Genomic DNA, 57,671 nt, shown 5'->3' on the forward strand with positions numbered 1-57,671 from the left:
ACCGAATATCGCCTCAATCATCTGCTCTTCACCTATGGGAAACCGGTGATCGCCTTCATGGACGGCATCACCATGGGCGGCGGCGTCGGCATCGCCCAGCCAGCGCGCTATCGGGTCGCGACCGAACGCACCGTCTATGCCATGCCGGAAACCGGCATCGGCCTGTTCCCCGATGTCGGCGGCGGCTGGTATCTCTCGCGCTTGCCGGGCCGGTCGGGCCGCTATCTCGCCGTCACCGGCGCGCGGATCGACGGGGCGGACGCGATCGCGCTCGGCCTTGCCACCGACTATCTGCCGAGCGACCGGCTGGAGGAGGCGAAGGCCGCGATCATCGCCGACCCGTTCGATATCGGCGCCGTGCTGGCGCGCTTTGCCGCTACGCCGCCCGACAGCCATTTCGCCGCCCGCCTGCCGGACATTGATCGGCTGTTCGCCAGCGACCGGCTGGAGGATATTTATGCTGCGCTGCGCGCCGACGGATCGGACTGGGCGCAGGCCCAGCTGACCGCGCTCGAAACCAAGTCCCCCCAGACGATGAAGGTCGCGCTGCGGCAACTGGCGCAGGCCAGCCGCCTGACCCGCTTCGTCGACAATATGGCGATGGAATATGATCTCGCCTGCCGCATCATCGCGCGGCCGGACATTGTCGAAGGCGTGCGTGCGCTGATCGTCGACAAGGACAACCAGCCGCGCTGGAATCCGCCGACGGTGGAGGCGGTGACCGACCAGCTGGTCGACGCGATCTTCGCGCCGCTACCCGAAGGCGAGCGCTGGACCCCGCTGCCCCAGGCGGCGGTCGACGCCTGAGAATGTATTTGGAAATGCGCCGTTGGCGCATCCGCACCAGCCCGCACCCCCACCCGACCACCCATCAGGGTACCATGTCTGGGCGGTCGGGTGGGGGTGCGGGCTGGTGCCGCATCGAAAATGCGCTCTTCCGCGCATTTTCCAGACAGGTTCTGATAGAATAAAAGGAGAGGATGGACATGAGCAGCATCGGCTTCATCGGCCTTGGCAATATGGGCGGCGGCATGGCCGCCAATCTGGTGAAGGCGGGCCATGTCGTCACCGCCTTCGATCTGTCCGAAGCCGCGCTGGCCCGCGCCGAAGCGGCCGGATGCACCCGCGCGGCATCGGCGATGGAAGCGGTTAAAGATGTCAGCATCGTTGTCACCATGTTGCCTGCCGGCAAGCATGTCCGCGCCGTCTATGGCGAGCAATTGCTGGATGCGGTCGGGCCGGACACGCTGCTGATCGACTGTTCGACTATCGACGTCGCCTCCGCCCGCGCCGTCATCGAACAGGCGGCCGAGCATGGCCTCGCCATGGTCGATGCGCCGGTGTCGGGCGGCATCGCCGCGGCCAATGGCGGCACCTTGACCTTCATGGTCGGTGGCGAGGATGCCGCCTTCGCCCGCGCCGAACCGATCTTGCAGGCGATGGGCAAGGCGGTGATCCATGCCGGCGCGGCGGGTGCGGGGCAGGCGGCGAAGATCGTCAACAATATGCTGCTGGGCGCCACCATGGTCGCCACCTGCGAAGCCTTCGCCCTCGCCGAAAAGCTGGGTCTCGATCTCCAGACCTTCTTCGACATCTCGTCCAAGGCGTCGGGGCAGAGCTGGTCGATGACCAGCTATTGCCCGGTGCCCGGCGTCGGCCCGGAAACGCCGGCCGACCGCGATTATGAGGGCGGTTTCGCCAATGCGCTGATGCTCAAGGATCTGAAGCTTGCGGTGGAGGCTGCCCATGGCGCAGACGCCAGCGTGCCGATGGGCGCGGCGGCGGAATCGCTCTATCAGGCGCTCGTCAACACCGGCGCCGGGGCCAAGGATTTCTCTTCCATGATCCGCTTCCTCAAGGGCACGGCGGCCTGACATCCCTGACTTGACCGCAACCGCATATGATCTACTGTGTATCATATGTGGTTGCGCGATCGCTCCTGCGCGCGTGATGGCAGCATGGGAGAGAGATGATGGTGGTGGAACTGGAGGCGCGCGATTATTTCACCGATCGCGGCATATTGCAGGATCCCTATGCCTTTTTCGAGGCGGTCCGGGCACATGGCCCGGTCTATCAGCCGCCGGGGCGCGACTATCTGATTGTCACGGGCTTTGAGGAAACGCTCGAAGTCCTCGCCAATGCCCAGGATTTTTCCGCCGTCAACGCGCTGCAGGGGGCGGCGGCCCCCTTGCCCTTCGTGCCGCAGGGCAGCGACATCAGCGCGCAGCTTGAGGCGCATCGTCCCGATTTTCCTGGTGGCACGATGCTGGTCGGGCTGGACGACATGCCCCACACCATGCTGCGCGGGCTGGTCAACCGGCTGTTTACCCCGTCCCGCCTGAAGGCGAATGAGCGTTTCATATCGGACTATTCGGACCATCTGGTGCGCCGGGCGGTGGCGCGGGGGCGGACCGAACTGATCCGGGACATCGCCACCCCCTTCGTCACGCTGGTGATCGCCGACCTGCTGGGCGTGCCGGCGGAGGATCGCCAGCGCTTCATGGACGTGATCGATGCCGCGCCGCCGCCCGGCAGCCTGGACGCGGCGGACAATGACTATGCGGGGGAGGGGCACCCGCTGATCGTCATGGGCTCCTATTTTGCCGCCTATGTCGAGGATCGGCGGCGTCATCCGCGCGAGGATATATTGACCGAACTGGCGCTGGCCAAATATGCCGACGGGACGACGCCCAGCGTGGCGGAGATCGTCAATCTCGCCACCTTCCTGTTCGGCGCCGGGCAGGACACCAGCGCCAAGCTGCTGGGCAACGCCATGCGCCATATTGTCGATCAGCCGGGGCTTCAGGACCAGTTGCGCGCCGACCCGGCGCTGATCCCGGCCTTGATCGAGGAAGTGCTGCGGATCGAGGGCTCGAGCAAGCAGACGGCGCGGGTCGCGCGGCGCGATACCCGGATCGGCGATCGGGCGGTGCCGGCGGGCACCTGTATATTGCTGGCGCTGGCGGCGGCCAATCGCGATCCTGCGCGCTGGGACGCGCCTGCGGACCTGCAACTGGATCGCCCCCGCATTCGCGAGCATGTCGCCTTCGGCCGGGGCAAGCATGTCTGCGCCGGCGCGCCGCTCGCCCGTGTCGAGGTGCGGATCATCCTGGAGAAGTTTCTGGAGCATAGCAGCGCGATCGAACTCGACCCGGCCCGCCATGGCCCGCCCGGTGCCCGCGACCTGCATTTCGAGCCGAGCTTCATCATTCGCGGGCTGGCCGACCTGCACCTGATCCTGACGCCATCGGCCGCCGCATTGGCCGATCGGGGTGAGGCGGGCAGCTTCCCCGTTGCGGGGCAGGCGCCGCAAGCGCAGGTGGAACCACAGGATGAAATGCTGTCGACGGCTCGCACGAAGATCGGCGTGCTGCTGGCCGATCCACAGACTCGCAGCCTGCTCGATCGCTATTTTCCGGGCGTGGCGGATGACCAGCGCATTGCGATGGCAAGGGGTATGACGCTCCGCGCGATACAGCCCTTTGCCCCGTCGCAGTTCACCGATGCGGCGCTCGATGCGCTGGACGCGGATCTGGCGGCGCTCGCCGCATGAGGCGGCGGCGCGGGTCGATGGCCCGCGCCGCTCCAGTGTCAGTTATTGACGAAGGTCAGCGTGGCGATGTTGTAGAGCGTCGCCACCTTGGCGCCGCGCAGGCTGAGGTCGCCCTTTTCCTCCTGCGTCGCAGTCAGGATGTAGCGGCCCTTTTCCTTGATCGGCAGGGTCACGCGGCCCTGGGCGTCGGTGACGAAGCCCTTCGACCATTTGTCGGGCGAGATCGCGGTCACCTTGACCCCGGCAAGCGGCTTGCCGTCGCGGATCAGCGTGAAGCTGCTGGCGCCCGCAGCGGTCGGCACGATTTCCAGCGGCATCCCGGCCTTGGCCTCGCTGCGGCCGGCGCGCGCATAATAGATCACGCCTTCCTTCTTGCCTTCTTCGCCCCAGGGATCGAACACGCTGTCGTCGATCACGCGCACGTCGCCGGCGGGCACGGCGACCTCGATATAGCCGGCCTTGCGCACCTGCGCGGCAGAGGATGCGGGCACCAGCTTGGGCGCCTTCAGTTTCTCGAACTCGGGATCGCCACCCTCGGGCAGCGGATCGCCCGGTTCGCCCAGATAGATGCGCGCCGGGCCGGCGCCGTCCCGTTCGACCCACACTTCATGCGCCTGCGCCATTGCGGGCAGGCAGGCGATCGCCAGCAGCGCACTAGTCCATTTCAGCATAGTCTCTCTCCTCAGAAACGGAAGCCGACCGTGCCCATGACGTTGCGCGGCGCGCCCATGAAGCAGTCGCCACGCGCCAGACAGGACGCGTAGAATTTCTTGTTGAGCAGGTTGGTCGCATTGAGCGCGAAGCGCCAGTCCTGCCAGGTGATTTCCGCCAGCGCGTCGACGGTGGTGCGCGACGGCGTGACGATCGACCAGATTGCGCTGGTCGACACGCTCTTGCCGCTATAGACGACGCCGCCGCCCAGGCGCAGCTGCGCCTCGTCGGCCAGGCCGAAGGTCTTGGTGGACCAGAGCGACGCGGTGTGGCGCGGCATATAGTCGAGGCTGGTGTTGGTTTCCGACTTCAGCTTCGAATAGCCATAATTGGCCAGCAGTTCGAAATTGCCGGGCAGGGTGTGGCTCGCCTCGATCTCGAAGCCCTTGGTGTTGAGCACGCCCGACTGCTCGGTGCCGCCAGCTGCGAGATAGAGGACGCGGTTGCGCTCCTTGATCTTGAACACGGTGGCGGTGACCAGGGTGCTGGGGGCGGGCTGTCACTTCACGCCGGCTTCATATTGGGTGCCGGTCTGCGGCTTGTAGGCATCGCCATAGCTGCCATCGCCATTGTCGATCCGGCCGGCGACCGGCAGGAAGCTTTCGGTGTAGCTGAAGAAGGGCGAGATGCCGGCGCCGATTTCGCCGATGATGCCGGCGCGGAAGGTGGTGGCATTGTCCTTCTGGCCCGAAGAACCGGTCACGCGGTCGCGGCGGGCGCCCAGCACGACCGATACCCGGTCATAGAAGCGGATCTGGTCCTGGACATAGACGCCCAGCTGCTTCTGGCTGTCGCTGGTGAAGGGGCCAGTCGGATCATAGGTCGCCAGCGCATCATAATCGATGTCGTAAAGGTCGACCAGTTCATAGCCGCCGGCATAACGCTTGGACACCTTGTTCCAGCTATAGTCGATGCCGACCAGCAGCTTGTGCTCGATATTGGCGCCGGTGTTGAAATTGAACTGGACGTTGTTGTCGGTCGAAAAGACGTTCATCCGCGCGTCGCTGGCGTCGGCCGTCAGCGCGATGGTGCGCCCGTCGGTGCCATAGACCGAGAAGGGATCCTGCGGGTTGGTATAGCTGTCGGCATAATGGGTGTTATATTCGAGGTCGCTGTCGATATAGCGCGCCTTGAGGCTGAGCTTCACATTGTCGGAGAAGCGGTGGGTGATCGAGCCGCCACCCTGCAGCGACAGGCCATCATAGCGATCCCAGCCGGCCTTGCCGACGAAGGTGTAGCGATCCAGCTGCTCGCCCGCGACATTGTTGGGCATGAAGGTGCCGACGATCGGCAGGAACTGCGACGTCGAACCGGTATCATCCTCCTGATAGAGGCCGGTCAGCACGATGTCGGTATCCGGGGTCGGCTGCCAGCGGATCGAGGGCGCGAACATCACGCGGTCGTCGGGGACATGGTCGACATAGGTGTCGGCGTCGCGGACGCGGCCGACGAAGCGCACCGCCAGATTGTCGGCGAGCGCGACATTGACGTCGCCCATCGCTTCCTTGCGGTCATAGCTGCCATAGACGAGGTTGAGTTCGCCGCGGGTGGTGAAATCGGGCGTCTTGCTGACCAGGTTGACCAGGCCGCCGATCGATCCCTGGCCAAACAGCACCGATGCCGGGCCGCGCAGGATTTCCACGCGCGAGAAATTATAGGGGTCCGAGGTGATCGATGCATAATAGCTGAAGATGTCGCGCATGCCGTCGCGGAACTGCAGCGCGTCCAGGCCACGCACATTGAAGCCATCGACGCGGGTATCGCGGCCATAGGGATTGGCCAGCACGCCGGCGGCATATTTCACCGTGTCGCTGATGCTGATCGCACCCTGCGACAGATATTGTTCGGACGTGATCACCTTGATCGGCTGGGGCAGTTCGACCAGCGCGGTGTCGGTCTTGGACCCGGTGGTCGCGGCGGTGACGACGATGCTGTCTTCGTCGGTGCGGGGGGCGTCCGCAGCGGCCGCCTCTGCCGACCAGGCGGTGCCATGGCACAGCGCGATCAGGGCCGCGCCGCTCAATGCGATGAACTTCTTCATATGGGATCCCCCGTGACTCGTTTATGGGGCGCCCATAGCGATATTGATATTCGTTCGCAATTCTGTTGACTTGCATTTGCGAAAGGCATGTTGCGCAAATGCAACCGGCCGCCCCAGACGGAGCGGCCGTGCGCTGGTTGGAAACCGGCTGTGGCCTTATAATTCCTCGGGCCAGTAGAGCCGCATGGGGTTGTCGATCAGCAGCTTGCGCTGCAATTCCACCGTCGGGGCGATGCGCGGGATCATGTCGACCAGATGGCCGTCATCGGGGACCGCATCCTGCATGTTCGGGTGCGGCCAGTCGGTGCCCCACAACACGCGGTCCTGATAGTCGGCGACCAGCGGCGCAACGGCTTCGGCAAAGGCGTTCCACGGATCACCTGTCGGATCGAGCCGATCCGGACAGGTCGCCTTGAACCAGATGTCGTCACGGCTGTCGAGGAAGGCGCGGAACGCCTTCATGTCGGCGCCATCAGGCCCCTGGGTCACATCCGGGCGGCCCATATGATCGATCACCAGCGGCACCGGAATCGCGTCCATGAAGGGGCGCAGTTCCTCCAATATGTCGGCCTCGAAATAGATGACGACATGCCAGCCCTTGGGCAGGCGCTTGGCCACGTCGAGGAACTTGTCCTTGGGCGCGTCATCGACCAGGCGCTTGAGGAAATTGAAGCGGATGCCGCGCATCCCGCCCTCATGCAGGGCAGCGAGATCGGCCTCCGAAATGGCCGGATCGACCACGGCAACGCCGCGCGCCTTCCCGTTCGACCTGGCGATGGCGTCCAGCGTCGCGGCATTGTCTGTGCCGTGGCAGCTTGCCTGGACGATGACGTTGCGGGCGAAGCCCAGATGATCGCGCAGCGCGAACAACATGTCCGGGCCGGCATCCTCGGGCAGATATTTCGCCTTCGCGCTGAAGGGAAATTGCGCCATCGGGCCGAACACATGGCAATGGGCGTCGATCGCGCCGGCCGGCGGCGTGTAAAGCGGCTTGGACGGATTGCCGTGCCAGCTGATGATGCGGCCAGGTTCAGGGGCGGTCATGCGAAAATCTCTCCATCCATCAGCTTGCGCGCGGTGCGCAGCATGGCGGCGCTGATCACCGCGCCACTCTCGTCCAGTTCCATGACACAGGTCGTCTCGCCGGTGGGATGCTCGACCGACAGCGTCTTGCGATTGCCCGTCGGGATAGAGGCAACTTCGGCCGCGGGCGATCCCTCGATCAGGCAGGCGGTGGCGACGCTGACCGCGCCGAGCACGCCGATCGAGGCATGGGCGCGATGCGGGATGAAACTGCGCACCGTGACCGCGCCGCCATCGCGGGGCGGGGCGACCAGCATCATCTTGGGTACCGACTTTTCCCTGACGTCGCCCAGGTTCATCCGCTCGCCGACGGCAAGGCGGATCGCCTCGATCCGGGCCTTGAGCGCAACATCCTTATCCAGCGTGTCGCGGTCCTCATAGCCGGTGATGCCGACATCCTGCGCCTTCATGACGACGCAGGGCATGCCATTGTCGATCAGGGTGACGCGCACGCCCTCCACCTCGTCAAAGGCATTGCCGGTCGGCAGCAGCGCGCCGCAGGAGGAGCCGGCGGTGTCGCGAAATTCCAGCGGGACCGGCGCGGCGCTGCCGGGCACGCCGTCGATCCTGGCCTCGCCATCATAGCGGACCTTGCCGCCGGGCGTCTGCACCGTGGCGATCGCGATCTGCCCGGTATTTTCCATGAAGATGGCGACGCGGGTCTCGCCGTCCTGCGCGGCGACGAGGCCACGCTCGATCGCGAAGGGGCCGATCCCGGCCAGGATATTGCCGCAATTCTGCGCATCGCTGACGATCGCCTGATCGACGAAGACTTGGAGGAAGAGATAGTCGACATCGACGCCCTCCCGATCGGATTTCCTGACGACCGCAACCTTGCTGGTCAGCGGATCGGCGCCGCCCATGCCATCGATCTGGCGCGGATCGGGCGACCCCATGACCCGCAGCAGGAAGGCGTCGCGCGCGGCGCTGTCGGCGGGCAGGTCTTCCGAAAGGAAATAGCCGCCCTTGGACGTGCCGCCGCGCATCCACATGACTCTGGCCGACGTCATGCCCTGCCTCCGTTCGGTTCGAGCCTGTCGAGAACGGGGCGCAGGGTTCTCGACAGGCTCGAACCGAACGGGGTGGGGGAAAGCGCGTCACACATATTTGAGGCCCATTTCCTGCAGGCGCGGGCGCATATTATAGATGTCGAGGCCCAGCTCGCCGGCGGCCAGGCGCACGCGCTTGGCTTCCTCGGCGGCTTCGCGAGCCTGCGCTTTTTCCAGCACGGCGGCGGCGTCGGCGCGCGGCACGATGCACACGCCATCATCGTCGGCGATGATCACGTCGCCCGGATTGACCAGCGCATTGGCGCACACGACCGGGATATTGACCGATCCCAGCGTGCTCTTGATCGTGCCCTGGGCGTGGACCGCCCTGGACCAGACCGGGAAGTTCATTTGCTTGAGGTCGCGCACGTCGCGGACGCCCGCGTCGATGATGAGGCCACGGCAGCCGCGTGCCTGGGCGGAGGTGGCGAGCAGGTCGCCGAAATAGCCGTCGGTGCAGGGGCTGGTCGGGGCGAGCAGTAAAATGTCGCCTTCCTTCAGCTGTTCGATCGCGACATGGACCATCCAGTTGTCGCCCGGCGGGGCGGAGATCGTCACCGCGCTGCCGGCGATGCGGGCGCCCGGATAGATGGGGCGCATATAGGGGGCGAGCAGGCCCTTGCGGCCCTGGGCTTCATGGACGGTGGCGACGCCCGCCTTGGCGAGGCCATCGATGACGGCGAGGTCCGCCCGTTCGATATTCTGGACGACAATGCCGGACATCAAGCCTTCTCCTAGCGCATAAGTTGACAGCGATGTGGACAGGTGCAGCGCGATGCTCAAATCCGAACTGGAACCAGTGCATAAATTTTTGCTAAGTGTTGGACATGAACCCCGACCAGTTCAATATCCGACATCTGGCCGCGATGGCGGCCGTGGTGGAGCTTGGCAGCGTCAGCCTGGCGGCGCGCGCGGTCAACCTGACCCAGCCGGCGGTGACCCAGGGGATCGCCAAGCTGGAGGCGCAACTGGGCCTGCCACTGTTCGCGCGCCAGCCCGGCGGCATGATCGCGCTGGAGCCGGCGGAGCGGCTGAAACCGCGGATCGATGCGGCGCTGCGGCTAATCGGCAGCAATCGGGTGACGGCGGCGCAGGTGCGCGCCTTCGTCGCGCTGGCGCGCGGCGGCAGCTATGCCGCGGCGGCGGTGGCAACCGGCGTGGCCGAACCCTCGCTGCATCGCGCGGTCGGCGATCTGGGGCTGGCGCTGGGGCAAAGGCTGGTCGACCGGCGCGGGCGCGGCGTGATGCTGACCAGGGCCGGGACGGTGCTGGCGCAGCGGCTGCGGCTGGCGCTGGCGGAATTGCGGCAGGGGCTGGAGGATCTGGCCGACCTGCGCGGGCAGGAGGGCGGGCGCATCCTGGTTGGCGCCATGCCGCTGTCGCGCGCGCGCCTGATCCCGGATGCGATCGCCCGGTTCCGCACCGATTTCCCGCTGGTTGACATCAGCGTGCATGAAGGATCGCATGCCGAACTGGTCGGCCCGCTGCGCGATGGCGAAATCGACATGATGGTCGGTGCGCTGCGCGATCCCGCCATGGCGCTGGACCTGGCGCAGCGGCCCCTGTTCGAGGATCGACCGACCATCCTGGCGCGGCGCGGCCATGCGCTGGCGGCGGGCTGGGACGCCGATGCGCTGCGCCGCTATCCCTGGATATTGCCGCCGGAGGGAACGCCGCTGCGGCAATTGTGGCAGGCGATGTTTGCGGCGCTCGGCGGCGATCTGCCGGCGGTGCCGATCGAATGCGGATCGGTGATGACGATCCGGCAATTGCTGGTCGGCGGCGAGTATCTGACCTTGCTGTCGCACGATCAACTGGCGCTGGAGCTGGAGGCGGGGCTGCTGATCGATATCGGTCCGGCACCCGGTGCGATCAGCCGGACCATCGGCCTCACGACGCGGGCCGACTGGCGCCCGACCCGGTTGCAGCAGCAGTTCATGGCCGCGATCGATCAGGCTGCGGCACATATGAATTCGTAAAATCTTATACTGGTCCAGCGGATTCGATTGGCGGCATCAGACATGATCCGTCATCCAACCCGCCATGGAGCAGGAAATCGGTCTGATCGGATTTGGCGAGGCAGGGGCCACCTTTGCGATGGCGGGGGACTGGATCGACGCGGCCCGCGTCTATGATATCCAGACGGATGCCGGCGCCACCCGCGATGCGATGCTGGCACGCTGTGCCAGGGCCGGCGTCCGGGCCGTGCCGACGCTGGCCGATGCCGTCGCGCCCGTCACCTTCATTCTGTCGCTCGTCACCGCCGACCAGGCGCTGGCCGTGGCGCAGGCCGCCGCCGCTCATATCGCGCCCGGCGTCCTTTATTGCGATCTCAACAGCGTCGCGCCCCAGACCAAGCAGGCGGCGGCCCGCGCGATCGAGGCGGCCGGTGGCCATTATGTCGATGTCGCGGTCATGGCGCCGGTCGATCCGGCCCGGCTGAACGTGCCGTTGCTGGTCAGCGGCGCCCATGCCGATGCGGCGCGGGCAGGGCTCGCCCGGCTGGGCTTCACCAATATCCGCGTCGTCGGCGAGGCCGTCGGCCGGGCGTCGGCGATCAAGATGATCCGGTCGGTGATGGTCAAGGGGCTGGAGGCGCTGACCGCCGAATGCATGCTGGCGGCCGATGCGGCGGGCGTGCTGGACGAGGTGATCGGATCGCTCGACGCCAGCGAGAAGCCGCGTCCCTGGGATATCCGCGCCGACTATAATCTCGACCGGATGATGGTCCACGGGCTGCGCCGCGCGGCCGAGATGGCGGAGGTGGTCAAGACGCTCGATGGCCTTGGCACCGGTTCCGCGATGACGCGCGGCACGGTCGAGCGCCAGCAGGCGATCGGCACGCTCGGCCTCAAGGCGCCGCCCGAAGGGCTGGGCGCCAAGATCGACAGCATCATCCAAGCAAGAGCAGAACAGACAGGAAAGGCCGACGCGGCATGACCATGATTATCGACTGCCACGGCCATTATACCGTGCTGCCCAAGGGGCATGACGCCTGGCGCGAGGAGCAGAAGGCGGCGTTCAAGGCAGGCGTGCCTGCCCCCGCCTATCCCGACATCAGCGACGCCGAAATCCGCGAGACGATCGAGGCGAACCAGTTGCGCCTGATCAAGGAACGCGGCGCCGACCTCACCATCTTCTCGCCGCGCGCTTCGGCCATGGCCCCCCATGTCGGTGACGCGGCGGTGGCGAAGGAGTGGGCGATGCGCTGCAACGACCTGATTGCGCGCGTCGTCGGCCTGTTCCCCGAAACCTTCGTCGGCGTGTGCATGCTGCCCCAGTCGCCCAAGGCGGACATGGCCAACAGCATTGCCGAGCTGGAACGCTGCGTCGACATGGGCTTTATCGGCTGCAACCTCAATCCCGATCCGGGCGGCGGTCATTTCCAGCATCCGCCGCTGACCGACCGTTACTGGTATCCCTTCTACGAGAAGATGGTCGAGCTGGACGTGCCGGCGATGATCCATGTGTCGGGCAGCTGCAATCCGGCGATGCATGCGACCGGCGGCTATTATATCGCGGCCGACACCATCGCCTTCATGCAGCTGCTGGAGGGCGACCTGTTCAGGGACTTCCCGACCCTCAAGTTCATCATCCCGCATGGCGGCGGCGCGGTGCCCTATCATTGGGGCCGTTATCGCGGTCTGGCCGACATGCTGAAGAAGCCCGACCTGTCGACCCATCTGATGAACAACATCTTCTTCGACACCTGCGTCTATCATCAGCCCGGCGTCGACCTGCTGGCCGACGTGATCGACAACAAGAATATCCTGTTCGGGTCGGAAATGGTCGGTGCGGTACGCGGCATCGATCCCACCACCGGCCATTATTTCGACGATACCAAGCGCTATGTCGATGCGCTGCACATCAGCGAGGGCGAGCGTGCCGCGATCTTCGAGGGCAATGCCCGCCGGGTCTTCCCCCGGCTCGACGCACAATTGAAGGCGCGCGGCCTGTAACCGCAGCCTGTAACCCTATCCCCGCGGAGGGGCGCGTTCATCCCCCGGTTCTTTGTTGGAAGGAAGGGCCGGGGGATGGATGCCAAGAGAGGATGAGATGAGCATCGATATCCACGAATATCTCGCCGAGTTCGACGATATCCCCGGCACCCGCGTCTATACGGCGGCGCGGGCGCGTCAGGGCTATTGGATGAACCAGTTCGCGATGAGCCTGATGAAGGCGGAAAACCGCGTCCGCTGGCTGGCCGGCGAGCGCGCCTATATCGACGAATGGCCGATGACCGAGGCGCAGAAGCAGGCGATCCTCGACCGCGACTATAATCGCTGCCTGGACCTGGGCGGGAACATCTATTTCCTCGCCAAGGTCTTCTCGACCGACGGCCTCAGCTTCCTGCAGGCGGTCGGCACCATGACCGGGATGAGCCCGGAAGATTATCAGGCGATGATGATCGCCGGCGGCCGCTCGCCTCAGGGCGTCCGCTCCATCAAGGAGAAACGCTGATGGCCCGCATCACTGCCGGCGTCGCCACCAGCCATGTGCCCGCCATCGGCGCTGCCATGGACCTCAAGAAGACCGCCGAACCTTACTGGCAGCCCTTGTTCGCCGGTTATGACTGGTCGCGGCAATGGATCGCGCAGGAAAAGCCCGATGTCGTGATCCTGGTCTATAATGACCATGCCTCCGCCTTCGACATGAAGATCATCCCGACCTTCGCGATCGGCTGTGGCGAACGCTACAAGCCGGCCGACGAGGGCTGGGGGCCGCGCCCGGTGCCCGACGTGATCGGCGAGCCGGACCTCGCCTGGCACATCGCCCAGAGCCTGATCCTCGACGAATTCGACATGACCATCATCAACGAGATGGATGTCGACCATGGCCTGACCGTGCCGTTGAGCCTGATGTTCGGCCAGCCCGACGCCTGGCCGTGCCGGGTGATCCCGGTCGCGGTCAATGTCGTCACCTATCCGCCGCCGTCGGGCAATCGCTGCTGGCGGCTGGGCGAGGCGATCGCCCGCGCGGTCGAAAGCTTCCCCGAGGATCTCAACGTGCAGATCTGGGGCACGGGCGGCATGAGCCACCAGCTTCAGGGCCCGCGTGCCGGTCTCATCAATGCCGAGTGGGATAACCGCTTCCTCGACCTGATGAGCCAGAGCGACGATGGCGAGGCGCTGCGTGCGATCGAGCATATCGAATATCTGCGCGAGACCGGGTCCGAAGGGATCGAGATGGTCATGTGGCTGATCATGCGCGGGGCGCTGGGCGACAAGGTCCGGCCGTTGCACCGCCATTATCATGTTCCCGCTTCCAACACCGCGGTCGGGCACCTGGTGCTCGAACCGACGGACTGAATTTCGGTTCGCACTCCTGCGTCCCCTCCCTTCCAGGGAGGGGCCGGGGGTGGGTGCGAGCGTAGCGAGCCTCCTTCGGAGGCACCCACCCTTGAATAGAGACAGGTGTCTCTATTCAACCCTCCCTTCCAGGGAGGGGCTTTAGATGGAGAAAATTCCATGCGTATTGCCCTCGCCGGTGCCGGCGCCTTTGGCGAAAAGCATCTTGATGGCCTCAAGAATATCGACGGCGTCACCGTCACCTCGATCATCGGCCGCGAACTGGAGGCGACGAAGAAGGTCGCCGAGAAATATGGCATCGGCCATGTGACCACCGACCTCAACGAGACGCTGGCGCGCGACGATGTCGACGCGGTGATCCTGTGTACGCCGACCCAGATGCACGCGGAACAGGCGATCGCCTGCATGAATGCGGGCAAGCATGTCGAGGTGGAAATCCCGCTCGCCGACAGCTGGGCCGATGCGCAGGCGGTGCTCGCCAAGCAGCAGGAAACCGGCCTTGTCTGCATGGTCGGCCATACCCGCCGCTTCAACCCGTCGCACCAGTTCGTCCACAACCGCATCCAGGCGGGCGAATTCAACGTCCAGCAGATGGACGTGCAGACCTATTTCTTCCGCCGCAAGAACATCAATGCCAAGGGCGAGCCGCGGTCGTGGACCGACCATCTTCTGTGGCATCATGCCGCGCATACGGTCGACCTGTTCGCCTATCAGGCGGGCAAGATCGTCGCCGCTCACGCGATGCAGGGGCCGATTCATCCGGAACTGGGCATCGCCATGGACATGTCGATCCAATTGAAGAGCGAGACCGGCGCCATCTGCACCCTGTCGCTGAGCTTCAACAATGACGGGCCGCTTGGCACCTTCTTCCGCTATATCGGCGATACCGACACCTATATCGCGCGCTACGACGATCTGGTGAACGGCAAGGAAGAGCCGATCGACCTTGCCGGCGTCGCCATCTCGAACAATGGCATCGAGTTGCAGGACCGTGAGTTCATCAGCGCGATCCGCGAGGGGCGCGAACCCAACAGCTCGGTCGCCAAGGTGTTCGACTGCTATCGCGTGCTGGGCGAACTGGAAACGCAGCTCGCCGGCTGATTCCGATCCCTTCGGGGGCGCAAGGGGGCGTGGATGGCGACAGGCCGTCCGCGCCCTTTGTTGTTAGCGATCGATCAGCGGATGGCGCAGGTGCAGATCGTCGAGCAGTGTCTCGATTACCGATATCTCGCCCGCCGTGCCGCTCGGCGTGAAGGCCCAGTTGCAATGGGGATGGGTGGCGCGGCTATAGATTCGGACCGGACCGATCGCCTTGCGCCAATGATGCTTGCTCTTGCCATGGGCGATCACCAGCCGCGCGATCATCATGTCGATCAGCCGGTCAGACGTCATCGTCCCACCCTTCGATCCCGTCCGCATCGCGATTGCCCGACCAGCTGACCGGGCTGTCCAGATAGGCTTCCAGCTCGCGCCAGTGCCGGTCCCAGCCGGGGCCGCGCCGCGCTTCGGGCACCTGCCGTTCCACCAGCCAGCGGGCGCGGGCCACGGGATTGCCCGCCGGCGCGCGCAGCCGGTCGAGGATGGCGCGGATGCTCTGCTGATCGTCGGTCATGATGACCGCCTGATAGGCGGCGACTTTCCCGCGTTCAAGCGAGCATCCGCGCGACCCCTGCTTATTGTTCCGCCGACAGCGTAACCGGCCCGATCAGGCCCGACGGACGCAGCGGCGCATCGGGGCGATAGGTGGGGGCGGCGGTGAAGGTGATCTTCTGTGCGCCGGGCTGCTGGTCGCCGATCAGGCGATTGACCCACAGGTTCGCGACCTTCACCTCGATCGCGTTGCTGCCGGGCTTCACCAGCTTGCCGACGTCCAGTCGATAGGGCGCGAACCAGCTTGTGCCCGCGACCTGGCCATTGACCCGCACTTCCGCGACATCGCCGACCTTGCCCAGATCAATCCACAGCGGCGCGCCGGGCCTGGCGCCCTTGGGCAGGGCAAAGCTGCTGGCATAGGTCGCCTCGCCCGAGAAATAGCGCACGCCCGGATCGCTGCTCTTGTCGAGCGCCGTCAGCGTCGGCATCGCAATCTCGGCTGGCGCGCCGCGACCCGGCTGGAAGCGCACGGTCCAGGGCTGCGACAGGGTGGCGACCGGCTTCACCGCCGCCGGCGCGATCGTCCGGCTGGGCGCCTGCGCCGGCTTGCGGAACAGGATGAAGAAGGCATCCTCCGGCCCGACATCGAGCGGGACGACCGTGTCACTGCCCTCGGTCCTATAGGATAGCGGCGCGGCGCTGCCGTCGATCGCACGCCAGATTTCCGGCTGGCGGCCGGTGACGCGGAAGCGCGCTTCGATATGCTCGGCCTGCGCCTTGCCATTGGTCACATAATAAAGGTCGCCATCGGGCAGGGCGCGGTGGAGGAAGCGATAGGCACCGGCATCGCCGCTGCCGGTCACGCGGAAATCGGCGCCGGTGCCCGTGCCGGCAAGCGCGGTGTCGACATCGGCGCTGGCGATCACCTTGCCCTTGCCGACAGGTTGGCCGCTCCACAGCTTCGCCACCAGCGCGCGGAAGGCGGCGGGATCATCCTGCAGGCCGGGCGCGCGTTCGGGCGCGGTGCCGATCAGGGTAGCGCCAGCCTCGACCAGCGCGGCGATGCGCTGCAGCGTGGCAAGCGTCATCACCTTGCTCGATCCGCCCAGATAGAGCGCCTTGTAGCGCGCCTTGCCGGCGATCAGGTCGCCATCCTGCACCGACGCCCTGGTCGCCAGAATCTCGGCATTCACGAAGTCATAGGCATAGGATTTGGGCAGGTCGGCCGGCACGCCATGTTCGAACAGCGCGGTGATCGGCGCATCCTCGCCATAGAAATAGGCGATGTCGGCATGGTCGCGGCCCTGCTGCAACAGGAAGCCGGTGCGCGCCATATAGTCGACCCAGGGCTTGGCCATATTGGCCCAGCTTTCGTGGCGGTTGAAATATTGGCCGAAGATCATGAGGCTGAGGCCGGGCACCTTGTCATCCACCGGCTGGTGGACGGAGGTGTGGACGATCGGCCGGTTGACGCCGGACACGAATTCCAGGTCGATCACGCGCTTGAGGTCCGCCGGGGCAAAGGCCCAGGGCGCGAAGGCCGACGTCATGCTTTCGGCCGACACGATATTCTGGCCATAGATATGGGCAACCGACGCCGCGCCCTTCATGTCGCCGATCAGCGTCGGGCGCGGCGCGCTGCCGCGATTGAAGGTCCACATCGCCGCCATCGGCACATCGGTATGCGCGCGCATGGCCAGGTCGTCGCCCAGCACTGGCCGGCCATTTTCCAGCGCCTCGCCATAGACGGTCAGGCCATGCTCATGCGCGACCTGCGCCACCGTGCCATAATGGGCGTCGGCCAGCAGATCGGCCAGGGTCTGGCGATAATCATGCAGGAAGGCGTCGCTGCGCGCGGCCGATCCCACCACCGCGCCGGTCAGGGTCGGCAGGAAGGGGACGGGATCATAGCCGCGCCGCGCCTTGAACTCCTCCACCATGCGCGGCGTCCAGTTGGACGCGCCCACCTCGATACTGTCGGTCAGCAGCGCGCTGATGCCCTTCCTGCCGATCCAGTCGGCGCCGACCGCATCGCGATACATGGCGAGATAGGTTTCGAGATAGCGGCGCACGGCGGCCGCATCATATTTGTCGACCTCCAGCCCGGTGGCTTCGGGCGTGGCGGGATGGTTGGTCTTGCCGGTCAGCGACCAGCCCATGCGGACGATGCGCCAGCGCGTGCCCCTGGGCGCGGTCCAGTCGAGCGTGCCGTCGGGGCGCAGCCGGTCGGTCAGGTCGATGACCCTGGCCGGATCGATCGCCGGGGCATCGGCCGGACCCATATCCAAACGGTTATAATCGGATGCGATGGCATAGCCGGCCTTCGCTTCAAACTGGTCGATCCGCGCCTCGGCCGACAGGCGCAGGTCGCCAATGCCCAGCGTCGGGCTGGCCGGACGGCCGAACACGTCGATCATCACCGCGCCGGGCGCGCCATCGCCCAGGCCCGGCGACTTGGCGGCGTCATTGGGCGACAGGACCAGTCGGAAGCGCTGCGCCGTGACCGGCGCAAAGCTGGTGGTGGAGGCGACTTCGGTCAGCGAGAAGCGGCCGAGCGGCTGCCAGCCCTGCGCCGTCTCCGCCTCGATCGTCGGGCGATAGGCGGGGTCACCGAAGGGCGGCCGGGCATGGGGCACGAACAGGCTGGCCGATCGCACTGTGACGGGCTTGCCATAATCGAGGATCAGCGTGCCGGGATGCGCCGCATCGCCCTTGGCCATCTGCGCCACGCTTTCCAGATCGCTGTCGCCCAGTGCGGCGGCGCCCGCGATCGGCTGGCCATTGGCGTCGAGGATGCGCGGCGTCGGCAAGGGCGCCGCTGCAATCGGATAGGCCAGCACCCGTGCCTCGCCATAGGCGCGCGGCTGGTCCGGTATCTCAGCGTCGCCCGCCAGCGGATCGCTGAACTTCGCGCTCTGGAACGCGCCGGTCACATTGGACGGGGCGGGCAGGGCGCCCTTGACCCGCTGCCCGCCCTCGACCTCCGTCTGCGCCCAGACCAGCTTCTTCATCGCATCCTGCGGCTTGACCCAGGGGCCGCCGGTCTCGCTCCAGCCCGGCGAGGCGGCGATGGCGAATTCCAGCCCCTTGGCATCGGCGGTCTGGACGGCGTGGCGGAAGGCGTCCTTCCAGCCGTCGGTCATATAGACCAGCCGTTCCTTGACGATCTGCGGCGTCTGCAGATTGGCGTCGAAATTCTGCACCCCGCCAATGCCGATGCGCGCCAGCCAGTCGAGATCCTTGTCGATCCCGTCCTTGGTCACATTGCCGTTCAGCCAATGCCACCACACGCGCGGCCGGGCCGACTGGGGCGGATTGTTGAAGCCGTCGGCCAGATCGTCGGCCTGGGCCGGCATGGCGAGCACGGTGCCGGCCAGCAGCATGGCGAGACGCAGGTAACGGAAGGTCATCGGGGCGATCCTCATTTAGATGATTGGGGCGGACGAGAGCATCCGCCGCAGCGCCAGGCTGGCGACCAGCGCACCGAGCGCGCCGCCATAGGCGATCTTGATGGCCAGCGCGGCGCCCCAGCCGATCGGCGGCAGGCCACCGGTCGCGAGCGACAGCAGCCCGCCCAGCGCGGCACCGGCGAGAGCAAAGCCGGCGGCGCGCAGCAGGATCGGCCGCAGGGCGCCACCCACCCGTTTGCGCGCGATCAGCGCCGGAACGAGCGCGCTCATCAGCGCAACGGCAATGCTCTGCGGCACGAAATCGAGCGCCAGCCGATCCGGCGCGGTCCAGGCCAGCAGACGCGGCTGGGTGCCGAACAGGGCAAGGAAGAAGGCCAGGCTCAGCGCGCCATTGATACCGACGCTGATCGCTGCTTCCCGCCGGATCGAGACGGCGCCGGTCATTGTCCCGCCTTCGTGAGCAGGCCGCGCATGTCCATCCAGCTCAGAAATTGCGGCAGCAGGCCGATGGTCGTGGTGCCCGGCTTGCCCATGCCGAAGCCATGGTCGCCGCGTTCATAGGCGTGCAGTTCGACCGGCACATGGGCCCGGCGCCAGCTTTCCACCAGCGCATAGGAGGGATTGGGGAACAGGCTGTCGTCATTGGCGATCGCCGCGAACATCGGCGGCGCGTCGGCGGGGACATTGCGCGCCAGCATCGGGCCATAGACATAGCCGATGAAGGACGGGCGATCCGCGCCCTTGCCCTCCAGTGTGGCGTTCATCACGGTCATCGCGCCGGCGGAAAAGCCGATCATGCCGACCCTCTGGGGATCGATGCCCCATTGGCCGGCGCCCGCCCGCACCCGCTTCAGCGCGGCGAGCGCGTCCAGCGTGGCGCGCGGTTCGCTGATCGTTGGCGGGACGTTGGGATCGCTGAGCGATTCCGCCATGCGCTTGCCCATATAAGCCGATGCCTCGGCCGTGTCGGCCGGGGTCTGGTTCAGCCGATATTTGAGGACGAAGGCGGCGACGCCATGATCGGCCAGCCAGCGCGCGACATTCCAGCCCTCATGGTCCATCGCCAGCAGCATGAAGGCGCCGCCGGGCGCGACGATCACCGCCGCGCCGGTGGCCTTCGCCGGATCGGGCAGGACCGGGGTGATGGTCGGCACGGTGACGTTGCGCACGGCGAGGTCGTCGCCGAAGCGCACCCAATTTTCGGCCGATCCCTTGGGCGCCTTGAGATCGGGATAGAGCGGGATGGCATCGGGTTCGGCCGGAGCCTGCGCCGGCACGGGCGTCGGCATCTGGGCGATGCCGGGCGAGGCCAGCAGCAGCGGCAGCAGGACAAGGCGCTTCATGGCGATCCTTCCCGTCAGAGCGCGTTGCGGCGGGCGATCGCGCCATAGACGGCGGCGCTGGGCTTGGGCGTGCGGGCGAAGGTCACCGGATCGACGCTGTGCAGGCCGAATTTGGGCTTGTAGCCGAAGATCCACTCGAAATTGTCGAGCAGCGACCAGTGGCAATAGCCCAGCACCGGCACGCCATCGTCGATCGCGGCCTTGAGCCCGGCGAGCGCTTCGGGAATGAACTTCGCGCGGACCGCATCATCATCGCTGCCCACGCCATGTTCGGACACCAGGATGGGCACGCCGGTCGCTTCATGGGCGAAGCGCACCGCGCCGCCGAGCGAGGGCGCCCAGACTTCGGTGCCGGACCAGTTGACGGCCGATCCCTTGGGCGCGGGCAGGCGGCCCTTGTCGCCCCACAGGGCACGCTCATAATTCTGGACGCCGATGAAATCGTCGCCCTTCGCAATCTCCAGCCAGTTGCCGTAGAGCTGCTTGCGCATGGCATCGCGCACCGAATGGGCACCGACCGCCTGATCGTCCATCAGCGCCAGCGAGAAACCGACCGGCAGGTCGCCGCGCACCGCCTTGATCGCCGCCTTGCCCGCCTTGTGCGCGGCTTCGAGGCCGGTCTGGAGCGCGGGCAGATCGTCGAAGCCGGCGACATTGGCGCAGACATATTTGGGCACGCCCAGCCGCTTGGCGGCGGTTTCCAGCGTCAGCTTCTGAATGTCCCAAACCTGCGGCGGCAGCATGGGCTTCAGGAGCAGCAGGATATTGGGTTCGTTGAGGGTGATGGCGCTGGCGATGCCCTGGCCCAGCGCGCGCATCGCCTTGTCGCAATAGCGGGCGAAAAGCTGCGCGCTTTCCGGGTTGGTCCAGCCGCCCTGCGCGCTGAACCAGCGCGGCGCGGTGAAATGGCTGAAGGTGACGATGGGGGCCAGGCCGCGCGCATGGCAGCCGTCGATCACCGCCTTGTAATGATCGAGCATGGCCTGGGAGAAGAGGCCCTTTTCCGGCTCGATCCGTGCCCATTCGATGCCGAAGCGATAGGCGTTGAGGCCCATGGCCTTGACGAGGTCGAGGTCGGTTTCCCACAGGGCGAAACTGTTGCAGGCGTCGCCCGAAGGCTGGGCAAAGACGGTCGGCTGCTGATTCTCCACGAACCACAGGTCGCTGGCGATATTATTGCCCTCGACCTGATGCGGCGCAGTGGCCGCGCCCCAATAAAAGCCCTTGGGGAAATTGGGGTTGGCGCTCTTGCGCGCGGCGATGGCGGGGGCGGCCATCAGCGCGGCGCCGGTAGCCAGAAGGGTGCGGCGATCCAGCATGTTCCGTCTCTCCTATTATAATTGTCAGGCGGTGGTTTCGCGCACGAAGGCGCAGATTTCTTGCAACAGCCGCCGGTCGGCGGTGCCCAGATGCATGGCCATGCTATAATGATTATGGCCCGACTGGATGAAGGCGCGCGGCATGGCGCCATGGCGCGCCAGCCGGTCCTGCAACAGGCTCAGGAACTCGGCCTGGAAGCGGGGCGGGTCGAACTCGGCGCAGGCGATCAGCAGCGGCAGGTCGGTCGCGGCGACGGCTTCCAGCGGCATGCGCTCCGGGTAGAGCGCGGGATCGCCATAATAGAGCGTGTCGCGCGGATCGAGCGGGGTATAGCCGTAAAGACCCGACAGCAGCACGGCGGCGCGCACGGCATCGCTTCCCGCCAGCTTGAGATAGCCCGCGACATGGACGGCGCCGGCCGACGTGCCCATTAGGACGATGCGATCGGGGGCACCGCCATGCTCGGCGGCATGATCCTTGAGCCAGGTGACGACCGCCGCGACATCCTCGGCCCCCGCCGGCCAGCCATGGTCGGGGGCAAGGCGATAATTGATGACGACGCCCAGGAAACCGGCCTCAGCCGCCATCCGGCCGACATTGGCATTGGGCCAGGCGTCGGCGCTGCCCTTGTCGCCTTTCAGGAAGCCGCCGCCATGGACGAAGACCAGAATGGGCGCGGGGGCATCGTCCTTGGGGGCATAGAGGTCGAGCCGGTGGCGGGCATCCGGGCCATAGGAGATGTCCGCCTGCGACACCGGCACCGCCGCCGCCAGCGCTGCCTGCTCGGCATCGAACAGCGCCCGGCACTGGCCGAGTATGTCCGGTCCCAGATCGGTGCCCAGTGCGACGATGGCGTCCCTGATCGGCTTCATATGTCCCCTCTGGCCAGAAGGATTAGGAAAAAAGACGGGACGCCACCAGCGGCGCCCCGCCCCAGGAGGATCAGAATTTCGCGTCCAGGCTGATGCCGATCTGGCGGAAGGACTGCGGCCCATAGATGGCGCCGATATTCTGTTCGCCCTGGTCGGTGGTGTAGGGGAAGTCGCTCTGCATCAGCGAAGGCTCATGCACGTTGAACAGGTTGCGACCGAAGATCGCGACGCTGTAGCGATCGTCATCGGTGCGCAGGCCGATGCGGCCGCCGACCAGCCAGTGCGAACGGAAGGTGGTTTCGTCGTTCGAATTGGCTTCGTAGCGCACCTTCGACTTCCACACCGTGTCCGCCGCCAGGAAGCCCTGCAGGCGGCTCGTGACCGGCGCTTCATATTCGCCCGACAGGGTGAACTTGTACTTGGGCGCATAGGCAAGCTGGCTGCCGCCGATATTGGTGCCATCGGTGCCGATGAAGCCGCCCGGATAGGTCGCCTTGGCATAGATGAAGCCGGTGTTGAGCGACAGGCCATCGAAGACCTTGCCGAAGAAGTTGATTTCCGCGCCGCGCGACTTCACGCCGTTGATGTTGGTCTGGACGCAGGAAATAACTGCGGTGCTGTCCACCGTGCACTGCTGCGCCTGGAAATTCTTGATCTTGCTGTAGAAGACATTGAGGTCCGCGACCCAGCCGCCGAACAATGTGCTCTTGAGGCCCAGTTCATAGGCGGTCGGGATTTCCGGCTGCACGACGAAGGGCTTGGCCGGCGCCGAGGGGATGGCGATCTGGCCGCCCTTGAACCCGCGCGAGGCGGTCGCATAGACCATGGTGTCGTTGGCCAGATCATATTGCGCGCCCAGGCGCCAGGAGAATTTCTGGACGTCCAGCACGGTGCGGCTGAACGGATCGGCCGGGGTGAAATAGTCGTAGCGGTCCATCGACAGGCGATCGGTGGTGTAGCGGCCGCCGGCGATCAGCCGCAGCGCGGGCGACAGGTGGAAGGTGCCCTGGCCGAATACGGCGAGCGATTCATCCTGGATGTCGATGTCGGCGCCGGGGTTGCGCACGATCGGGATGACGAGGTCGGGGAAGGGCACGACCGATACCGCCAGCGTTTCGGGATCGCGAGTCTGCTTCTGGTTCGAATAGAAGACGCCAGCGGTATATTCCAGGAACTGGTCGGCGGGCGAGCTGACGCGCAATTCCTGGGTGAAGAGGCTCAGGCGGCGGTTGGTCGGGCCGTTGGCGACCTGCAATTCGAGCGGATCGCCGCGGAACACGTTGGTCGCCGCGCCATAGCCGGTCTCGTTCGACTTGCGATAGGCGGTGATGGAGGTGAGGGTGAAGGGATCGGCCTCATAATCGACCTGCAGCGATCCGCCATAATTTTCGGTATGGCCGACATAGCTGTCGTCGCTGCAATAGTCGCGATTGCCTTCGCCCGGCGTCACGCCGCAGCCGGCAAGCCGGGCGGTGATACCGGTGGTGTCGGCCAACAGGCCGCCCAGCGCCGTGCCCGGACCGCTGGTCTTGACGAAGGTGAAGAAGTCGCCGCCATTCTCGATCCGGCTCTTGGTATAGTCGCCGATGACATTGACGGTCAGGCGATCGGTCGGCTCCCACAGGAAGCGGCCGCGAATGCCGTAGCGATCGGTATCATTATAGTCGCCGGTGCTGGCGTTGCGGTTCGGCCCCTGGCGGAAATTGGCGACGCCCGACAGGCGGATCGCGGCGTTGGTGGCCAGCGGGATGTTGACCATGCCCTGCACGATCTGGTTGCCGAACTTCGACCCCAGCGTGCCGGCGTCGGACAATTCGGTGCGGACGCGGGCGGCAAAGCCGGTCGGATCGGGCGCATTGGTGGTGATGTTGATGACGCCGGCCGATGTGGTGAGGCCGAACAGCGTGCCCTGCGGCCCCTTGAGCACTTCGATCCGGCTGACGTCGAACAGGTCGGAGATATTGGCGTTGCCCTGGCTCACCTGGTCGACGACCACGCCGACCGAGGCGACGGCGCCGGCCGAGAAGGTCTGGGTGCCGATGCCGCGGATCGACCCGCCGCCGCCGGTATTCTGACCCGGCGCCTGCTGGATTTCCAGGCTCGGCGCGATGCGGTTGAGGTCGTTCATCGTGTTGACCTGCTGCCGTTCCAGCTGGGCGGCATTGGCCACGGTGATGGAGATCGGCACCTCGGTTACCTTTTCCGCCTTGCGCTGGGCGGTGACGATGATGTCCGAATTGTCCGCCGGTTGTGCCGCCTGTTCGGGCGCGGTCGCGTCCTGTGCGAAGGCCGGCGCGGCGATCGCGATGGCGCTCGCGCTGGCGAGGGCCGCAATGGTGATGTGAATGTTACGCATGGTCTGTCCTCCCCCGGTATGCGGGTTGATGATTGTTATTGTTCGTCGATGATGCGGTTGCTGAGCGTGCCGATGGTGCCGATGGTCACTTCGACCTTGTCGCCGGCCTTCATGTAGAGCGGCGGGGTGCGCTTATCGCCGACGCCGCCGGGCGTGCCGGTGGCGATCACGTCGCCGGGGCTTAATGGCGTGAAGGCGGTGACATATTCGATGACCGTGGGGATATCCCAGATCATGTCGCTGACCGGCTGGTCCTGCACCAGTTCGCCATTGAGGCGGGTCTGGACGCGCAGCGCGGCAAGATCGTCAATCTCGTCGGGCGTCACCAGCGCCGGGCCGAAGCCGCCGGTGCCGGGAAAGGTCTTGCCCGGCGTGAACTGGATATTGTGGCGCTGCCAGTCGCGCGCGCTGCCGTCGTTGAAGGCGGCATAGCCCGCGACATAGTCCCAGGCGTCGGCGGCCGCGACCTTGTGCGCGGGCTTGCCGATCACAAGCGCCAGTTCGCCTTCATAGTCGAAACGCTCGGTCACGGCCGGCTTCACCATCGGCTGGCCATCGGCGATCAGGCTGTCGGCATAGCGCACGAAGATCGCCGGATGCGCCTTCTGCTCGCGGCCGGTTTCCTTGACATGCTCGGCATAGTTGAGGCCGACGCACAGGATCTTGGCGGGATCGGGGATCACCGGCAGCAGCACGACATCGGCGGCGGCATAGGATGCGCCGTCGGCCAGGCCCGACAGGCTGCCGTCGGTCAGCGCGGCCTTCAGGCTGGGTGCCGCATCGGTCGCCAGTTCGACGATCGTCTCGCCCTCGATCCGGCCGAAGCTGGGGGTGCCGTCGGGACGGCGGAAACTGACATAGCGCATCAGGCTTGTTCCTCGTTGATCAGGTCCAGCGGCCGGGCATCCCAGTCGCGGCGGTGGCGGAATTTCTCTTCGGCGGCGCGCAGGCCGGCGAAATCCTTGTCGGACATGCCCCACTGGTCGATCCGGCCCTCGGGCCAGGTCCAGTCCTCCGGCGCACCGGGCTGATAATCCTCGGCCACCTTTTCAACGGCGGTCGAAAATTCGATCACCGGGCCAAAGGGGGCGATGAAATAGGCAAAGACATTGGCACCCGGACCATGGCGGCCGGGTCCCCACGCGGGCACCATTTCATGGTCGCGCAACCGGCCGATGCCGCGCATCACCGCGTCCATGTCCGCCATTTCGAACGCGATATGGTTGAGGCTGGCAAAGCCGGCGCGGGCGAAGGCAGTCGAATGGTGCGAGTCATTGCAGCGCACGAACACCATGCCCTTGGTCCGGTCCGACACGCGGAAGCCCAGCGCCTCCTCGACCAGATGGCCGGTCGCCTCCGCATCGGCGCTGTTGAAGACAACATGGGTCAGCTTCACCGGCAGGTCGGCGCCCGCGATCGGCGCGACCTCCTCGGCATCGACCAGGAAGCGCAGCAATTCGCCCTCGGCCAGTTCGACGATGATGCCATGGCCACCGCCCGGATCTTCCGAAATGACCGGCGTCGCGGGCAGGCCGGCGGCAGTGACGCTGCGCTTCAGCTGCTCCAGCCGCTCGGCGGTGCAGACAAAGGTGGTGGAGCGGACATAGGCGTCGGCCGATTCCGTCAGCGCCACGAGATAGGGATAGCTGCCCGATCCGCGCAGATAATGGGTTTCGCCTTCTTGCGCTGCCGGGGCCATGCCCCAGATGTCGGTCAGGAAGGCGGCGGCCTCACCCGCATGGGGCAGCGCCAGTTCGATGCTGCGCAGCTTCATTTTCTGTCTCCGTGGAAGAGGCCGGCGACCTGAATGCCGGCGATGGCGCAGGCTTCGTCGCACTCGCCGGTGTCGCCGCTGATGCCGACCGCGCCGATCAGCCCGCCGTCCGCATCACGGATCAGCACGCCGCCCGGCGAAAAGGCCATCTGGCCGGTGGCCGCCGCGATGCTCTGGAAAAAGACAGGGTTGGACGCGGCGCGGGTGGCCAGCACCCGCGTATCCGCGCCCATCCCCAATGCGCCCGAGGCTTTGGCCTTCGCGATGTCGAAACGGAACAGGCTGGCGCCATCTTCGCGGGCAAAGGCGACCGGATGGGCACCGGTATCGAGTATGATGACGGCCAGCGGCTGGGCGCCATCGGCGCGTGCCTTGGCAAGCGCGGCGTCGATGATGGCGCGGGCCTGGGCGAGCGAGAGGGTCATGCCGCGATCTCCTGCGGGGCGGTGCCGGCGATCAGCGCGTCGCGCCGGGCGATCAGTTCTGCGGGGGCGCCAGTGCCGAAGACATAATGGTCGGGGCGGACCAGCACCGCCTCGGCGCCACGGGCGTCGAGCCAGTCGGCGACATGGCCGTCATCGCCCAGGTCCGCGACATCGATCACGGTCACGTCACCGCCGACAACCGGCTGGCGGGTGAACAGGCGCCAGCCATCGCCGGTCACATCATCGAGCAGCCGATCGCCGACGCGCGGCTGGATGAAGCGTTCGCCCGCACCCGGCGTCCCGGTGGCGATGATGCCGGTGGCGATGGCGGGGATCAGGTCGGCAGCGGTGCCGCTCTGGGCGCCCTTGGCGGCTTCGCGCAACTGATGGTCGCGCGCGGCGGCGGCGTCGGGGTCGAGCACGCAGATATAGCGGCCCGCGCCCACGGCGGCGGAGATGACGGCGCGGACATGGGGATCGCGCTCGGGCTGATAGCTGTCGAGCAGGCTCTCGGGCGCCTTGCCCGCCAGCACCAGTTCCAGCTTCCAGGCCAGGTTCGCGGCGTCGCGCAGGCCATGGCACATGCCCTGGCCGAAAAAGGGCGGCGTCTGGTGCGCGGCATCGCCGGCCAGGAAGACGCCGCCCTGCCGCCACCGCTCGGCGATCAGTCCATGGAAACGATAGGTAGCCGCGCGCACCACCTGGTGCGGCACGCTGTCAAGATAGGGGGCGACCAGCGCAGCCACCGCATCGGGCTGCATCATCGCCTGGTCATCTTCGCCGGGCAGCAGCATGAATTCCCAACGACGATGATTGCCACGACCCGGCACGATGGTGGCCGGGCGCTTGGGATCGCACATCATCACCGACAATTTCTGCAGGTCGGCGGCGTCCGGTACGCCCCACAGGTCGGGGAAGCGGACCGGGCCGTCGACCTCGGCATCGACCACCAGCCAGGGTTCCTCGAAATCCAGATCATCAAGGCCGATGTCGAGCGCCTTGCGCACCGCGCTGCGGGCGCCGTCGCAGGCGATGACATAGCGGGCGCGGACCTGTTCCTCGCCGGCGTGCGACCGCAGCGTCAGCGTGACGCCGTCCTTATCCTGCGCCAGCGCCTCGAACGCGGTGCCGAGCGACAGCTCGACATTGGGATAGACGTCCAGCGCGTCGCGCAGATGGTCTTCCAGTTCGGGCTGGTAGAAGAAATAGTCGTTGGACCAGCTATAGGGGCGGGGACGGCCGACCGTGCCCATGTAGCGGATCACGCCATGATCGGCGCCGACATGCAGATGGCCTTCGGTATCGCGCATGTCCGGCGCGACCCGGTCGATGACGCCGGCCGACTGGAACAGGCGCATCATCTCATGGTCCAGATGGACCGCACGGGGCAGGGGATAGGGGTTGGCCTCGCGCTCGATCACCAGGACCGAGACACCCGCCTTCCCAAGTAAATTGGCCGCAAAGGCCCCCACCGGCCCGCAGCCGATGATCGCAACGTCGAACATGAAAGCGTCTTTCCGGTCAGACCGTCAGGGGCTCGGGCACGGGGGATTTGTGCATCCGCCCGCCCAGCATGATCATCTTGATATTGGCCGCATCCTGCAGCAGGCGGACGTCCGTCGTCGGATCACCCTCGACCAGCAGCAGGTCGGCGAGATAGCCGGGCTTCACCTGGCCGACGGGCTGGTCCATCAGCTCGCCGCCCAGCATGGTGGCGGCGTGCAGCGCCTCGGCCGGGGTGAAGCCATAATAGGTGACGAAATGTTCCAGGTCGCGGGCGTTGCGGCCATGCGGGTTGAAGGGGAAACCATAGTCGCCGCCGGGCAGGACACGCACGCCGCGCGCCTTCAATTTGGGCACCAATGTCTTTTCCAGTTCCAGCCGCTCGGCTGCGCTCGCCTTCATCGACGCCATATTGATATGGGGCGGCGGATTGGCCTCCAGCGCGGCGACCGATACGCCGGGACCGGGGGCGTAGAAGATGGCATCCTTCTTCGCCGCCATGGCGTCGACCGCCGCATCGTCGGCGAAGGAACAATGATAGAGGATGCGGGCGCCGGCTTCGAGCGCCAGATTGATGGCGCGCGGGCTATAGGCATGGGTGGCGATCCACAGGCCTGCCTCCTTCGCCGCCTCGCCGGCCGCGATCATTTCCGCGTCAGTGTAGAGGATATCCTGCGACGATCCGGGCTTGAGCGCATCCTCGCCCGAAATCACCAGCTTGAGCGACTTGACGCCCTCCGCCGCGCAATAGGCGACGAAGGCGCGCATTGCTTCGGGCCCCCGCCCGTTGAACACATCGCCGGTTTCGACCCCTTCCTCGCCTTCCGGGCTACGCTCCAGCGTGGAGGGCACCAGCCGCGGGCCGGGGGTTTCGCCGGCCGCAATGGCGCGGGCCAGTTCCGGTTCAATCTGGTCGCCCAGCGCGCCGGCCGAATAGAGGCTGGTATAGCCATGGTCGAGCAGCACGCGGGCATTGCGCCAGGCGGCGACCTTCAGCTCTTCGGGCGGCAGGATGAACTGATGATAGATTTTCTCGACCGAACTGCCCCAGGTCAGATGGGTATGGGCGTCGACCATGCCGGGCATCAGCGTCGCGCCCTGGCCGTCGATCACCATGTCGGCCTGCGCCGCATCGATCGCCGCCTCGTCGCGCAGAATGTCGGCGATGCGATCGCCCTCGATCAGGACCGCGCCGGGGAAGGGCGCACTGCCGGTCCCGTCGAAAATCGCAATATTGCGGATCAGCTGCCGCACGAGGGCTCTCCCGAAGTCTCTTGTTGAATGCCCTTATGCGCCGAATTTATACGCAAGAATAATAATGATTTTTGGGAACATCATAGTTTGGAGCTATGGATCATGATGTCCAGCAGCGCCTCGCCCAGCCGCGACAGGCGCGCATCCTTCAGCTTGCGGATGCCGATGCTGCGCTGGAAGGTCGCTTCGCGAATGGCGATCGCGCGCAGCACGCCGATCGACAATTCGGCCGCCGCCACCTTCATCGGCAGGATGGTGAGCCGGCTGCTGTTCCGCACCATCGCCTTGGTCGTCAGCAGGGAGTCGCACCGGATCACATCCTGCGGCACCGGCACGCCCGCCGCCATGAACAGCGCGTCGATCTGCCGGCGAAAGGCGCCCCGCGCCTCCGGCAGCACCCAGCGCTTGGCCATCATGTCGCGCAGCGACACCTCGGCCGGCAGATGGTCGTTGCGGCGCCCCACGACCAGCGCGAACGGATCCTGCGCGAAGGTGATTTCCTCGATCCCCTCGGGCGGTTCCTCCAGCCCCGTGGTGACGAAGGCCAGCTCGATCTCGCCCCGGTGCAGCATGTCGGCCAGGTCATGGTCGGGCCGCTCTACCGCATGCAGCGCGAAATGGCCCATCTTGTCCTCCAGCCGTCGCACCGCGTCGGGCAGCAGGCTGACGAGGGCGCCCGGCGTGCCGCCGACGCGCAGCGGCCCGGTCACGCCCGCGCGCGCCAGCCGCAATTCCTCCTCCGCGCCGCTGATCAGGCTGTCGACCGCCTCCGCCCGGCGCAGCAGCACTTCGCCCTCCGGCGTCAGGCTGATGCCGCTGCGCGACCGGGCGAACAGGGCCGCGCCGACCGACTGTTCCAGTTGCGCGATCGCATTGGACACCGATGGCTGGGAGATGTTGAGCAGCCGCGCGCCGCCGCTGATCGAGTTGGCACGGCAGACGGCGAGGAAGGTGCGAAGCGCGCGGGGATCGATCATCGGTCTAGATAGCCCGACCATCGCCGCGCACAACAAGACAATCTAGCCGTCGGTGCCGCTCGCCTCCCGCACCAGGGCGATCAGGGCAGCGGGACTGCTGGCGCCGGTCTTGGCGACGATCGCGGCGCGATGATCCTCGATCGTCTTGGGGCTGAGCGACAGGGCGGCGGCGACCATCTTGTTGCTCATCCCCTGGGCCAGGCAGTGCAGCACCTCGCGCTCGCGCGGGGTCAGCGGCGCCAGCCGGGCCAGCGCCCCGCGCCGCTGCCGGCTCCAGCGCGCGCCCTCCGCCACGGCGGCCAGCAGCCGGCCCTCGTCGATCGGCTTTTCCAGATAGTCGAGCCCGCCATAGCGGCGCACCGAATCCACCGCGCTGCTGGTGGTCGGCCAGGCCGTCATGAAGATGATCGCCACCGCCGGATCCTGCGCCCGCATCCGCTCGGCAAAGGCAAAGCCGTCCATGTCCGCCATCATCACGTCGGTGACCAGGCAATGGGCCGGCTCGTCGGCCTGGGCGCGCAGCATCGCGCGGGGCGTGTCGAACGCCTGGGTGCGATAGCCGTGCCGCCCCAGCAGCCGCGCCACCGCCCGGCCCAGATCAGGGTCGTCATCGACCACATGGATGATGGCGGGATCGGCCGGGTCAGTCATGGCTGGGCTCCGTGCGGGGCAGCGACAGGCTGGCGCGCGCGCGGCCCTGCGCGATGTCGCGGGTCAGCGTGCCGCCATGGGCGTCGGCGATGGCACGCGCCACCAGCAGGCCGATGCCCATGCCGCCATAGTCGGGGGTGGGGGAAGGGACCGGGTTGGCGACATGGATCGTCACCTGATCGGCCCGGCTTTCCACGGCGATCTCGATGGTCGATCCGGGCGCCGCCAGCATCGCGTTGCGCAGCAGGTTGAGCAATATCTGGGTCAGTTCGATCTCATGCCCGGTGACCTGCAAGCGTGCATCCATCGGCGGCAGGCTGATGGCGCAGCCCAGGCTGCGCGCCTCGCCGCCGACCATGCCGGCGCAGTCGCGCAGCATCTGGCCGACGATGATCGGCGATGGTTCATCGACCGCGCGCCCGCCAAAGCTGCGCAGCCGTCGCACCATGTCGGCCAGCAAAGCCGCCTTGCGATCGACCAGTTCGATGCTCTCCCGCATCTCCGCCGGGTCGGGCTGCGGATCGCGCGACAGGGCGGACAGATGCCGGGTCTCGATCGCCAGCGTCGACAGCGGCTGGCTGATCTCGTGGATGATCGCCACCGACATGGCGCGCAGCGTCTTCAGCCGTTCGGCCTGGAACAGGATGCGGTCGCGCCGGGCGATATCCTCGCGGGCGCGAATCTGCGCCTCGGCAAAGCTGCCGGCGAGATAGGTGGCGATCGCCATGGCGGCGAGGCCCATGTGCAGCGCGAAGCGGGTGGCGCTGGCCGACAATGGTGCCGACCAGGGCAGGATGATCGCGGCCGACAGGATGATCGCGATCCACGCGCCCAGCCGGCCGCAGCGCAGCCCCACCCAGATCGCGCCGATCAGCACTGGCGTGACCGCGATCTGGGGTTCGACCCGCGCCAGCCCCCAGGCGAGCAGCCAGGCAAAGACGAAGACGGCGGCCGCCTCGACCGCGCGCCCGCGCCCGATCTGCATCAGCCGCCGCGCCTCTTCGTTGCGCGTGCCGATCCACAGCAGGGGCGGCGCGACCAGCAGCACGCCCAGCAGGTCGCCGACCAGGAAGGCGGCGATGGTGGTGGCGATCGGCTGGCTGGGCAGGGTGCCCGACACGCCGGGCCACAGCCATTCCCAGAAGCCCGCGGTGAAGGACACCAGCGTCGGCGCCAGCACCGCGGCCAGGCCGAAGGGCATCGGCGCGATCGCCAGTTCCGACCGGCTGCGTCGTTCGATGAAGCGCACCAGCGCGATCATCAGGCCATAGGCGGCGGGCGCGCGCGCGACCCCGCCCAGCTGGTTGAGAAATTCGGGGCCGTCCGACACGATCGTGCCGGTCAGCAACTGGATCACGCATTCCTCGACGATCAGGACCGGCGTGTAGCGCGCGCCGATCCGCCATAGCAGCGCCAGCCGCACGCCGGCAGCGGGATACCAGAGGCTGAAGAAATGCGCGCCGCCCCACGGGCTGGCCGCCATATGCGCCAGCTTGAACGCAAAGGGATAGGCCAGCAGCAGCGCCACCAGCCGCCAGTCGATGGCGCGCGCCTCCAGGCGGAAAGGGCGCAGCCGGGCGCTTGTGGGGGACAGGGTGGCCATGGCCCTGTCCTAGCCCGGATCACCCGCCTGCCAAGCCGGGAAATTCCCTGCCGTTTCAATCTTATCCGGGAATTAACCGGATAGGCCGGCGACCGCCGCTTCGCCATCACGGGCCGGACCGTTTGGGGGCAACGCCTTTCGGTTGCCGGGCGGCGCACTGCGACCCGCGTCGCCCGGCCCCACAGACGCCGGCATCTTCCTGCCTGGCATGGATGGAGGACATCCCATGAGCGTGATCGGAACCAACAGCGCGGCGCTGCGCGCGCAGCGGGCGATCGAGGCGGCCACCAAGGCCCAGGGCCAGGCAAGCGAGAAATTGTCGACGGGCAAGCGGATCAATTCGGCCAAGGATGATGCGGCCGGCATGGCCATCGCCCAGACCATGACCAGCCAGCTGCGCGGCATGGAAGTGGCCAAGCGCAACGCGGCCGACGCCATATCGCTGACCCAGACGGCCGAAGGCATATTGGGCGAGGTCCAGAATAGCCTGCAGCGCATGCGCGAACTGACGTTGCAGGCGGCCAATGGCGTCAACCGGCCGGAGGATCGCGCCGCACTCCAGACCGAGCTGGACCAGACCGTCGCCCATATCAACGCGCTGCTGCAGAATAGCGAGTTCAACGGCGTGAACCTGTTTTCGAACACGGCGCAAGGGACGGCGGCCCGCGACTATAATGCGGATGGCGATTTGCTCGATTACAGCGGCTATGGGTATTATCGCGATGAACTCATGCACAGCGCTGGCAGCACCGTCATCAATGTCCAGGCCGGTGCCAATGCGACCGACAATGTCGCCATCATCCTGCCGACCCTGCGCAGCAATGGCGACGATTTCGCCCTGCTGGGCACCGACCTTGCTGTGAACGGCACGATGCGCTTCGTGGGGATCAGCAATATCGATCTGACCCTGGACTATGATGTTGATGTGGCCGCCGTCTACCGCACCAATGATGTCGGCAGCACCGGCTGGATGGACCCGGAAGGCTATGTCGCCTTCACCGATTCCGATTATAAATCCTACGCCCAGATCGGCGTGACCGCGCAGCAGGGGCTGGCGGTGATCGACGCGGCGCTGGCGCAGATATCGACCGCCCGCGTCAATCTGGGCGCGGCGCAGAGCCGGCTGGAATCCATCTCCAGCCAGCTCGACACCAATATCGTCAACCTCACCGACGCCCGCTCGCGGATCGAGGATGCGGACTTTTCCACCGAATCCACCGCCCTCGCCAAGAGCCAGATCCTGTCGCAGGCGGCAACGGCGATGCTGGCCCAGGCCAATGCCCGGCAACAGGATGTGCTGAAACTGCTCGAATGATCCGCGCGGCCGGGCTAGGACCGCTGCGGACATTCAGCGGGAGAGGCAGGAATGATGAAGCGGGCCATGGCCCTTTGCCTGCTGCTGGGCAGCGCAGCGGCGGCGCAGGCGGGCGATCCGCCCCGGTTCGATGTCGCGATCACGGTCGATGATCTGCCCGCCCATGGCCAGTTGCCGCCCGGCACCACCCGCGCCGACATCGCCCGCCGCTTCCTGGCGACGCTGAAGGCGCATCATGTCGCGCAGGCCTATGGCTTCGTCAATGCGCGCGGCCTGGCGGACGATCCGGCGTCGGACGCGGTGCTGACGCTCTGGCGCCAGGCCGGCTATCCGCTCGCCAACCACAGCTACAGCCATTTGAATCTCGACGGCGCGTCCTCGCTCGACGCCTGGCAGGCGGATGTGATCGCGGGCGAGCCGGCGCTGGAACGGCATATGGGGAAAGGGGACTGGCACTGGCTGCGCTTCCCCAACCTGTCGAGCGGCAAGGACGTGACCCGCCATGACGGCGCCGCCGCCTTCCTGAAGCAGCGCGGCTATCGCATCGCCAGCGTCAGCCTGGCTTTCGAGGACTGGGATTATAGCGACGCCTATGCCCGCTGCCGCGCGCAGGGGGACGATCGCATGATCGCGGCGATGAAGCGCGACTATCTGGCGGTGGTCGATCAGGCGATCGCGCGGGCAAAGGCCAATGCCCAGCGCGTCCATGGCCGCCCGATCCCGCATGTGCTGCTGCTCCATGTCGGCGCCTGGACCGCCGACACCCTGTCCGATGTCATGGCCCGGCTCGACGCTGCCGGCGCGCGCTATATTCCGCTGGCAAAGGCGGAGGCTGACCCGGCCTATGCCCAGGCGGAAGTCCTGCCGGGCGGCGGTGGCATCATCGAACGGGTGGCGCAGGCACAGGGCATCGCTCTCCCCGCCGATAGCGCGCCGGCACCCGAAATCGACCTGCGCCAGGCCTGCCGCACGCCAGGCTGAGGCGACTTCACCTTGCATTCAGCGCGCGACCGATAGAATGGCGCGCAATATGATCATGGGTAAAAGCCGGCATGGCCGGGCGCTGACAATCTTCCTGCCTTTCCTGGTCCTGACCGCGGGTGCGACATCCGCGGCGCAGGCGACGACCTATTATGTCAACAGCGCCACCGGCAATGATCGCGCCGCCGGCACCACTGCCGACCAGCCCTGGCGCAGCCTGGCGCGGGTGCGCGACTATCCGCTGATGCCCGGCGATCAGGTGCTGCTGATGGCCGGATCGCGTTGGCAGGAGCCGCTTACCATCACCCGCTCGGGCCGCTCCGGCGCGCCGATCAGCGTTGCCGCCTTCGGCACCGGCGCACGGCCGCGCATCGACGCCGGCGGCGTCTCGCCCCATGGCGTGGGCGTCATCAACGCCGAATATGTCAGCGTCAGCGGGCTGGAAGTCACCAACGACAATCCCGCCCCGGCCCAGCGTTTCGGCGTGCTGGTCTCGGCGATCGACCGGGGCGTGACGCGCGGCATCCGCATCAGCGACATGTATATCCACGACGTGCGCGGCGTGAATGATCGCAAGGATAATGGCGGCATCGTCTTCAGTGCGACCGGCAAGAAGCTGCCGACCCGCTTTCAGGATCTGGTGATTGAACGCAATATCGTCTGGAAGGTCGACCGGTCCGGCATTGCCGGCATCGCCGACCGGATCAGCGCCAAGGACTGGTTCCCGAGCGAAAAGATCGTGATCCGCGACAATCTGGTCGAGGATATTGGCGGCGACGGCATCGTTCCGCGCGGCACCGACGGCGCCCTGATCGAACATAATATCGTGCGCTATGCCGGTGCCCGAGCGCCCGGCTATAATGCCGGCATCTGGCAGTGGAGCACCGACAACAGCCTGATCCAGCTCAACGAGGCCGCCTATACCCGCACCCGCTATGACGGACAGGGCTTCGACAGCGACTTCAATTCGCGCCGCACGACATTGCTCTACAATTACAGCCACGACAATGCTGGCGGCTTCCTGCTGATCTGTTCGCCCGGCCGCAACGACAAGGATAATCTGGGCAATCGCGGCACCGTCGCGCGCTATAATGTCAGCCGCAACGACGCGCTGCGCATCTTCCAGCTCGCCGGCAATGTCTCCGACGTGCTGGTGGAAAAGAATGTGATCCATGTCGGCAAGGGCATGGATGTGCAGATGGTGGTGGCGACCAACTGGGATGGCTGGGCGCAGGATGTCCGCATCGTTGAAAATGACTTCAAGGTCGCCGGCACCGCCCGCTATGGCAGCGAAAGCGGTCGGTCCGGCCCCGATTATCTCATCAAGGCAGGCTTCGCCCCGGCCCAATTTATCCGCTTCCGCGACAATCGATACTGGGGCAGCCATGTCGACCTGCCGGCCGAGGCGGCGGGCGACGTGATCCCGCCCTATCTCGATCAGCCGGCCGACTGGCAGGTGCCCGTGTTCGACCCGGCCAGGGCAGAGGGTTTCCCCGAATTCATGGCCCGGCACCGCGCCTGGATGCTGGCCATGCTGCAACGCGAACTGGGCCAGGCGGTGCAGCCGCGCCAGCCGCGCCGCATCTCCATCTTCGAGGCGCGCCGCTGACCGGCGGCGCGGGCGGCATGCACCGCCCGCGCCCGGCCATCACCCGCCCGTTACAGGGTGAGCGAGATGCGCCCGTCCACCTTGCCGGCGCGCAATTCGTCCAGCACGGCGTTCACATCGTCGAACGGCCGGGGCGTCACATGCGCCTTCACCTTGCCCTCGACCGCGAAGGCGATCGCTTCGGCCAGGTCGCGCCGCGTGCCGACGATCGACCCGCGCACGGTCACGCGCTTGAGCACCACGTCGAAGATCGGCGTCGGGAAATCGCCCGGCGGCAGGCCGACCAGGCTGACGGTCGCGCGTCGGCGGGTGCAGGCGATCGCCTGGGCAAAGGCGGGGGGCGACACCGCCGTCACCAGCACGCCATGGGCGCCGCCGCCGGTCGCATTCTGCACTTCCGCCACGACATTGTCGGCCCGCGCATCCAGCGCCAGGTCCGCGCCCAGCGACCGGGCCAGCTCCAGCTTGCTCTCGCCAATGTCCAGCGCCACGACATGCAGGCCCATCGCCTTGGCATATTGCACGGCGACATGGCCCAGCCCGCCGACGCCGGAAATGGTCACCCATTCGCCCGGCTTCGCCTCGGTTTCCTTCAGCCCCTTGTAGACGGTGACGCCCGCGCACAGGATGGGCGCCATCGTCACGAAGTCGACGCTGTCGGGCAGGCGGCCGGCAAAGGGGGCGCTGGCGATCGCATATTCGGCATAGGTGCCGTTGACGCTGTAGCCGGTATTATGCTGCCGCTCGCACAGCGTTTCCCAGCCGGTCTCGCAATATTCGCAGGCGCGGCAGGCATCGTGCAGCCAGGGGATGCCGACGGCGTCGCCTTCCTTCAGGTCGGTGACACCCGCGCCCAGTGCCACCACATGGCCCACGCCCTCATGGCCGGGGATCAGCGGCAGGGTCGGCTTCACCGGCCAGTCGCCGTCGATCGCGTGCAGGTCGGTATGGCACACGCCACTGGCGACGATCTTCACCAGCACCTCGCCGGGCCCCGGCTCGGGTATCGCTATCTCCTCGATCGTCAGCGGCGCCTTGAACGTTCTGGCAATCGCGGCTCGCATGGTCGTCGGCATGATTTCCTCCTTCTTCTGCGGCGGTTGGACGGTTGATAATGGCGGTCAGATATCCTCGAACCAGGCGAGCCGATGGGCGGCCAGCTTTTCGAGTTCCAGCAGGGCGAACATCGCCGCGCCCAGGCCGATGATCATCAGCCCGTCGGTCAGCGACAGCGGCCGGCTGTCGAAAATATCGTGCATGAACGGCGCATAGGTGAAGAGCAGCTGGGCGATCACCACCGCCACGATCGCCGCCAGCACGATCGGCGTGCCTATCGCGCCGCGCAGCGTCAGCGATCGCATGTGCAGGAAGCGGACATTGAACAGATAGAATATCTCGCCCACGATCAGCATGTTGACCACCATGGTCCGGGCGGTATCGATGTCGTGGCCGACATGCTGGGCATAGAAGAATATCCCCAGCGCCATCGCCCCCATCAGCACCGATACCAGCATGATGCGCCACAGCAGGAAGGGGGAAAGCAGGGGGGCACCGGCGGCACGCGGCCGCCGTTCCATCGTCCCCGGCTCGGTCGGCTCGAACGCCAGCACCAGCCCCAGCGTCACCGTCAGCACCAGGTTGATCCACAATATCTGCGTCGCCGTCATCGGCAGGGCAAAGCCGGCAATGATCGCGATCACCACCGCCAGCGTCTCGCCGCCATTGGTCGGCAGCGTCCAGCTGATGACCTTGCGGATATTGTCATAGACGGTGCGTCCTTCGCGCACGGCCGCCACGATCGACGCGAAATTATCGTCCAGCAACACCATCTCGGCCGCTTCCTTGGCGGCCTCCGTGCCCTTGATCCCCATCGCCGTGCCGACATCGGCCTGTTTCAGCGAAGGCGCGTCGTTGACGCCGTCGCCGGTCATGGCGACGACCAGCCCGTGCGACTGGAGCGCGCGGACGATGCGCAGCTTGTGCTCGGGGGAGGAGCGGGCGAACACGTCGACATCGCGCACCCGCGCCGCCAGCGCCTCATCATCCAGCGCCTCGACCTCGGCGCCGCTCATCGCCTGGGGATCATCGTCCAGCGCCAGTTGGCGGGCGATGGCGATGGCGGTGCCGACATGGTCGCCGGTAATCATCTTGACCGCGATGCCGGCCGACCGGCACTGGGCGATCGCCTGCCGCGCCTCGTCGCGTGGCGGATCGATGAAGCCCATCAGCCCCAGCAGCTCGACCCCGCTCATCAGATCGTCGAAGCCGATCCGGTCGGGCGCCCCTGTGATACGCTTGACGGCAAAGCCTAGCAGGCGTTCGCCCCGGTCGGCGGCGGCCGACAGCCGCGCGTCCCAGGCGACGGCATCCGCGCCGGTCATCGCCAGCACCGCTTCGGGCGCACCCTTGATGAAGATGGCGCTGCTGCCATCGGGCGCGCGATGCAGCGTCGCCATGAAGCGATAGGCGGCGTCGAACGGGATTTCGTCGATCCGCGGCCATTCGTCGCGCACATGGTCGGCGCTCAGCCCCGCCTTCATCGCCAGCGCGACCAGTGCCCCCTCCATCGGGTCGCCCTGCACGGTCCAGCCGTCATCCGCTTGGCGCAGCAAAGCGTCATTGCACAGCAGCCCGCAGCGCAGGATCGGCGCGGCATCGGCCAGAGCCTCGGCATCGTCGCTGCCCTCGGTCACGCTGATGGCGCCCGTCGGCGCATAGCCCGATCCGCTGACATGCAGGTCGCCGCCGGGCAGCAGCAGGTGGCGCACCGTCATCTCGTTGCGGGTCAGCGTGCCGGTCTTGTCGGTGCAGATCACCGATGTGGCGCCCAGCGTCTCTACCGCTGGCAGGCGCCGGATCACCGCCTGGCGCGCGGCCATGCGCTGCACGCCGATGGCCAGCGTGATGGTGATGACGGCGGGCAGTCCTTCCGGCACGACGCCGACCGACAGGGCAACGATGGCGATCAGCGCATCGATCCAGTGGAAGCCGCGCGCCAGCACCGCGAACAGGAACAGGACGACCGCGCCGGCCAGCACCGACCAAGTCATGAGCCGGGCGAAATCGTCGATCTGCCGCACCAGCGGCGTCTTGCCGACCTCGACCGCCTTCAGCATGCCGCTGATCCGACCGATCTGGGTATGGCTGCCGGTCTCGACCACCAGCCCGGCCGCCTGGCCGGCGGCGACCAGCGTGCCGGAAAAGGCCATGTTGCTCTGGTCGGCGATGCCGGCGTCGGCGGCGATCAGCGTCTGATGCTTTTCCGCCGCGACCGATTCGCCGGTCAGTGCCGCCTCGTCGATCAGCAGGCCGCGGGCGCGCAGCAGCCGGATGTCGGCCGGCACCCGGTCACCCGCTTCCAGCAGCACGATGTCACCGGGCACCAGATCGGGCACCGCCACCACCCGCCGTTCGCCGCTGCGCAGCACCATGGCATGCGGCGCGATCATGTCCTGGATCGCGCCCAGCGCTTCCTCGGCCTTGCCCTCCTGGATGAAGCCGACGACCGCATTCACCAGCACCACGGCCAGGATCACGGCGGCATCGATGCCGTGATTCAGCAGCAGGGCGATCAGCGCCGCACCCAGCAGGAAATAGATCAGCACGCTATTGAAATGCGCCAGGAATCGCAACAGCGGATGCTGGCGCGGCGCTTCGGGCAGGGCATTGGGGCCATAGCGCCGCAGCCGGGCCTCGGCATCGCGCTGGTCCAGCCCGGTCGCTTCGACGGACAGCATTGCCAGCGCCTCTTCGGGCGGCAGCGCATGCCAGGCAACGGGCGGGGCAGAGGACATCGGCTTCCCTTTCAGTCGCGTCGAGCGGCCGGGGGCAAGCCACCCGGCGGTCAGCGCACCAGCGCGAAGCCGATCCGCAATCTTGTTATGGAACGATTATAGTCCAACAGGTTCTCGCCATATCCGGCAAATCCCTGAGCGAACAAATAGAGATCGGGGCCACCGCCCAGCAGGCGCGGCAGCGGATAGGACAGGTCGGCGTTGATCGCGCCCTTGCCCGATCCGAAATTGAACCGGCTGTTGGTCGACAGGCGCAGCCCGTCATCATCGCCGACCTGCAGGAACAGGCCGGCATGGCCGCGATAGCGGACGATATCGGGATTGTCGGACTTGTCGCCGACATAGAAGGTCAGGCGCGGTGCCACCAGCAGCCGCCGTTCCTCGCCGAGCGAGAAGGCCGCCATCGGCGCGACATAAAAGCTGTTGATGCTGCGCGACGCATCGCCGTCGCGGCCGTTGGATTCGTGCCGAAGCCCGCCCTGCAGCGCCAGCGACATGCCGTTCTTCAGCATCCGGGTCGGCGTCACATAGATGATTTCTGGCTGATAATCGATGTTGCGGAAGGGCATGGAATTGGCGCCCAGATCCCAGAACATGCGCTGGGTATAGGCGAAATGCAGGCCGTCCCGCCAGGAACTGGGCAAATGCGCGGCATCGCGCGATCCGAACAACCGATATTCGAAGCTCAACTGCAACCGGGCATCGGTATTGGTGCCGGGGCCATAGACCGCATAGATCGGCTCATAGGGCGCCAGATTGCCGATGAAGGCATTGCCGGCGCTGCGATCGGCCGGCGGCGCGACCGGCGGCGGCACCGGGGTTCCGGGCGGCGGCGGCGGCGGTGGGACAGGCACCGGCGAAGCGGCCGCCATCCGCGAGGCAGCCGCGCCATGCAGCGCAACCTGCGGCGAATTCCAGGCCGGGATCGACAGCAACGTCCCCTCGGCCATGTCGCTTGCGGCCAGTTGATAGCGCGCCTGGGCAAAGCCGCCCGGCGCAATCTCCACCGTCTCCGGCACGCCCGGCGCCCGGCGCAGCCACAGCCGGCGCGCGGCGCCATCCTGTTCCACCAGCGCCTCGACCCGGTCGGGCAGCGGCATGGTGGCGGGCGCCGCGCCCATGTTGAGGAAGCGCAGTTCCACGCTCGCCATATTCTGGTCATCGGGCAGGGCGATCCGCCCTATCAGGGTTTCTACGGGTTCCCCGGCCAGGGCGCTTGTCGCAAAAGAAGGCGACAGGACAACCAGCAGCCATGCCAGGCTCGACCAGGGGGCGGGCAAGTGTCGTGGTTGCGCGCGGCGGTTGCGGATCATCCTGCGTCCCTTGTCGCGTTGCGCCCCTCGCAACGGCGCGAGCGGTCAGGTCAGGTGCGATTGACGATACTGGTTGTGGTAGATAAACACAAATATATTAAAGGCATAAGTTATTCGTGAGTCCTTGTGATGTTCTGAAACATCATGTCTCACAAAATCGAGAATAGATGAAGTCAGTCGATGCTATATCGATTGAATAGGGGTCCATGTTGCTCGAAAAGGGGTGCTTGGTGTCGCTTGGAAATTCCGATTTTGCGATAGGTCATGGCGTGAAGGGGAGGGTTATCCCTGAGGCCTTGGCGATGCTTCTGGCTCTTTCCCTGACCGGTTGTTCCTTTGCTCCCGATTATGTTCAGCCGTCCCTGCCGGTGCCCGACAGCTATGCCGTAGCGACGCCGGCCGGGACTTCGCTGGCCGGGCGCGACTGGGAGCAGGTTTTCCCCGATCCCGAATTGCGCAGGCTGGTCGCCCAGGCGCTGGCCAATAATCGCGACATTCGCATCGCCGCCGCCCGCGTGGCGCAGGCGCGCGGCGCCTGGCGGATCGAGGGTGCCTCGCTCTATCCCCAGCTCGATGCGGTGGCGACGGGCACGCGCGGTCAGGCCTTCTACAGCCTGCCGGTGATCGGCGACCAGATCGTCGACGTGAAATCGATCACCGCCCAACTGAGCGCCAGCTGGGAAATCGATTTCTGGGGCCGGCTGCGCAATCTGAAGGAGGCCGCCCGCGAACAGTTTCTGGCGTCCGAGGAATCGCGCCGGGCGGTCGCGACCGACCTGATCGCGCAGGTGGCGCTCGGCTATCTGCTGGAGCGCGAATATGAGGAGCGCGCCGCCCTTACCCAGCAGTCGATCACCACCCGGCAGGAAACGCTGCGCATCATGCGCCGCCGCTATGAGGTGGGGTCGGGGTCGAAGCTGGACCTGGCCCAGTCCCAGGTGCTGCTGGCGCAGGCGGACACCACCATGCATGTGCTGAACCTCGACCGCACGGTCAATCGCAACGCGCTGGCGCTGCTGGTCGGACAGCCGGTGGAGATCGCGCCCGGATCGCCGCGGCTGGCCGGACCGGGCGGCGATTATCAGGTGCCCGCCGGCCTGCCGTCCGAACTGCTCACCAACCGGCCGGACATCGTCGCGGCCGAGCATCAGCTGCGCGCCGCCAATGCCAATATCGGTGCCGCCCGCGCCGCCTTCTTCCCCAATATCAGCCTGACCGGGGCCTATGGCACGACCAGCCCGGACCTCGACGGCCTGTTCGGCGGCAATAGCGAGGTGTGGAGCTTTTCGCCGACGATCCGACTGCCCCTGTTCAACGCCGGTCGGCTGAAGGGCAATCTGGACGTGGCGCAGGCGCGCCGGGACGAGGCCGTCGCTACCTATGAAAAGACGATCCAGTCGGCCTTTCGCGACGTGTCCGACGCGCTGGTCCGGCGGCGCCAGATCGCCCTGCAGATCGGCACCACGCGCCAGCTGGTCGATGCCCAGCGGGAACGGGCGCGCCTCGCCCAGTTGCGGTTCGACAATGGCCGCTCCACCTATCTCGAAGTGCTCGATGCCCAGCGCGACCTGTTCGATGCGGAACAGGCACTGGTCCAGCTTCGCCGGGGGGAACTCTCCAGCATCGTCAGCCTCTATGCCGCCCTGGGCGGCGGCTTTGTGGTCAATCGCGGCATCGCGGCCGCCCCGTCCGGGAACCAGGGGGAACCATGAGCATGAACAAGCGCTGGATCGTCAGGGGGCTGATCGTGGCGGCGGTGGCCGGCATCGCCTTCCTGCTCTGGACGTTGCTGAAGCCGGCCGGCCTGCCCGAAGGCATTGTCGGCGGCAATGGCCGGCTGGAAGCGACCGAGATCGACGTCGCCTCCAAGTCTGCCGGACGGATCAAGGATATCGTCGCGGATGAGGGGCAGCTGGTGCAGGCCGGCGAGATCGTTGCCCATATGGATGTCGACGTGCTGGACGCACAGCGGACCGAGGCCGTCGCGCAACTGGCAGAGGCGCAGAATGCCGTCCTCGTCGCCCAGACCCAGGTCGCCCAGCGCGAGAGCGAGAAGGCCGCCGCCCAGGCAGTGGTGCGCCAGCGCATCGCCGAACTCAACGCCTCGCGCAAGCGCCTTGCCCGGTCCGAAACCCTGGCCCGCGAAGGCGCGACCGCGGTGCAGGAACGCGATGACGACGCCGCCCAGACCGAAGGCGCCGCCGCTGCCGTGGAGGCTGCCCGTGCCCAGCTCGCCTCGGCCGAGGTCGCCATCACCAATGCCCGCAATCAGGTGATCGGATCGCGATCGCGCGTGGAGGCCGGCCGCGCCACCATCCAGCGGATCGAGGCGGACATCAACGACAGCAGCCTGCGCGCGCCACGCGACGGCCGCGTCCAGTATCGCGTCGCCCAGCCCGGCGAGGTGGTGACGGCCGGTGGCCGTGTGCTGAGCCTGGTCGACCTGTCCGACGTGACGATCAGCTTCTTCCTGCCCGCCACCGCCGCCGGCCGCGTCGCCATCGGCAGCGAGGCGCGGATCGTGCTCGATGCCATTCCCGACTATCCGATCCCGGCACGGATCAGCTTCGTTGCCGACGTCGCCCAGTTCACGCCCAAGACGGTGGAAACCCAGAGCGAGCGCGAGAAGATGATGTTCCGGGTCAAGGCCCGGATTGATCCGGCGCTGCTGCGCAAGCATATCGCCCAGGTGAAGACCGGCCTGCCCGGCATGGCCTATGTCCGGATCGATCCGGGCGTTGCCTGGCCCGCCTCGCTTGCGGTCCGCGCCCTTCCCGAAGGATCGCGGGCGGTCCAGTGAACCAGCCCGACCCCATCGGCGCGCCGACGGTCGATCCGGTCGTCCGCCTGTCCGGCGTCCGCCTCCATTATGGCAAAACGCAGGCGCTGCGCGGCATCGATCTCGACATACCGGGCGGGCGGATGATCGGCCTGATCGGCCCCGATGGCGTGGGCAAGTCCAGCCTGCTCTCCCTCGTCGCCGGTGCCCATGTCATCCAGGATGGCGATGTCCATGTGCTGGGCGGCGACATGCGCGACAAGCGCCATCGCAGCGATGTCTGCCCGCGCATCGCCTATATGCCGCAGGGGCTGGGCAAGAATCTCTATCCCACCCTGTCGGTCGAGGAGAATCTGCAGTTTTTCGGCCGCCTGTTCGGCCATGACGGGGCGGAGCGGCGAAGGCGGATCGATGCGCTCACCCGCGCGACCGGCCTCGACCCGTTCCTTGCCCGACCGGCGGGGAAGCTGTCGGGCGGCATGAAGCAGAAGCTGGGCCTGTGCTGCGCGCTGATCCATGATCCCGACCTGTTGATCCTGGACGAGCCGACCACCGGCGTCGATCCGCTGGCCCGCGCCCAATTCTGGGATCTCATCAACGACATCCGCCAGACCCAGGCGCAGATGAGCGTGATTGTCGCCACCGCCTACATGGACGAGGCCCAGCGTTTCGACTGGCTGGTGGCGATGGATGACGGGCAGATCCTCGACACCGGCACCCCGGCCGAGATTTTCGCGCGCACCGGCACCAGTTCGCTGGAGGAGGCCTTCATCGCGCTGCTGCCCGAGGAGAAGAAGCGCGGCCACGAGCCGGTCGTCATCCCGCCGCTCGAAGCCAGCGAGGATGATATCGCCATCGAGGCGCAGGGACTGACCATGCGCTTTGGCGATTTCACTGCGGTCGATCATGTCAGCTTCCGCATTCGCCGGGGCGAGATATTCGGTTTCCTGGGGTCCAATGGCTGCGGCAAGTCGACCACCATGAAGATGCTGACCGGTCTCTTGCCCGCGACCGAGGGCAAGGCCTGGCTGTTCGGCAATGCAGTGGACCCGGACGACATGTCCACGCGCAAGCGGGTCGGCTATATGAGCCAGGCCTTCTCGCTCTACACCGAACTCACCGTCCGCCAGAATCTGGAATTTCACGCTCATCTCTTCCATGTCCCGCGCGAGGATATTCCCGCCCGCGTCGCGGAAATGGCCGATCGGTTCGATCTTGGCCCGGTGATGGAGGAATTGCCCGACAGCCTGCCGCTCGGCATCCGACAGCGCCTCAGCCTTGCCGTGGCGATGGTCCACAAGCCGGAACTGCTGATCCTCGACGAGCCGACCTCCGGCGTCGATCCGGTGGCGCGCGACGGCTTCTGGCGATTGCTGGCGGAACTGTCGCGCCGCGACAAGGTCACGATCTTCATCTCCACCCATTTCATGAACGAGGCGATGCGCTGCGACCGCATGTCGATGATGCATGCCGGCCATGTGCTCGACAGCGATGCGCCCGCGCGCCTGATAGAGAAGCGCGGCGCGCCTGATCTGGAACAGGCCTTCATCGGCTATCTGGTCGATGCCGGCGGCGACACCCGCCCGCCCGACGAGGAAAGCGCCCTCAAGGACATGGCGCAGGCGGAACATGGCACGATCAGGCGCGGCTTCAGCCCGCAACGCGCGCTTACCTATGCCTGGCGCGAGACGCTGGAACTGCAACGCGATCCGGTCCGTGCGACGCTCGCGCTGATCGGCTCGCTGATCCTGATGCTGGTGATCGGCTTCGGCATGACCACCGACATCAACGAACTGAACTATGCCGTGCTGGACCGCGACAACAGCATCCTCAGCCAGAATTATGCGCTCGACATTTCCGGCTCCTCCTATTTCGTCGAACATGCGCCGATCCGCGATTATGACGATCTCGACCGGCGCATGAAGGATGGCGAACTGGCGCTGGTGATCGAGATTCCGCCGGGCTTTGGCCGGGATATCGCGGCCGGGCGACAGGTCACGGTCGGCGCCTGGTTCGACGGCGCCAATCCGCAGCGCGCCGAAACGGTGCAGGGCTATATCCAGGGGCTGCACCAGCATTGGCTGAGCCAGCAGGCGGCCGCGCGCGGCAGCGCGGTCGGCAGCAGCTTCTCGATCGAGAACCGCTATCGCTACAACCCCGATGTGCAGAGCCTGCCGGCGATGGTGCCGATCGTCATCCCGCTGCTGCTGCTCATGCTGCCGGCGATGCTGACCGCGTTGGCGGTGGTGCGCGAAAAGGAGATCGGGTCGATCATCAACCTCTATGTGACGCCGGTCAGCCGCAGCGAATTCCTGCTCGGCAAGCAGCTTCCCTATGTCGTGCTGGCGCTTGTCAACTTCCTGCTGATGGTGCTGATGGCGATCTTCATCTTCGGCGTGCCGGTGAAGGGCAGCTTCCCGACCCTGCTGCTGGCCGCCGCCATCTATTGCGTCACTGCGACCGGCATGGGCCTGCTCGCCTCGGCCGTGACGCGCAGCCAGATCGCCGCGATGTTCCTGGCGATGATCGGCACGATGATCCCGGCCACCACCTATGGCGGCATGACCGACCCCGTCTCCTCGATGGAAGGCAGCGCGCGGATCATCGGCGACATCTATCCCGCCAGCCACATGTTCACCATCAGCCGCGGCGTCTTTGCCAAGGCGCTGGGCTTTTCGGATCTGGCCGGCTCCTTCCTGCCGCTCGCCATTTCCGCGCCGCTGATCGTCGGCATCGCGATCATGCTGCTCAAGAAGCAGGAGGCCTGACGCCGATGCGCGCGACGATTTCCAACATCTACCGGCTGGGCGTGAAGGAGCTGTGGAGCCTGTGGCGCGACCCGATCATGCTGGTGCTGATCCTGTTCGTCTTCACCGTCTCCATCTATACCTCGGCCAATTCCAAGCCGGAAACGCTGCACAATGCAGCCATCGCAATCGTCGATGAGGATGAATCGCCCCTGTCGCAGCGGATCGTCGCGGCCTTCTACCCGCCGCAATTCACGCTGCCCCGGATGATTGCGCCGGCGCAGATCGATCCGGGCATGGACGCGGGCGACTTCACCTTCGTCCTCCACATACCCCATGGCTTCCAGCGCGACGTGCTGGCGGGGCGTTCGGCGGAAATCCAGCTCAACACCGACGCCACGCGCATGAGCCAGGCTTTCTCGGGCAGCAGCTATGTGCAGCAGATCGCAACCGCCGAAGTGAATGAATTCGTCAACCGCTATCGCGCCAACAGCGTGCCCAAGGTCGACCTGGCGGTGCGGGCGCGCTTCAACCCGACGCTCAACCATACCTGGTTCGGCGCCCTGGCACAGATCATCAACCAGATCGCAATGCTGTCGATCATCCTGACCGGCGCGGCGCTGATCCGCGAGCGGGAACATGGCACGATAGAGCATCTGCTGGTGATGCCGGTCACCCCGTTCGAGATCATGCTGTCAAAGGTCTGGTCGATGGGGCTGGTCGTGCTGCTCGCCTCGTCTCTGTCGATCAACCTGGTGGTGCAGGGGTTGATGCACGTGCCCGTCGCCGGATCGCTGGCGCTCTTCTTCGCAGGCGCCGCGCTGGTGCTGTTCTCCACGACCTCGATGGGCATTTTCCTCGCGACGCTAGCGCGCAACATGCCGCAATTCGGCATGCTGATGATCCTCGTGCTGCTGCCGCTGCAGATGCTGTCGGGCGGCACCACCCCGCGCGAATCCATGCCCAAGCTGGTGCAGGATGTGATGCTGTTCGCGCCGACCACCCATTTCGTCGAATTGGGTCAGGCGATCCTGTTCCGGGGCGCCGGCATCGGCGTCGTCTGGCCGCAATTCGCCGCCACCGCCGCGATCGGCATCGCCTTCTTCCTGATCGCGCTCACCCGCTTCCGCCGGACGATCAGTGCCATGGCCTGATCGTCCGGCGGCTCTTCATGGCGCCAGCCGGTCCACGTTCACCCGCTGGCCGTCATATTCGGCAAAGCCCCGGCTGCGCGGCTGGCCATCGGCTTGGGGCGTGAAGTCGATCGCAGCAGGCTTGGGGCCGCCCAGCGGCCCGAAGGTCATCTGGAGCTTCATGATGCCGGGCCGGGGGCCGGTCAGGCGGATGTCCGCTTCGTAGCTGGACTGGCCGCGCATGTTGATCTGCGTCGTCTCGCGCCCGCTATAGACCTGCTTCCCGTCGTCGCTGAAATCGACATAGATTTTCTCGATGGCGCCGCTCGTGCGCCGATATTGGATATGGCCCGACCGCCGGCCATAGACCTTCACGTCGATATTCTGGCTCTTGCCCGCCAGCGCCGACAGGGTGGACAGGTCGGTATCGCCATAGGGCAGGCTGTCGGGCACGGCGCGCGGGGCGACCGCCGGTCCGGCCTTGTATCCGGGCAGGGTGACGATCTGGACCCGCTTGGTCTCGCTGCCGCGCAGCCCCTCGATCCAGGTCGCCCGGCGGCTGTCGGGATGCCAGGACATGGGCGAATGAAACACCCAGTCGGCCTGGCTGCTGAGGTTCGCGCCCTGATAGCCGTCCTCGCGCTGGGATCGGGCGATGTCGATCAGCGCCGGCCCGACATTGCCCGGCCGTGCCGTGCGCACGCCGGTGACGGCATAGGTATAGGCGAACATGCTCAGCCCCATGTTCAGGCTGTCGGGATAGGGGCGGGGCATCAGCCCCAATATCGCCGGGTCGGTCTGCGAAAAGCGGGTGGTCATCACCATGCCCAGCCGCTCGTCCGGCGAGAAGATCGTCGTCTCGGTATAGCCCGGCGTGTCGGTGATCGGCGTCACCTTGCCGCTTGCCAGGTCCATCACCACCGAATCGGGCAGGTCGCGCTTCACCGCGCCGACCAGCGACAGGGCGCTGCCGCCATGGACGAACTGCTTCACCTCGCCGCCGCGGATCGGCGCAGGGATGACGCCATCGGCATGGGCCGGATCGGGACGGAAGGGATCGCTGCTGCTGATGATCTGCGGCCGGGTGACGACATAGCCGTCCGGGCCGCGCGTCAGTTCGCCGGTCAGCACCGCGGCGGAATAATTGGCGAGCAGGGTCGTCCAGGCAATATTTCGATTGTCCGGCGCCACCACCATTTCCGACCAGCGATGCCAGATATGCGCGCCATCGGCCACCTGCGGCGGATAGGTGACCGGCACCAGTTGCGCCTGCGTGCAATCGTCCAGGCTGGTCGGGCATTCGATCACGAAATCGCCCAGGAAGATCCGCTTATTGTCGGCAAACACCATGTAGCGGATGCCATTATCCTTCGGCCGGGCGGGAATCGTTCCGCTGAAGATCGGGCGGATATGGCTGCCATCATCGTCCATGATGGCCAGGTTGATCTGCCGCGGATCGCTTTCGCCCGGTTTGGCATAGGTCAGCAATATCCGGCCCGACGGCGTGTAGGTGGCGCTTTGCGGCCGCATGTCGGCGGGCAATGTCAGGGTGCGGATCACCGGCTGACCGAACAGCGCGCCTTGCGCCCCAGGCCGCGCCAGGGTCGGCGCGCCATCCAGCGCCAGTCCGCCGATCAGGATGGGCAGCATGGCCAATATCGGCAGCCGGGGGGAAGGGGGCTTGGTCACCAGATTCTCTCCTCGTCTCGGCCTTGGCCCAGGGGCGCGGGGCGGCCGTCCAATCTGCTGATGGCACCAGCCCGCCGGCCAGCAAGCGCCAATCCGTTACGCGGAAAGAGGGCTTGCCAATGCCCCGCAAAACCGGGCATTTTCCAGCCGGCGCTTCGCGAACGGGCAGGGCGACAAGCGGGCGGAGAGGGGAATAGCCGATTTTCAACCGACGCATCTTGCTGGAGCTGTGGGCGATGCTGCTGCTGGCCGGCATCATCGGCTTCATGGGGCCGTTCGGCACCTATATGCGCGACGGTCTGCCGGGGCGGATCGGCCATTGGTGGCTGCTGCTGATGGGGGCCTATATCCTCGTCCGGCCGACGATCTGGCTGCTGCGCGGCCTGGCGCGGCGGATCGACCTGTCGGTATCGATCACCGTCTTTTCCGGCGTGTCGCTCTGCGTCGTGCCGCTGGCCTTCCTCTGGCGCAATGTCGGCCGCACCGCCTTTCGCGATCTGGACGGCTTTACCGGCCTGCTGCCCTTTTCCTTCCTCTGCGCGCTCACCGTGCTGGTCGTCACCCACTGGGCCGAACAGACCGACCGGCGGCTGGCCCAGCGGGGCATCCTGCCGCCGCCCATCGATGCCCCGCCTGCCGAAGACGCCGCCGCCACATCGCCCGCAGACCCCGCCCTGCGCCATCGCCTGTCGGCCGGCTTTGCCGGGCCGATCCTGGCGCTGCAGAGCGAGGATCATTATGTCCGCGTCCATGGCGCGGGCGGCAGCGAATTGCTGCTGATGCGGCTGCGCGACGCGATTGCGGAGATGGAGGGGGTGGCCGGCGCGCAGGTGCATCGTAGCTGGTGGATCGCCCATCGGGCCATCCTGCGCTGTGATCCCGCCGGCCGCAGCTGGCTCATCACCCTGGATGGCGGGCTCAGCGTCCCCGTCGCGCGCGATTCGGTCGCCCGACTGCAACGCGCCGGCTTCCTGCCCGCATCCTGACCCGCATCCTGCCCCGATCTGGCGGGCAAAAGAAAACCCCGCCGGAGCAAGCTCGACGACGGGGCCAGGTTCAGGGAGGTGTCACTCCAAAGGGGGGAAGAGTGACAGGACCAATCTAGGAAAGTGCGCGTGGCTTTCAAGCATCAGCTGCATATTTTTGTCGGCGGCTGCGCCCATGCCATCGGTCCTATCACACGGCTGAACCCGCTATTTCGGCCATTTCCGCTACGGTAACCGGCCATGTCGGGAATATGGCTGAATACGTATGCTGGAATCTGTGCAGAGGGACGGGGGCGGCGCTATTTGAACCAGACCGACACATGTCGGCAAGAAACGCTCAAGATGCGTCCTGGGGAGGATCACTGTCATGCATCAATTCCGTCATACCGTCCTGCGCGCTGCGCTGCTGGCAGGGGCTTCCTTCTCGCTCGCCGCGGTCGCCCATGCGCAGACCGACGCCGAAACCGCGACGCCCGCCGCACCCGCCGCCGGCGAATCCGAAGGCATCGTCGTCACCGGCATCCGCGCCTCGCTCGCCTCCGCCGCCAAGGTGAAGCGCGATTCCGTGCTGATCGTCGATTCCATCTCGGCCGAAGATGTCGGCAAGCTGCCCGACGTGTCGATCGCAGACTCGCTTGCCCGCCTGCCCGGCGTCACCGCCCAGCGCCTCGAAGGCCGCGACCAGCGCCTGTCGATCCGCGGCCTTGGCCCGGACTTCTCGACCACCCTGCTCAACGGCCGCGAACAGGTCACCGTCGGCGACAATCGCGGCGTCGAATATGATCAATATCCCTCGGAATTCTTCCAGAACGTCAATGTCTACAAGAGCGCCGATGCCGCGCTGATCGCCGCCGGCATTTCCGGCACGGTCGACCTGCGCATGCTGCGTCCGCTCGACAAGAATGACCGCATCCTCGCCGTGTCGCTGCGCGGCCAGATGAACGGCATGGACAAGCTCAATCCCGATGGCGAACGCTATGGCTATCGCGCCTCGGCCACCTATGTCGATCAGTTCGCCGACGACACGCTGGGCCTGTCGCTGGGCTTCGCCGCCTCGCAGACCCCGTCGCAGAATGAGCGCTTCAACGCCTGGGGCTATCCTACCGATGCCGACGGCAATCTGATCATTGGCGGCGCCAAGCCCTATGTGCAGTCGAACCTGCTGAAGCGCTACGGCATGGTCGGCACGCTGGAATGGCAGCCGAGCGACAATTTCCACTCGACCTTCGACGTCCTCGCCTCGCATTTCGAGGAAGAACAGCGCCTGCGCGGCATCGAATTCCCGCTCGTCTGGGGCACCGACGTCGGCGTCAGCGACGTGACGGTCGAAAATGGCTTCGTCACCGGCGCCACCTTCTCCAACGTCTATGGCGTTCAGCGCAACGACTATAACAAGCGCAAGGCCGACACCATTTCGCTCGGCTGGAACAACGACATCCGCCTGAACGATCGGCTCAAGCTCAATGTCGACGCCAGCTGGTCGCGCGCCAAGCGCACCGACTTCCTGCTCGAAACCTATTCGGGCACCGGCTATCTGCGGTCGGGCGTGTCCGACACGGTGCGCGTCGAGCGCCAGTCGAACGGCCTGTTCAGCATCGTGCCGACGCTCGACTATACCGACACCAACGTCATCAGCCTGACCGACCCCAATGGCTGGGGCTATAACGGCACCACCGCCGTCGTGCAGGCGGGCTTCCTCAACCGGCCCAAGTTCATCGACGACATGAAGTCGTTCCGCGCCAACCTGGTCGGCGACATTTCCGGCAGCATCTTCAGCAACTGGGAAGTCGGCGGCAATTACAGCCGGCGCAAGAAGACCAGCGCCTATACCAGCTATTTCCTCTGCCCCACCGGCGGCACGGATTGCACCATCGCCAATGGCACGCCCGGCTCGGCGCCGGTGCCGCAGGAAGCGCTGCTCGGCAAGAATGTCTCGCTCGACTATCTGGGCGTGCCGGCGATGCTGACGCTCGATCCGCTCTATCTCTACAACAACACGCTCGACGCCGTGTTCGACAATCGTCCCTCGTCGCTGGTGCGCGACAATGTCGTGAAGGAAGATGTCTTCACCGGCTATGCCAAGATGACGCTGGACGGCGATCTGGGCGGCAAGCCGCTCAAGGGCGCGATCGGCGTGCAGGTGATCCACACCCGCCAGGCGTCGACTGGCACCATCTCCAACTTCTCCAACGGCGTCGTCACCGTCGTCCCGGCCTCGGGCAAGGAGAGCTTCACCAATTTCCTGCCCAGCGCACAGTTCTCGGTCGAGCTGGAACCCGGCTTCTTCGTGAAGATGGGTGCGGCCCAGACCATGGTGCGTCCGCGCATGGACCAGGAACGCATCAACCAGGAATATAATTTCAACCTGGCCAATGTCGGCCTCGGCTCCGACCCGCAGTACAGCCCGTTCAGCTCGAACGGCGGCAACATCGCGCTGCGTCCCTATCAGTCGACCAATATCGACCTGTCGATCGAGAAATATTTTCCGGGCGGCGGCTATGTCTCGCTCGCGGGCTATTTCAAGAATTTGACCGACTTCGTCGATCCCAACAACAATATCGCCTATGATTTCTCGGACGTGCTGGCCTCGCTGCCCGCCGACATCCGCAACCAGATCATCGCCGACGGCAGCTATATCGGCCTGCTGAAGGCCCCGGCCAACACCGGCAAGGGCACGATCATGGGGGCGGAAGGCACCGTCTCGCTGCCGTTCAAGGTATTCAGCGAAACGCTCGACGGCTTCGGTATCTTCGCCAGCGGGTCCTACACCCACAGCGAAGTCAAATATGGCAGCAACCCGACCGATGTCGTCACCCTGCCGGGCCTGTCCAAATGGGTCGCCAGCGGCACGGCCTATTATGAAAAGAGCGGTTTCCAGGCGCGCGTCTCCTATCGCTATCGCTCTTCCTTCCTGGGCGAAGTCGCCGGCCTTTCGGCCGCGCCGACCTTCCGCACCGCCAAGGCAGAGGGCATTCTCGACGCGCAGATCGGCTATGAATTCCAGTCGGGGCCGCTCACCGGCCTGTCGATCCTGCTGCAGGGCAAGAACCTCACCGACCAGCCCTTCGTCACCTATCAGAATGGCGATAAGCGCCAGGTCATCGACTATCAGCGCTACGGCCGCGATTATTATCTGGGCCTGACCTATAAGTTCTGATCGGCCTTCGCGCCGGTCGGGCAAGTCCTGAAATTCCTCCCCGGATTGCCCGACTGCACGCGGGCAATCCCCCTCCCCGGACCGCCACCCCTTAGAGGGGAGGGCGGTCCGTTTTTCTTTGGGGGGAGGGCGCGTATCGCTCCTCGCTCGTCATGCCAGCGAAGGCTGGCATCCCACTGCCTTGTTTGCGCTCAAGAAAAGAGAGATCCCAGCTTCCGCTGGGATGACGCATGTGAGGAAGGGGAGGAAGTTCTAAGCCGTCATCCGCGTGATCAGCCGGGGCGCCAGCAGCGTCGGCGTTACCGGCTTGCGGTCGATCTGGCCGATCAGCGCGTCGACCAGCACTTCGCCCGCGTGCAGATAATCCTGCGCCACGGTGGTCAGCGGCTGCCGCGTCAGGCTGGCGGCGGGGATATCGTCGAAGCCGATCAGGGCGACGTCGCCGGGCACTGACAGCCCATGTTCGTCCAGCGCCCGCATCGCGCCGATCGCGATCAGGTCGGACCCGGCAAAGATCGCGTCGAACGTCACGCCGCGCGCGATCAGCCGGCTTGCCGCCTCATAACCCGACTGTTCGGTCGACAGCGCATCGACATGCAGGCCGGGGTCGACCGCATGCCCCGCCTCGCGCAGCACGTCGGACAGGCCAGCATAACGGTCGCGAAATTCGGGATAATGGCTCGATGCGTCGCCCAGGAACGCAATCCGGCTGCATCCGCGCGCGATCAGGTGGGCGCCCGCGTCCCGCCCGCCGCGCCGGTTGTCGCAGCCGATCGTCATCCCCAGCGCATGCTGGTCGACCGATCCCCAGCGCACGAAATGCGTGCCCTGCGCCACCAACTGCTCCAGCCGGGTGCGATAGATTTCATAGTCGCCATAGCCCAGCAGGATGATGCCGTCGGCCTTGCGGCTATCCTCATAATCGACATGCCAGTCGGTCGATAACTGCTGGAAACTGGTCAGCAAATCATAGCCGCGCTTGGCGCAGGTCTGCAGGATCGGCCCCAGCATCGACAGGAAGAAGGGATTGATCCAGCTTTCGTCGGGCAGCAGATCCTCGAAGAACAAAAGGGCCAGCGTATTGCTCTTGCCCCGCCGCAGCGAGGATGCATTCTTGTCCACCGTATAGTTGAGCTGCCGCGCGATCGCCTCGACCCGCAGCCGCGTCGCCTCGCTCACCGTCTTGTCGCCGCGCAGCGCGCGCGACACGGTCGGCTGGGACACGCCGGCCAGCGTGGCGATGTCGAAGGATGTCACTTTGTCGTTGGCGGCCATGGCGCGACCCTACGCCAGCGAGTCTCCATTGGGAATAGAAGGGTTTGAAACCGGTCTGAATACGTATGCCGCTCCCTTGGCCCGCCCTGTCCCCGCCGACTAAGAAGGGGCCAAGCCGCGGCAATCGGGCACAAGCGGCAATGGGAGGGATGAAGGCCATGCGCGGACGAACGGCAATGCTGCTGGCTGCGCTCTGCGCGCTTCCCGTTCCGGCGATGGCACAGGATGACGGCTTCCGCGCCCGCCTGCCCGAAGATGAAGTCATCTATTTCGTCCTGCCCGACCGGTTCGACAATGCCGACCCCGCCAATGACAAGGGCGGCCTGAAGGGCGACCGGCTCCAGACCGGCTATGATCCCGCGTCCAAGGGCTTCTACCATGGCGGCGATATCCAGGGGCTGATCCGCCGGCTCGATTATATTCAGGGGCTGGGCGCCACCGCCATCTGGGTCGGCCCGATCTTCCGCAACAAGCCGGTGCAGGGGCCCAAGGGGCAGGAAAGCGCCGGCTATCACGGTTACTGGATCACCGATTTCGAGCATGTCGATCCGCATTTCGGCACCGACGCGGATTTCGCCGCGCTGGTGAAGGCTGCCCATGGCCGGGGGATGAAAGTCTATATGGACATCATCGCCAACCATACGGCCGACGTGATCCGCTATCGCGAATGCGCCGACCGGCCCTGTCCCTATCGCTCGCGCGCGGACTATCCCTATCAGCGCCGCGGCGGCGTGGCCGGCCCTGCGATCAATCCGGGCTTTGCCGGCGACGCCGATCATAGCGCCACCAATTTCGGCAAGCTCACCGACCCCGCCTATGCCTATACCCCCTTCGTGCCGAAGGGCGAGCAGGCGGTGAAGAACCCGGCCTGGCTCAACGATGTGCGCTATTATCATAATCGCGGCGAGACGACCTATTCGGGCGAGAGCGCGACCATGGGCGACTTTGCCGGGCTCGACGATCTGATGACCGAACATCCGCGCGTGATTGCCGGCATGATCGACATATTCGGCGGCTGGATCGACCGCTTCGGCATTGACGGCTTCCGCATCGACACCGCCCGCCATGTCGATCCGCATTTCTGGCAGCAGTTCGTCCCCGCCATGCAGGCGCGGGCCAGGGCGCGCGGCATCCCCAATTTCCATGTCTTCGGCGAAGTCTATGTCGAGACGGTCGATGCCGGCCCGCTTGCCTGGCACCCCCGCGAAGGCGGCTTTCCCGCCGTGCTCGACTTCGCCTTCCGCCAGGCCGCGCTGGAAACCGTCGCGGGCAAGGCGGCGACCGCCACCTGGGAACGCATGCTGACCGGCGACGCCCTCTATCAGGGCGGCGCCGCCACCGCGCGCCAGTTGCCGACCTTCGTCAGCAATCATGACGCCGGCCGTTTCGCCACCTTCGTCCGCCGCGCCTTCCCGCAGGCGGGCGAGGACGAGGTGCTGCGTCGGGTGATGCTCGCCAACGCCATGCTGCTGACGCTGCGCGGCGTGCCGACCATCTATTATGGCGATGAACAGGGTTTCGTCGGCGATGGCGGCGATCAGGACGCGCGCGAGGATATGTTCGGCAGCCAGGTGGCGAGCTATAACGACAATCGCCTGCTCGGCAGCACTGCCACCACCGCCACCCCGCGCTTCGATCCTGCCCATCCGCTCTATCGCGAGATTGCGGCGCTCGCCCGCCTGCGCACCGGCCATGCCGCGCTGCGCCGGGGCAGCGAGACGATCCGCGCGCGCGGCGACGAGCCGGGCCTGTTCGCCGTCTCCCGCTTCGATCCCGACACGGGTGCGGAATATCTGATCGCCTTCAACACATCGACCGCGCCGATCAGGGCGCAGGTTCAGGTGGACGCTGCCTCCACCGCTTTCGACACCCTAGCCGGCGCGGCCTGTGCCCCGCGCGCATCCGCGCCCGGCAGCCTCGCCCTCGACCTTCCTCCCCTTGGCTACAGCGTCTGCGCTGTACGGAGCGCTAATCCGCAATGACCGACGCACTGACCGATATGGCTCCCTGGTGGCGCGGCGCCACCATCTACCAGATCTACCCGCGCAGCTTCGCCGACTCCAATG

General features: G+C 66.2%; 45 protein-coding genes and 1 pseudogene (2 of these 46 only partly in view). 20 read left to right on the forward strand and 26 right to left on the reverse strand.

Annotated elements, in window-relative coordinates:
• The 3 genes from CG471_RS00285 to CG471_RS00295 all read left to right on the forward strand — a co-directional run.
• On the forward strand, window positions 1-807 hold the 3' portion of the coding sequence (locus CG471_RS00285; RefSeq protein WP_180275578.1) for an enoyl-CoA hydratase/isomerase family protein. The gene continues 258 nt to the left of window position 1, outside the view; only the last 807 of its 1,065 coding nucleotides appear in the window; its start codon lies off the left edge, out of view; it ends in the stop codon at window positions 805-807.
• A gap of 179 nt (window positions 808-986) precedes the next feature.
• Window positions 987-1,874, forward strand: a complete 888-nt coding sequence (gene mmsB / locus CG471_RS00290) for a 3-hydroxyisobutyrate dehydrogenase (RefSeq protein ID WP_099229916.1) — start codon at window positions 987-989, stop codon at window positions 1,872-1,874.
• A gap of 98 nt (window positions 1,875-1,972) precedes the next feature.
• Window positions 1,973-3,553, forward strand: a complete 1,581-nt coding sequence (locus CG471_RS00295) for a cytochrome P450 (RefSeq protein WP_180275582.1) — start codon at window positions 1,973-1,975, stop codon at window positions 3,551-3,553.
• Window positions 3,554-3,591: 38 nt separating this feature from the next.
• On the opposite strand, the gene CG471_RS00300 is transcribed toward CG471_RS00295, so the two are convergent.
• The 5 genes and pseudogenes from CG471_RS00300 to ligK form a co-directional block, all read right to left on the reverse strand.
• Entirely contained in the window at window positions 3,592-4,224 is a 633-nt protein-coding gene (locus tag CG471_RS00300) for a DUF4198 domain-containing protein (RefSeq protein ID WP_099229778.1), read from the reverse strand.
• A gap of 11 nt (window positions 4,225-4,235) precedes the next feature.
• Window positions 4,236-6,305, reverse strand: a pseudogene (locus CG471_RS00305) (TonB-dependent siderophore receptor).
• A 156-nt stretch (window positions 6,306-6,461) separates the two neighbouring features.
• Window positions 6,462-7,349, reverse strand: coding sequence for an amidohydrolase family protein (locus tag CG471_RS00310; RefSeq protein ID WP_099229780.1), 888 nt, complete (start codon window positions 7,347-7,349; stop codon window positions 6,462-6,464).
• Window positions 7,346-8,398 (reverse strand): 4-oxalomesaconate tautomerase, encoded by a 1,053-nt coding sequence (locus CG471_RS00315; protein ID WP_099229782.1) that lies wholly within the window; start codon window positions 8,396-8,398, stop codon window positions 7,346-7,348. The genes CG471_RS00310 and CG471_RS00315 overlap by 4 nt, the downstream gene beginning before the upstream one ends.
• An 87-nt stretch (window positions 8,399-8,485) precedes the next feature.
• Window positions 8,486-9,160: a 4-carboxy-4-hydroxy-2-oxoadipate aldolase/oxaloacetate decarboxylase gene (gene ligK, locus CG471_RS00320; RefSeq protein WP_099229918.1), complete on the reverse strand. Its 675-nt coding sequence runs from the start codon at window positions 9,158-9,160 to the stop codon at window positions 8,486-8,488.
• Between the two features lie 104 nt (window positions 9,161-9,264).
• Here ligK and CG471_RS00325 point away from each other — a divergent pair, with 104 nt between their 5' ends.
• From CG471_RS00325 to CG471_RS00350, 6 genes are all read left to right on the forward strand, one after another.
• Window positions 9,265-10,416 carry a LysR substrate-binding domain-containing protein gene (locus tag CG471_RS00325; RefSeq protein ID WP_099229784.1) on the forward strand — a complete coding sequence of 384 codons (1,152 nt, stop codon included), beginning with the start codon at window positions 9,265-9,267 and terminating at the stop codon, window positions 10,414-10,416.
• Between the two features lie 64 nt (window positions 10,417-10,480).
• Window positions 10,481-11,377, forward strand: coding sequence for an NAD(P)-dependent oxidoreductase (locus CG471_RS00330; RefSeq protein WP_099229786.1), 897 nt, complete (start codon window positions 10,481-10,483; stop codon window positions 11,375-11,377).
• The gene (locus CG471_RS00335; protein WP_099229788.1) at window positions 11,374-12,396 is read left to right on the forward strand and encodes an amidohydrolase family protein; all 1,023 of its coding nucleotides are present in this window, start codon (window positions 11,374-11,376) and stop codon (window positions 12,394-12,396) included. Before CG471_RS00330 ends, CG471_RS00335 begins: the two co-directional genes overlap by 4 nt.
• 97 nt (window positions 12,397-12,493) lie before the next feature.
• The gene (gene ligA / locus CG471_RS00340; RefSeq protein ID WP_004208430.1) at window positions 12,494-12,898 is read left to right on the forward strand and encodes a protocatechuate 4,5-dioxygenase subunit alpha; all 405 of its coding nucleotides are present in this window, start codon (window positions 12,494-12,496) and stop codon (window positions 12,896-12,898) included.
• Window positions 12,898-13,746, forward strand: a complete 849-nt coding sequence (locus tag CG471_RS00345) for a class III extradiol dioxygenase subunit beta (RefSeq protein WP_099229790.1) — start codon at window positions 12,898-12,900, stop codon at window positions 13,744-13,746. Before ligA ends, CG471_RS00345 begins: the two co-directional genes overlap by 1 nt.
• Window positions 13,747-13,905: 159 nt before the next feature.
• A complete protein-coding gene (locus CG471_RS00350) occupies window positions 13,906-14,847 on the forward strand; it encodes a Gfo/Idh/MocA family oxidoreductase (protein ID WP_097384488.1) in 942 nt (313 codons plus the stop codon).
• 63 nt (window positions 14,848-14,910) lie between these two features.
• On the opposite strand, the gene CG471_RS00355 is transcribed toward CG471_RS00350, so the two are convergent.
• The 16 genes from CG471_RS00355 to CG471_RS00430 form a co-directional block, all read right to left on the reverse strand.
• On the reverse strand, window positions 14,911-15,138 hold the full coding sequence (locus CG471_RS00355) for a hypothetical protein (RefSeq protein ID WP_010338905.1): 228 nt from the start codon (window positions 15,136-15,138) through the stop codon (window positions 14,911-14,913).
• Window positions 15,128-15,358, reverse strand: coding sequence for a hypothetical protein (locus CG471_RS00360; protein ID WP_004208426.1), 231 nt, complete (start codon window positions 15,356-15,358; stop codon window positions 15,128-15,130). Before CG471_RS00360 ends, CG471_RS00355 begins: the two co-directional genes overlap by 11 nt.
• Window positions 15,359-15,419: 61 nt before the next feature.
• Entirely contained in the window at window positions 15,420-18,749 is a 3,330-nt protein-coding gene (locus CG471_RS00365) for a glycosyl hydrolase (RefSeq protein WP_099229792.1), read from the reverse strand.
• A gap of 15 nt (window positions 18,750-18,764) precedes the next feature.
• Window positions 18,765-19,193: a hypothetical protein gene (locus tag CG471_RS00370; RefSeq protein ID WP_099229794.1), complete on the reverse strand. Its 429-nt coding sequence runs from the start codon at window positions 19,191-19,193 to the stop codon at window positions 18,765-18,767.
• Window positions 19,190-20,092 carry an alpha/beta hydrolase gene (locus CG471_RS00375; RefSeq protein WP_099229796.1) on the reverse strand — a complete coding sequence of 301 codons (903 nt, stop codon included), beginning with the start codon at window positions 20,090-20,092 and terminating at the stop codon, window positions 19,190-19,192. The genes CG471_RS00370 and CG471_RS00375 overlap by 4 nt, the downstream gene beginning before the upstream one ends.
• 14 nt (window positions 20,093-20,106) lie before the next feature.
• Window positions 20,107-21,411: a family 1 glycosylhydrolase gene (locus tag CG471_RS00380; protein ID WP_099229798.1), complete on the reverse strand. Its 1,305-nt coding sequence runs from the start codon at window positions 21,409-21,411 to the stop codon at window positions 20,107-20,109.
• A gap of 24 nt (window positions 21,412-21,435) precedes the next feature.
• Entirely contained in the window at window positions 21,436-22,284 is an 849-nt protein-coding gene (locus tag CG471_RS00385) for an alpha/beta hydrolase (protein ID WP_099229800.1), read from the reverse strand.
• Between the two features lie 70 nt (window positions 22,285-22,354).
• Window positions 22,355-24,640: a TonB-dependent receptor gene (locus CG471_RS00390; protein WP_099229802.1), complete on the reverse strand. Its 2,286-nt coding sequence runs from the start codon at window positions 24,638-24,640 to the stop codon at window positions 22,355-22,357.
• Window positions 24,641-24,675: 35 nt separating this feature from the next.
• Entirely contained in the window at window positions 24,676-25,506 is an 831-nt protein-coding gene (locus tag CG471_RS00395) for a fumarylacetoacetate hydrolase family protein (protein ID WP_063976133.1), read from the reverse strand.
• Window positions 25,506-26,414 (reverse strand): VOC family protein, encoded by a 909-nt coding sequence (locus tag CG471_RS00400; protein ID WP_099229804.1) that lies wholly within the window; start codon window positions 26,412-26,414, stop codon window positions 25,506-25,508. Before CG471_RS00400 ends, CG471_RS00395 begins: the two co-directional genes overlap by 1 nt.
• Window positions 26,411-26,839, reverse strand: a complete 429-nt coding sequence (locus CG471_RS00405) for a heme-binding protein (protein ID WP_099229806.1) — start codon at window positions 26,837-26,839, stop codon at window positions 26,411-26,413. Before CG471_RS00405 ends, CG471_RS00400 begins: the two co-directional genes overlap by 4 nt.
• Window positions 26,836-28,344 (reverse strand): bifunctional 3-(3-hydroxy-phenyl)propionate/3-hydroxycinnamic acid hydroxylase, encoded by a 1,509-nt coding sequence (locus CG471_RS00410; RefSeq protein ID WP_099229808.1) that lies wholly within the window; start codon window positions 28,342-28,344, stop codon window positions 26,836-26,838. Before CG471_RS00410 ends, CG471_RS00405 begins: the two co-directional genes overlap by 4 nt.
• Before the next feature lie 16 nt (window positions 28,345-28,360).
• Complete coding sequence (locus tag CG471_RS00415; RefSeq protein ID WP_099229810.1) at window positions 28,361-29,596, reverse strand: amidohydrolase family protein; 1,236 nt, start codon at window positions 29,594-29,596, stop codon at window positions 28,361-28,363.
• Window positions 29,597-29,676: 80 nt separating this feature from the next.
• Window positions 29,677-30,573 (reverse strand): LysR family transcriptional regulator, encoded by an 897-nt coding sequence (locus CG471_RS00420; RefSeq protein ID WP_010338918.1) that lies wholly within the window; start codon window positions 30,571-30,573, stop codon window positions 29,677-29,679.
• Between the two features lie 42 nt (window positions 30,574-30,615).
• The gene (locus tag CG471_RS00425; RefSeq protein ID WP_048937626.1) at window positions 30,616-31,224 is read right to left on the reverse strand and encodes a response regulator transcription factor; all 609 of its coding nucleotides are present in this window, start codon (window positions 31,222-31,224) and stop codon (window positions 30,616-30,618) included.
• Window positions 31,217-32,827, reverse strand: a complete 1,611-nt coding sequence (locus tag CG471_RS00430; protein ID WP_099229812.1) for a sensor histidine kinase — start codon at window positions 32,825-32,827, stop codon at window positions 31,217-31,219. Before CG471_RS00430 ends, CG471_RS00425 begins: the two co-directional genes overlap by 8 nt.
• Window positions 32,828-33,053: 226 nt before the next feature.
• Between CG471_RS00430 and CG471_RS00435 the strand changes: the two genes are divergently transcribed.
• From CG471_RS00435 to CG471_RS00445, 3 genes are read left to right on the forward strand one after another with little or no spacing between them, the layout of a single operon-like run.
• Complete coding sequence (locus CG471_RS00435) at window positions 33,054-34,142, forward strand: flagellin (protein ID WP_099229814.1); 1,089 nt, start codon at window positions 33,054-33,056, stop codon at window positions 34,140-34,142.
• A gap of 51 nt (window positions 34,143-34,193) precedes the next feature.
• The gene (locus CG471_RS00440) at window positions 34,194-35,123 is read left to right on the forward strand and encodes a polysaccharide deacetylase family protein (protein WP_099229816.1); all 930 of its coding nucleotides are present in this window, start codon (window positions 34,194-34,196) and stop codon (window positions 35,121-35,123) included.
• 49 nt (window positions 35,124-35,172) lie between these two features.
• Window positions 35,173-36,732 carry a right-handed parallel beta-helix repeat-containing protein gene (locus CG471_RS00445; RefSeq protein ID WP_257211360.1) on the forward strand — a complete coding sequence of 520 codons (1,560 nt, stop codon included), beginning with the start codon at window positions 35,173-35,175 and terminating at the stop codon, window positions 36,730-36,732.
• A 50-nt stretch (window positions 36,733-36,782) separates the two neighbouring features.
• On the opposite strand, the gene CG471_RS00450 is transcribed toward CG471_RS00445, so the two are convergent.
• The 3 genes from CG471_RS00450 to CG471_RS00460 are packed head-to-tail and all read right to left on the reverse strand — an operon-like array spanning window position 36,783 to window position 41,839.
• Window positions 36,783-37,808 (reverse strand): zinc-dependent alcohol dehydrogenase, encoded by a 1,026-nt coding sequence (locus CG471_RS00450; RefSeq protein WP_004208408.1) that lies wholly within the window; start codon window positions 37,806-37,808, stop codon window positions 36,783-36,785.
• Window positions 37,809-37,853: 45 nt separating this feature from the next.
• A complete protein-coding gene (locus CG471_RS00455) occupies window positions 37,854-40,526 on the reverse strand; it encodes an HAD-IC family P-type ATPase (RefSeq protein WP_099229820.1) in 2,673 nt (890 codons plus the stop codon).
• Window positions 40,527-40,576: 50 nt separating this feature from the next.
• Window positions 40,577-41,839, reverse strand: a complete 1,263-nt coding sequence (locus CG471_RS00460) for a phospholipase A (RefSeq protein ID WP_099229822.1) — start codon at window positions 41,837-41,839, stop codon at window positions 40,577-40,579.
• Between the two features lie 302 nt (window positions 41,840-42,141).
• Here CG471_RS00460 and CG471_RS00465 point away from each other — a divergent pair, with 302 nt between their 5' ends.
• Genes CG471_RS00465 through CG471_RS00480 form a run of 4 tightly spaced genes read left to right on the forward strand, consistent with a single transcriptional unit; the run spans window position 42,142 to window position 48,519 of the window.
• Window positions 42,142-43,551: an efflux transporter outer membrane subunit gene (locus CG471_RS00465; RefSeq protein WP_099229824.1), complete on the forward strand. Its 1,410-nt coding sequence runs from the start codon at window positions 42,142-42,144 to the stop codon at window positions 43,549-43,551.
• Complete coding sequence (locus tag CG471_RS00470) at window positions 43,548-44,639, forward strand: HlyD family secretion protein (protein ID WP_099229826.1); 1,092 nt, start codon at window positions 43,548-43,550, stop codon at window positions 44,637-44,639. The genes CG471_RS00465 and CG471_RS00470 overlap by 4 nt, the downstream gene beginning before the upstream one ends.
• Window positions 44,636-47,386, forward strand: coding sequence for a ribosome-associated ATPase/putative transporter RbbA (rbbA, locus tag CG471_RS00475; RefSeq protein ID WP_180275579.1), 2,751 nt, complete (start codon window positions 44,636-44,638; stop codon window positions 47,384-47,386). Before CG471_RS00470 ends, rbbA begins: the two co-directional genes overlap by 4 nt.
• 5 nt (window positions 47,387-47,391) lie before the next feature.
• Window positions 47,392-48,519: an ABC transporter permease gene (locus tag CG471_RS00480; protein ID WP_099229828.1), complete on the forward strand. Its 1,128-nt coding sequence runs from the start codon at window positions 47,392-47,394 to the stop codon at window positions 48,517-48,519.
• A 15-nt stretch (window positions 48,520-48,534) separates the two neighbouring features.
• Here CG471_RS00480 and CG471_RS00485 read toward each other — a convergent pair whose 3' ends face one another.
• Window positions 48,535-50,187: a hypothetical protein gene (locus tag CG471_RS00485; RefSeq protein ID WP_099229830.1), complete on the reverse strand. Its 1,653-nt coding sequence runs from the start codon at window positions 50,185-50,187 to the stop codon at window positions 48,535-48,537.
• Window positions 50,188-50,423: 236 nt separating this feature from the next.
• Here CG471_RS00485 and CG471_RS00490 point away from each other — a divergent pair, with 236 nt between their 5' ends.
• Together CG471_RS00490 and CG471_RS00495 are read left to right on the forward strand one after the other, a co-directional pair.
• Window positions 50,424-51,173 (forward strand): LytTR family DNA-binding domain-containing protein, encoded by a 750-nt coding sequence (locus CG471_RS00490; protein ID WP_099229923.1) that lies wholly within the window; start codon window positions 50,424-50,426, stop codon window positions 51,171-51,173.
• A 367-nt stretch (window positions 51,174-51,540) separates the two neighbouring features.
• Window positions 51,541-54,330 (forward strand): TonB-dependent receptor, encoded by a 2,790-nt coding sequence (locus CG471_RS00495; RefSeq protein WP_037509160.1) that lies wholly within the window; start codon window positions 51,541-51,543, stop codon window positions 54,328-54,330.
• Between the two features lie 252 nt (window positions 54,331-54,582).
• On the opposite strand, the gene CG471_RS00500 is transcribed toward CG471_RS00495, so the two are convergent.
• Window positions 54,583-55,605, reverse strand: a complete 1,023-nt coding sequence (locus CG471_RS00500; RefSeq protein ID WP_069337408.1) for a LacI family DNA-binding transcriptional regulator — start codon at window positions 55,603-55,605, stop codon at window positions 54,583-54,585.
• Between the two features lie 158 nt (window positions 55,606-55,763).
• Here CG471_RS00500 and CG471_RS00505 point away from each other — a divergent pair, with 158 nt between their 5' ends.
• Window positions 55,764-57,587, forward strand: a complete 1,824-nt coding sequence (locus tag CG471_RS00505) for an alpha-amylase family glycosyl hydrolase (RefSeq protein WP_099229925.1) — start codon at window positions 55,764-55,766, stop codon at window positions 57,585-57,587.
• Window positions 57,584-57,671, forward strand: partial view of an alpha-glucosidase gene (locus CG471_RS00510; protein ID WP_099229832.1) — the 5' portion only. It continues 1,529 nt past the right edge of the window; only the first 88 of its 1,617 coding nucleotides appear in the window; the start codon lies at window positions 57,584-57,586; its stop codon lies off the right edge, out of view. The genes CG471_RS00505 and CG471_RS00510 overlap by 4 nt, the downstream gene beginning before the upstream one ends.

Origin of the sequence: Sphingobium sp. IP1 (assembly GCF_002708645.1) — a bacterium.
Lineage (GTDB): Bacteria > Pseudomonadota > Alphaproteobacteria > Sphingomonadales > Sphingomonadaceae > Sphingobium > Sphingobium yanoikuyae.

Excerpts from the sequence above, each read along its gene's own strand:
- mmsB (WP_099229916.1), top strand. The coding sequence starts at position 987 with ATGAGCAGCATCGGCTTCATCGGCCTTGGCAATATGGGCGGCGGCATG.
- CG471_RS00295 (WP_180275582.1), top strand. The coding sequence starts at position 1,973 with ATGGTGGTGGAACTGGAGGCGCGCGATTATTTCACCGATCGCGGCATA.
- CG471_RS00300 (WP_099229778.1), bottom strand. The coding sequence starts at position 4,224 with ATGCTGAAATGGACTAGTGCGCTGCTGGCGATCGCCTGCCTGCCCGCA.
- CG471_RS00310 (WP_099229780.1), bottom strand. The coding sequence starts at position 7,349 with ATGACCGCCCCTGAACCTGGCCGCATCATCAGCTGGCACGGCAATCCG.
- CG471_RS00315 (WP_099229782.1), bottom strand. The coding sequence starts at position 8,398 with ATGACGTCGGCCAGAGTCATGTGGATGCGCGGCGGCACGTCCAAGGGC.
- ligK (WP_099229918.1), bottom strand. The coding sequence starts at position 9,160 with ATGTCCGGCATTGTCGTCCAGAATATCGAACGGGCGGACCTCGCCGTC.
- CG471_RS00325 (WP_099229784.1), top strand. The coding sequence starts at position 9,265 with ATGAACCCCGACCAGTTCAATATCCGACATCTGGCCGCGATGGCGGCC.
- CG471_RS00330 (WP_099229786.1), top strand. The coding sequence starts at position 10,481 with ATGGAGCAGGAAATCGGTCTGATCGGATTTGGCGAGGCAGGGGCCACC.
- CG471_RS00335 (WP_099229788.1), top strand. The coding sequence starts at position 11,374 with ATGACCATGATTATCGACTGCCACGGCCATTATACCGTGCTGCCCAAG.
- ligA (WP_004208430.1), top strand. The coding sequence starts at position 12,494 with ATGAGCATCGATATCCACGAATATCTCGCCGAGTTCGACGATATCCCC.
- CG471_RS00345 (WP_099229790.1), top strand. The coding sequence starts at position 12,898 with ATGGCCCGCATCACTGCCGGCGTCGCCACCAGCCATGTGCCCGCCATC.
- CG471_RS00350 (WP_097384488.1), top strand. The coding sequence starts at position 13,906 with ATGCGTATTGCCCTCGCCGGTGCCGGCGCCTTTGGCGAAAAGCATCTT.
- CG471_RS00355 (WP_010338905.1), bottom strand. The coding sequence starts at position 15,138 with ATGACGTCTGACCGGCTGATCGACATGATGATCGCGCGGCTGGTGATC.
- CG471_RS00360 (WP_004208426.1), bottom strand. The coding sequence starts at position 15,358 with ATGACCGACGATCAGCAGAGCATCCGCGCCATCCTCGACCGGCTGCGC.
- CG471_RS00365 (WP_099229792.1), bottom strand. The coding sequence starts at position 18,749 with ATGACCTTCCGTTACCTGCGTCTCGCCATGCTGCTGGCCGGCACCGTG.
- CG471_RS00370 (WP_099229794.1), bottom strand. The coding sequence starts at position 19,193 with ATGACCGGCGCCGTCTCGATCCGGCGGGAAGCAGCGATCAGCGTCGGT.
- CG471_RS00375 (WP_099229796.1), bottom strand. The coding sequence starts at position 20,092 with ATGAAGCGCCTTGTCCTGCTGCCGCTGCTGCTGGCCTCGCCCGGCATC.
- CG471_RS00380 (WP_099229798.1), bottom strand. The coding sequence starts at position 21,411 with ATGCTGGATCGCCGCACCCTTCTGGCTACCGGCGCCGCGCTGATGGCC.
- CG471_RS00385 (WP_099229800.1), bottom strand. The coding sequence starts at position 22,284 with ATGAAGCCGATCAGGGACGCCATCGTCGCACTGGGCACCGATCTGGGA.
- CG471_RS00390 (WP_099229802.1), bottom strand. The coding sequence starts at position 24,640 with ATGCGTAACATTCACATCACCATTGCGGCCCTCGCCAGCGCGAGCGCC.
- CG471_RS00395 (WP_063976133.1), bottom strand. The coding sequence starts at position 25,506 with ATGCGCTATGTCAGTTTCCGCCGTCCCGACGGCACCCCCAGCTTCGGC.
- CG471_RS00400 (WP_099229804.1), bottom strand. The coding sequence starts at position 26,414 with ATGAAGCTGCGCAGCATCGAACTGGCGCTGCCCCATGCGGGTGAGGCC.
- CG471_RS00405 (WP_099229806.1), bottom strand. The coding sequence starts at position 26,839 with ATGACCCTCTCGCTCGCCCAGGCCCGCGCCATCATCGACGCCGCGCTT.
- CG471_RS00410 (WP_099229808.1), bottom strand. The coding sequence starts at position 28,344 with ATGTTCGACGTTGCGATCATCGGCTGCGGGCCGGTGGGGGCCTTTGCG.
- CG471_RS00420 (WP_010338918.1), bottom strand. The coding sequence starts at position 30,573 with ATGATCGATCCCCGCGCGCTTCGCACCTTCCTCGCCGTCTGCCGTGCC.
- CG471_RS00425 (WP_048937626.1), bottom strand. The coding sequence starts at position 31,224 with ATGACTGACCCGGCCGATCCCGCCATCATCCATGTGGTCGATGACGAC.
- CG471_RS00430 (WP_099229812.1), bottom strand. The coding sequence starts at position 32,827 with ATGGCCACCCTGTCCCCCACAAGCGCCCGGCTGCGCCCTTTCCGCCTG.
- CG471_RS00435 (WP_099229814.1), top strand. The coding sequence starts at position 33,054 with ATGAGCGTGATCGGAACCAACAGCGCGGCGCTGCGCGCGCAGCGGGCG.
- CG471_RS00440 (WP_099229816.1), top strand. The coding sequence starts at position 34,194 with ATGATGAAGCGGGCCATGGCCCTTTGCCTGCTGCTGGGCAGCGCAGCG.
- CG471_RS00445 (WP_257211360.1), top strand. The coding sequence starts at position 35,173 with ATGATCATGGGTAAAAGCCGGCATGGCCGGGCGCTGACAATCTTCCTG.
- CG471_RS00450 (WP_004208408.1), bottom strand. The coding sequence starts at position 37,808 with ATGCCGACGACCATGCGAGCCGCGATTGCCAGAACGTTCAAGGCGCCG.
- CG471_RS00455 (WP_099229820.1), bottom strand. The coding sequence starts at position 40,526 with ATGTCCTCTGCCCCGCCCGTTGCCTGGCATGCGCTGCCGCCCGAAGAG.
- CG471_RS00460 (WP_099229822.1), bottom strand. The coding sequence starts at position 41,839 with ATGATCCGCAACCGCCGCGCGCAACCACGACACTTGCCCGCCCCCTGG.
- CG471_RS00465 (WP_099229824.1), top strand. The coding sequence starts at position 42,142 with ATGCTTCTGGCTCTTTCCCTGACCGGTTGTTCCTTTGCTCCCGATTAT.
- CG471_RS00470 (WP_099229826.1), top strand. The coding sequence starts at position 43,548 with ATGAGCATGAACAAGCGCTGGATCGTCAGGGGGCTGATCGTGGCGGCG.
- CG471_RS00480 (WP_099229828.1), top strand. The coding sequence starts at position 47,392 with ATGCGCGCGACGATTTCCAACATCTACCGGCTGGGCGTGAAGGAGCTG.
- CG471_RS00490 (WP_099229923.1), top strand. The coding sequence starts at position 50,424 with ATGCTGCTGCTGGCCGGCATCATCGGCTTCATGGGGCCGTTCGGCACC.
- CG471_RS00495 (WP_037509160.1), top strand. The coding sequence starts at position 51,541 with ATGCATCAATTCCGTCATACCGTCCTGCGCGCTGCGCTGCTGGCAGGG.
- CG471_RS00500 (WP_069337408.1), bottom strand. The coding sequence starts at position 55,605 with ATGGCCGCCAACGACAAAGTGACATCCTTCGACATCGCCACGCTGGCC.
- CG471_RS00505 (WP_099229925.1), top strand. The coding sequence starts at position 55,764 with ATGCGCGGACGAACGGCAATGCTGCTGGCTGCGCTCTGCGCGCTTCCC.